Consider the following 57,671-nt stretch of genomic DNA (forward strand, 5'->3'; position numbering starts at 1 on the left):
AGCCACAGGTATAACCGGAGCCACGGGAGTCGGTATAACCGGAAGTACTGGAGTTACTGGTGTTACTGGGGGAACAGGAGCTACAGGTATAACCGGAGCCACGGGAGTCGGCGTAACGGGAAGTACCGGAGTAACTGGTGTTACAGGGGAAACAGGAGTTACAGGTATAACCGGAGCCACGGGAGTTGGCGTAACGGGAAGTACCGGGCCAACTGGTATCACTGGTGAAACTGGAGCCACGGGAGTTGGCATAACAGGAAGTACCGGAGCAACTGGTGCGACTGGGGGAACAGGAGTTACAGGTATAACTGGAGCCACGGGAGTGGGCGTAACGGGAAGTACCGGGGCAACTGGTGTCACAGGGGAAACCGGAGCAACTGGTGCGACTGGAGGAACCGGAGCCACGGGAGTCGGCATAACAGGAAGTACCGGAGCAACTGGTACGACTGGTGAAACAGGAGCGACTGGTGTTGCAGGGTTGACTGGGGCGACTGGAATTACAGGAGTTACTGGTGTTACTGGGGGAACAGGAGCCACAGGTATAACCGGAGCCACGGGAGTCGGTATAACCGGAAGTACTGGAGTTACTGGTGCGACTGGAGGAACAGGAACCACAGGTATAACGGGAAGCACCGGAGCGACTGGAATTACAGGAGTTACTGGTGTCACAGGTATAACAGGAGCCACTGGAGTAGGCACAACAGGAAGTACTGGAGTAACTGGTGTCACTGGGGGAACCGGAGCGACAGGTATAACAGGAGCCACGGGAGTCGGCGTAACGGGAAGTACCGGAGCAACTGGTGCTACAGGGGAAACAGGAGTTACAGGTATAACGGGAGCCACGGGAGTCGGCGTAACGGGAAGTACCGGAGTTACTGGTGCGACTGGGGGAACAGGAGCCACAGGCACAACCGGAGCCACGGGAGTTGGCATAACAGGAAGTACCGGAGCAACTGGTGCGACTGGGGGAACAGGAGCCACAGGTACAACCGGAGCCACGGGAGTCGGCGTAACGGGAAGTACCGGAGTTACTGGTGCGACTGGGGGAACAGGAGCCACAGGTACAACCGGAGCCACGGGAGTTGGCATAACAGGAAGTACCGGAGCAACTGGTGCGACTGGGGGAACAGGAGTTACAGGTATAACGGGAGCCACGGGAGTTGGCGTAACGGGAAGTACTGGAGCAACTGGTGCGACTGGGGGAACAGGAGCCACAGGTACAACCGGAGCCACGGGAGTCGGCGTAACCGGAAGTACAGGAGTTACCGGAGCAACAGGTGCAACAGGTGCAACAGGTGCAACAGGTGCAACCGGAACATCTGTAACATCTAATTCGGCTTTTGCTGAGAACACTAATGGTACGATTGTTGTAATATTGGGTGGTACACTCGTTCCATTACCGAATAACCAAAATATTGGCACGGGTATAACCGTCAATGGGACAAATGACACCTTCACGCTGACTAATGCAGGTCGTTACTATATCTCATACAAAATAAATCTGACAGCTGCACTTGCTATCCAATCTCGGGTTTTACTTAACGGTACAGCTATTCCAGCGAGTGTAGTATCTCCAGTACTTTCTCTCAGTCAGCTGCAGTCTGACTTTATGGTTACCGTTACCGCTGGTTCTACAATACAGTTACAATTATTCGGGCTCGTTGGCACAGCTATTCTTTCTCCTCCGGGATCTACACTAAACATTATTCAGTTAAGTTAATAGTTCGATTACGTATTAAGACTATTTCCATTGACCAAAAGAAGCGGAGTTCATATGGGGGGTGATGGGCACCCCTTTTCCAATTCCAAAAATATTTTGTTTGCAAACTTCATCACCGATATTTCAGCGAGTACACGAAAAAAAGACGGGACCACTAGGGCTCCGTCTCTCCTTATACATTTGAAAATATGTTTGATTATTCCAGAACAATTTCAACAGCAGTATTGATTTCAGGCAGCGCAGCGAGCTGCACAAGCACATCTTTTGGAACAGCTTTATCTACGGTCAGAATCATGATCGCTGCACCACCAATAATTTTACGTCCAACCTGCATGGATGCGATGTTGACATCGTTTTGTCCAAGCAGGGTTCCTACACGTCCGATAATACCTGGTTTATCGTTGTGGGAGATCAAAATTTGATGACTTTCCGGAGCGATATCTACCGGGAATTTGTCCAGACGAACAATACGTTCTCCATAACCTGCAAGCAATGTACCTGCTACACGACGTTCCTCAGCATCCTGAGTTGTAACCAATGTTACGGTAATCAGGTTAGTAAATCCTTTAGTTGTTGAGGTTTGGCTTACAACGACATTCAGATCACGGATTTTGGCCAGATGCATGGAGTTGACAATGTTGGCTTCCCCACCCAAATGTCTGGCTAGAATCCCTTTCACAATGTAGCGAGTGAGAGGAGATGTATCTACTTCAGAAAGTTCACCAGCATAGTCAATCCGGATCTCCTGCACTGCATTTTGTGTAATCTGTGCTGCAAAACTACCCAACGTTTCACCCAGTTTGAAATACGGCTGCAATTTGTTCATCACGGTTGGTGCAACAGCCGGCATGTTAACTGCGTTTTTAAACGGTTCGTTACGCAAAATGTGAAGCACCTGTTCCGACACATCGATAGCCACGTTCTCTTGTGCTTCTACTGTGGACGCACCAAGATGAGGCGTAACGATAATGCTTGGGTGATTCAGGAACGGGTGATCAGCGGCTGGCGGCTCGCTTTCGAATACGTCAAATGCTGCACCAGCAACAATACCTTGATCAATGGCTTCGACAAGTGCCATCTCGTCAACTACACCACCACGAGCACAGTTGATGATACGCATGCCTTTTTTCATCACTTCGAATTGTGGACGTGAAATCATATGCCGTGTTTCCGGTGTTAATGGCGTGTGAACGGTCATGAAGTCCGCATTGCGAATGATATCATCTACACTAGCCAGCTTCACTTGCAGCTTCTCGGCACGCTCCTCCGTGAGGAACGGGTCGTAAGCAAGAATGTCCATTCCGAATGCTTTGGCGCGCTTGGCAACTTCACTACCGATCCGTCCCATACCCAGTACACCGAGCGTTTTATTTCTTAATTCCACACCCAGGAAGGTTTTACGATCCCACGTACCCTGAATAGTCTTGGCATATGCCTGAGGAATGTGTCGTGCCAATGCCATCATCATGGCAAACGTGTGCTCACAGGTTGTGATGGTATTGCCATCAGGTGCATTAATAACGATGATACCGCGCTGTGTAGCAGCTTCCAGATCAATGTTATCTACACCAACACCTGCACGTCCGATCACTTTAAGGTTGGTACCAGCCGTCATAATACGATCTGTAACACGAGTCTGGCTGCGAACCAAGAGGGCATCATATTCACCAATAATGGCAACAAGTTCATCTTCACTAAGACCGGTTTTCTTCTCAACAACAACATCATTTGCATCCACCAGTTGCTGGATCCCCAGATCACTGATTGGGTCTGACACTAACACTTTGTACATGGTTTCTTCCTCCTTAGGTATGTGTATCTATATCGTCAAGGTCTGACCTCAGCGAAGAGGTGTTCCTTAAAACCAGGTTGATTCTTCCGCCCAACAACGCGGTGTCGCAACAGAGGGGGAAGGTGAAGCAAATAGAGTGATCCCACAGATATCCTTTAAAATAAATCAAAAAACTCTCAATCCACATACTGCTTGCGCAATAAGGGACGAGAGTTGTCGTGGTACCACCCTAATTCACCGCCGTTTCGCAACGACAGTCTTAGCGGTCAATGAAGACCGAAGAGGATAACGGGTCTAAACCGATTGCACCTACTCCAATTTCAATGCAATAACTCAGGAGCGCTCAAGACCATTTGCCTGCCACCGATTCACACCTACCATCGGCTCTCTGTAAGACGAAGCAACGTCTTTTTTCCATCATCGTGTTTAACGTGACTAATTTTTTCATAATGTATCATGGCTGACATGAGCATGTCAATAGGCTTAAATGTTTTAAATTGTTTTGCAGATGTCTTTAGATTCACACATAAACAGAGTCACCATAAGTAATACAATAGTTAATATACCTACCACAAGAAGATGGAAAGTGAGCTGTTTGGTGAACTGAATTTTACTGCTTTAATGAAGTAATGGCACGGACATAAAACCAGGACTTGGGGCAGGCCTTGAACCTAATTGGTTTTTTGGCTATCATTTAATATACTATCCGATTGGACAACGTAATTGTTATCCATCAAATTTAACTCAAGAGGACAGACGCATCCGATGAAAAAATTCAAGTTTCCCAAGTTCAAGATTCAGAAGGCTGAGCCACAGCAGCTTACCGAGCGTTTGCTTTTAATCAATCTATACTTTACACAAGGTTTGACGCTGATTATCGGAGTTGTGTGGATCTTATTGCAGAAACGAAACTTGTTAGATGTACTCGCATGGCCTGATAATTACCAATTTATATGGTGGGGTCTTGGTCTTGCAGGAATAATGCTTGTTATGGACTTGGTACTGTCGTATGTTATACCTCAGGAAAGCATGGACGACGGTGGAATTAACGAGATGCTGTTCCGTGGGCGTCCGATCTGGCACATTGTATGTATAGCAGCCATTGTTGCTGTGTGTGAGGAATTATTATTCCGTGGAGCCATCCAACATGCCATCGGTCCTTACTGGACAAGTATTTTATTTGCAGTTATCCATATTCGTTATTTGCGCCACTGGATTCCAACAGGCTGGGTGTTTATCTCAAGTTATGGATTGGGTTGGATTTACTTGCAGTCCGGCACATTATGGGCGCCTATATTATGTCACTTTATTATTGACTTGGTGTCCGGATTAGCGATACGTTTTCGGAGGGGATCATGAATCAGCCATTAAGTAGAATGAAGACATATGGCAGTCAGCGCCATCGTCAATCGGATAAAAAAGAGAAATCCGAGCGTCAGGTGGCTTCTCAAGTAAGCATCGTTGCTGAAACGGCAGCAGCTGCTGAGGTTGGCGGAATCACACCAATTACTTCCGTTTCTTTACCTAGATCACAGCGCAAGCCCTATACAGAAAAGCTGGAAAGTCCAGTACTTCCTCAAAGGGCACCATCTCGCTCCAAAAAAACGCCAAATTCAACGGAAGAATCGATCCCCGAAGCGGGTTCGCTTCCTACACGGACAGAATTACATCCTTCACGTCGGTTAAAATTGAGCAAGAGGTTTGTTAATTCACTCATTTTTATTTTTGTCATGTTAACGATTAGTCTGGTTTGGTGGGGGGTTGAAGGGGCACCTGCTCTGAATACGTTCCTTCCCTTGCCGTGGTAATGCTTTTACTCGCAGGTTTAATCATTTTGATGGGAGTTTTACTACTTTTTCATATGTGGCGTGAAGCCCACGTTCATCAAATGATTGAAGAAGAGGTTGAAGTGCCTCATCTGCCAACATCCTTTGACGGGGCTATGATTTTGTATGTATCCGACACGCACAAGCGCAAGCTGAAGCAGAAGGATCTGGAAAACGTTAAAAACAAGGTGGACTGGGTTCTCATCGGCGGGGATGTTGCGGAAAAAGGAATCTCATGGTCTCTAGTTAGACATAACATGAAAATTTTATCGAACATTGCTCCTTCATATACGGTGTATGGCAACCATGACAAGAGGGCTGGTACCGCTCAACTTGCGCGAATCCTTCGGGAATCGGACGTTAAGCTCCTGCAGGATAATGTAGAATATCTGCAAAGGGGCAACGACAGATTGAGCCTGATCGGCATAGACTATCGTTCCAAACAGGGCGATGTATTACTACAGCAGATCGGTAACCGTTTTTGCAAAATTGCTATCGTTCATGATCCTTTGCAGGCCCTTCGATTGGAAGAAAATGCAGATCTTATTTTGAGCGGTCATACACATGGCGGACAATTGGTTTTACCATTTTTCGGACCTGTGTTCCTGAGCAAAGCGTATCGTCCTGTATCGAACGGGTGGTACTCCCTGAAGCGAAGTCCGGAGGACGTTCTCCAAGAAGGCAAAATGCTTGTTAGCAGAGGATACGGAACGAATCATTTTCCTCTCCGACTAGGTTGTCCAGCGGAGATGCATATCATCACGTTAAGAGTGCCCGCGGAAAAAGCACTCACAGAGAAACAGCCTTGATCCAATCGATCAAGGCTGTTTTATTTTAATGCGCAAAATTACAATTTAACGAGCTTCCAATTCAATTGCACGCGGATCAACAAAGGAATAGCCTTTCTTTTCGAGCTTCGTCAGCAACTCATCCAATGCTTCAACCGTCCATGGCAACTCGTGCATCAAAATATTGCTTCCGGGATTTAACTGGTCCAGTACATTTTGAATGACTTTTTCCGGTTTGTCTTTGGTGCTTTTATCCCAATCGAGCGAACCATTAGACCAAGTCATATATAACATGCCATTTTTCTTCACAGCAGCCTTCAGTGCATCATTTCCCGAACCAAAAGGTGGACGGAAGAATTGCGGTTCCTCACCAATGGTATCCTTCACTATTTTCTGGACATCTGTAACCTGTTTTGCCGCCTCAGCGTTGGACATTTTTTTGAGATCCTCATGATCCCAGGCATGATTGCCTACAATCTGACCCCGTTCATGGATGAGTTTGAGTAATTCCGGATGGCTTTTCACCCGATATCCATTGACGAAAAATATCGCTTTAGCGTTATGTTTATCTAAAGTGTCGATCAGTGAAGTAATCATTTTTTCTTCTTTAGGTCCATCATCGAAAGTTAACAAGACCACTTTGTTTGGGCTCGCTTCATCGTTTGGTTTAATATAATAATTTTCATTCATATGATATGTCTTTTCCACTTTCTCTTCTGTAGAAACCTTCTCCGAAGATTCAGGTTCTTCTTCTGTCGCAGTTGAATCTTCCGTTGAAGGCTCGGGCACACCAGTTCCAGGTTCTCCTGTTTCAGTTGGGTTAGAGTTACCTTGCTCTTCTTGAACCGTGGTAGTTGATTCCCCCGCTGGTGTGGAATTATCAGATGTTTTTTCTTCCGCTGTCCCACAAGCTGACAGCAGCAAACTTGCAGCAATTATCAATGCGGCGGTATGTCTGAACATGATTTCAACTCGCTTTCCTGTATTTATACGGAATGAGATCGCTCACTACCGCAAACACTAAATATGATTTTAACACTTGAAGGAGGTTGGTGTAATGAAGACGTCATCCTTTTTTTGGGGCATTGTCATTGGTGTTGCAGCCAGTTCATGGCTGTCCAAAGGCAGATTGCCCATGATGTCATCGGGTTCATCAAGAAATATGATGGATCAGGCAAAACATAAGATGATGGAAATGACTTTCCCGGGTATGGACGGGTTCACAAGTAAGAAAAATCAACATGGTGAATCCCACAAAAATCCGACAGCAAAGACCGCAAGAGCAATCACACCGCAGGAAAAAGAAGCGAATATGAGCATGCTCAAAGATTTTATTCGCACCAATCCGGATGTGAAGCATGAAGTTGAGCAAATTTTAAGCCAAACAAACACAACAGTACCGGGTTTATAAACCAAAACTCCCAATTAGAATCATCCACAGTCTTGATTTGCTGTGGAATGATTCTTTTTTTGTCGATTTTACTTCGTGCATTTAGAGGTATAAAATGATAACATAACTACATAGATTTATTTTCAGCACATATTGTTTTGTGCTTCATAATCTGTTATAAGACTTGCTTATAAAGGGGAGATCCTGTATGAAAATAGAACGACTAAGTCACGATAAGATACGGATTTTCCTGACCTTTGACGATCTGAGCGAGCGCGGAATACAAAAAGAAGATATGTGGCAGGAAATACCTAAGGTTCATGAACTGTTCACTGAAATGATGGATCAGGCCTATTCCGAACTTGGATTTGATGCCACAGGTCCACTCGCTGTCGAAGTATTCGCACTTCCCGCTCAAGGGATGGTTGTCATTGTCACACGTGGAAAATATGATCCGCAACAATATGGTTTAGGTCATGAAGATGATCTTCCTGAAGAAGTATATGAAATGGAAGTTACACTCGAGCAAAGCGATTCCATTGTTTATGCATTCAAGGACTTTGAAGTGCTCATTGAAGCTGCACATATGTTGCGTCAGCATGTTACGGATGCTGGGAGACTTTATTCTTATAAAGACAAGTGGTTCTTGCATTTGGAGCCAGATGAGGTAGATTCCACCAAACATGCGGCATTGATTGCCTTGCTTGCTGAATTTGGCGAAGGCTCCTCAGTTACTCCAGCAGTTATGGAAGAGTATGGTAAGGTTGTTATTCCTGCACAAGCGATTGATGTTATCTGCACCCACTTCAAACGCCAGGATTAATCTCTAGTTGTAATCGCGTCTTTAGTCAGAGGAGGGAATTTCGGTGCTTTTGTTTTCGGTCTTAGCGGCAGCAGTTGCTCCGGGTCTCGCCTTGTTAACATACTTTTACCTGAAAGACCGTTATGATTATGAGCCACTTCATATGGTATTGCGGGTTTTCCTCATGGGGATTCTGATGGTACTGCCTGTGATGATTATTCAGCGTGGCATGATGATGTGGCTCGGGGATAATCCTTATCTTGAGGCCATTATGATCTCAGGTGGTGTGGAGGAATTCGTTAAATGGTTCGTACTTTATCATATCATCTATAATCACACCGAATTTGATGAGCCGTATGACGGGATCTTATATGCAGTCGCTGTTTCACTTGGATTTGCCACTGTTGAGAATGTGTTGTATGCCTTTGCGGGGAATGCATCCGTCTCAGCCATGTTCCTTCGGGCACTGCTCCCTGTTTCAGGGCACGCTATGTTTGCGGTAATCATGGGTTATTACATGGGGAAAGCCAAGTTTATCGGTGGTAAGAAAAAGCGGTGGTACCTGGTTCTTTCTCTGGTGTTACCTTTTTTCTGGCATGCATTGTACGATGTCATCATGAACACCATGGTGAATCATTGGTTGTGGTTTATAGCGCCGCTAATGGCGGGCCTGTGGTATGGGGCAATGGGTAAAATCACACGAGCTAATAACCGTTCTCCTTTTCGTTTTGTGAAGCGGGAGGAAGAGGTTAAATTATAAAAATACGGACACACTGGTGGACATAAAGCGCATATTGCGCCTATGGCTCCGGTGTGTTTTTATTTTTACAGATAAACTCCCGGGGAATGACCAACAGAAACGGAGATCGTTGTGATGAGAATTAAAATTAAAATCAGATGCAAACAATGCGGTGAACGATTTACATTACGAGGCAAGAAAGAACGGGGCCGGATTGAGACGGGATTCAAGCAGTGCCTCTGTGATAACAGAGACCAGTTCGAAATTCAAGAAGAGGGCATGGCAACTGGGGTCCAGCTGAATTAAAAGGAGGACCCAAACAGTACTTTAGCAGCCTGCTTGTGTAAGGACTGGAAATCGCATGCATAAGAGATCTTTCTTCGATCCACAATAGAGGTAGTGGTTTAGAAGAAAGGAGACTCTACCGATGTATAAACGATTAAGTTCAGTTATGTTTCCGATATTTGCGGTTCTGCTGGTCGGTGCGCTTGTGTGGGGCTATCAGGAGAATCAGGAGAAGAATGCAATTCTGATCAAGGCAGAGAATCAATATCAGCGTGCCTTTCACGATTTATCTTTTCATATGGACAAATTGCATTCGGAGATTGGCAACACCTTGGCGGTTCACTCTACATCACAGGGGATGCATCGCAAAGGTCTGATGAATGTATGGCGACTCACCAGTGAAGCGCAGAATGAGATCAACCAACTGCCACTCACTATGCTGCCATTTAACGAGACAGAGGAGTTTCTCTCGCGGATTTCCAACTTTGCCTATAGGGCTTCGATGCGTGACTTGACGAACGAACCGCTAAGTGAGAAGGAAATGGGCAACCTGAAAAAGTTGTATCAGAATTCATCCGAGATTACCAAGAATCTGCAGGATGTGCAGCAGAAAGTGCTGACGGACCGATTGCGCTGGATGGATGCAGAGACTGCCATGGCAACACAAGAGCAAACCATGGACAACACGATCGTTGATGGTTTTCGTACAGTGAACAAAAAGGTACAGGAATACCCGGAGCTTGATTGGGGTCCTTCCGTATCCAGTATCTATGCAAAACGATCAGTCAAGAAACTGGACGGCTTGCCGGTGACCAAAGAACAGATCCAGAGCAAGGCTGCAAAATTCTCTGATGCGGATCGTAGCAAAATCCAAGTGCAGGAGAACGGCAAAGGAACAGACTGGGAGTCCTACACTGCCACGATTGATCATGCCAACAATGGCAAACTGATGATGGATTTCACTCGTAATGGCGGAATGCTGATCTCTTACAGTAATACGCGTCCAATTGGAACCAAAAAAGTGTCTCGTCAGAATGCCATGACCAAAGCGGATCAATTTCTAATGAACAAAGGCTATAAGGATATGAAGGCTGTAAACTATGATGAATATGGTAATCTGGGTAACCTTACTTATGTGCGTAAGCAAGGGGACACCTTGATCTATCCTGAGAAAATGTCAGTTCGTGTAGGTTTGGATACAGGCGAAGTAACCGGCTTCCAGGCGAGTGACTTTGTCTACGAACATAATGACATGCGCAAAATTCCGAAAGCAACTCTTACGGAGCAACAGGCGCGGAAAAAGCTTAATTCGGAGTTCGAAGAAAATTATGTTCGCAAATCCCTGATTGAGAATGATTACAGCAAAGAAGTATTGTGTTATGAATTCGGAGGGAAAATTAACGGTTCTCGTTACCGGATATACATTAATGCGAATACAGGAATAGAAGAAGCGGTTGAAGAGATCAAACCGGTCAATGCAACCTCATAAAAAGATGGATAATTTGAATTTGAAGTTGAGCGAATAACTGCGGCAGACCACGATGTGGTCTGTTTTTTCTTGTTCAATGTGAGAAAGGTCATGGTATAATAGTCCTTGTACATACGAAGATAAATACATAAAGTGGCGGTGAACAGCTTGTTTCCGAAAATAAATGAAATTTTATACATCCAGATTGCTTCTGCAGATGAAAAAGAGGAACACAAAGAGTACAAATCACGCATTGCAGATATGGATGACAGCAGTTTTCTGATTGAGGTCCCGATGCAACAAGGAAGCAGCCGTCTGAAAAGGCTCTTTTTCGGAGAAGAATTGTCCATTTCATATATTACGGAGGATGGGGTCCGGCATTATTTTAATACCTATGTCACGGGATTTGAGGAAGATGTGGTCCGTCTTGTCCGTATCCGCAAACCGCTTCCGAGCGATATATCCAAAATACAACGGCGCAGCTTTCTTCGTGTTCATGCAAACCTCGAATTGGCCATCCAGAGTGAAGACCTGACCCGTGCCGTTGGATTGACTGAAGATATTGGTGGCGGTGGATTGTCCATCTACGGCGAAACAGGTTTTTCAATAGCTGAAGGTCAAAAATTGAAATGCTGGTTGCTGGTTCCCTACCGGAATTCAACCATTGAACATGTGAATTTTGAAGCTGAAGTTGTGCGGATCAAAACCCTGGAAACCGGCAGACAGCTATGCATGCTGAAATTTGTGCAGATTTCAGATTCGGAGCGCCAGAAAATTATCAAGTTTTGTTTTGAACGGCAACTTGACTATCGCACGAAATAGGAATGTCGTGGCATAAAAAGAAGAAACTGCGGGTATCGTAATGAAAAAAACGGAGGCATTGCCATGAATCATCGTCATGCAACCCGCAGATATGAGCGACTTTATTATGTTTTCTCCAGGCGAATGGAACGAAAGGTTACGATTCTGATTACAGCCCTTCTAATCCTGCTTGTGGTGTATCAATTGCTGCTGTTGGTACCGGGCTTCAAAAAGTATATGACCACCATTGACCGCCTGGAAGGAAAGCCAATTGAAGTGCAAACGATGAATGATTACAAACGTCGTTGATTTGTCTGTTTTTGCATCCATGTGTAGAGTGTGGTATAATTTTCACGATGCAGGCAATGCCTGTTTTTTTATTGAGGTTTATCGTTTGAGGAGGAATGCCCCGTTGGCAAGCCAGAACACATCAGAGAACGGGAAAATGAACGTTGCAATTGACGGACCTGCCGGTGCCGGGAAAAGCACGGTGGCCCGATTGGTTGCAGAGGCGCTCGCGTATGTATACGTCGATACAGGCGCAATGTACCGTGCGGTAACCTTGCACATGCTTCGGAAAGATATTTCACCGGAAGAAGTGACACAGGTACTTCAGGAAGCCCAAAAGCTGGTCATTGATTTACAACCGGATCCCGACGGACAGAAAGTGTTCTGTAATGGGGAAGAAGTAACCTCGGAAATCCGCTCCCGTGAAGTGACGGGAATCGTGTCCCGATATGCGCAAATCGAGGGGCTGCGTACGCAATTAGTGGATACTCAGCGGCAAATGGCTTTGCGCAAGGGCGTCGTCATGGATGGACGCGATATCGGAACGACAGTACTGCCCGATGCGGAAGTGAAAATCTTCATGACCGCCAGCGTGGAGGAGCGTGCGCTTCGCCGCTTCAAAGAACTGGACCCCTCTGAAGGACTAACGCTGCAACAACTGGAGCGAGACATTGCCACCCGCGATAAATTGGATGAGAGTCGGGAAATTTCCCCGCTTCGTTGTGCTGAGGATGCTATCGTTCTTGATACAACAGAGATGAACATCCATGAAGTGGTTGACAAAATCGTATCTTATTGCACAATGGTCAGAGGAGAGATCGGTCTATGATTTACACATTTTGCAGCACATTACTGCGGATCATTTATACCATTCTTTTCCGCTTGGAGGCCGTTGGACGGGAGAATATTCCGAAAGAAGGCGGCGTACTTTTATGTTCCAATCATATTAGTAACTTCGATCCTCCAACCGTTGGTATCAAACTTCGCCGTCAGGTGCGTTTCATGGCCAAAAGCGAGTTGTTTGAAATTCCGGTACTCGGCCGAATTATTAAAGCCGTGGGCGCTTTCCCTGTTAAACGTGGAGGTGTCAGCAAGGAATCCATCAAGACCTCACTCAATATTTTGCGTGGTGGTGAAGTGCTCGGAATCTTCCCCTCGGGAAGCCGTCACAATGATGGAGGTATCGGCAAAAAAGGGGCAGCGAGTTTTGCTCTCCGCAGTGGCGCTACAGTTATTCCTACTGCTATTATCGGTAACTACAAAGTTTTTCGTAAGATGAAAGTTGTATATGGAGCACCAGTAAGTTTGGACGAGTTCAAGGAAGACCCATCCGGAGAAGCTCTGGAGAAGGCGACTGAAAAGATTATGTCCAAGATTAACGAAATGGTGCAAACGGGCGTGCCAAGCAAGTAATGGCTTCGTCGGTAGCTGAGTGCATGTTTCCATATTTTTGAGGGAGACTAAAGTTTGAGCACTCAGTGATGAAAGTGTTTTGAACTCTGCTACAGGCAGGTTTGAATATAATGGGGTTTTTGAATTGAGGAGGGTATTTGACATGTCGGAAGAAATGAAAAATCAAGAAGCAACCCAAGATGAGTTGGATCAATTCGTTTCCTTGAAAAAAGGAGATACCGTAAAAGGAACCATCGTCAAATTGGAAGATAACCAAGCCTATGTGAGCATTGGATATAAATATGACGGTGTCATTCCAATTCGTGAACTGTCTTCATTACATGTTGACAGCGCGTCTGATGCAGTAGAAGTTGGACAAGAAGTTGAAGCTAAAGTTCTTAGCATCGACGACGAGAAAGAAAAACTCGTTCTGTCCAAACGTGCAATCGACAGCGAAAACGCATGGGATCAATTGCAAAAGCATTTTGAAGACCAAGACGTATTCGAAGTTGTTGTAGGTGACGTTGTTAAAGGCGGTCTGGTAGCAGACGTGGGCGTACGTGGATTTATCCCGGCTTCCATGGTTGAACGCCATTTCGTTGAAGACTTCAGCGACTACAAAGGACGCACACTGCGTGTTAAAGTGAAAGAGATCGACCGTGAGAACAACAAAGTGATCCTTTCCCAAAAAGACGTACTGGAGCAAGAATTCGAAGCAAACAAAGCAACTGTTATGGCTGGTTTGCAAGAAGGTCAAGTCATCGAAGGTACAGTACAACGTTTGACTCAATTCGGCGCATTTGTTGATGTGGGCGGAGTTGACGGTTTGGTTCACGTATCCGAGCTGGCTTGGACTCACGTTGAAAAACCATCCGACGTTCTGTCTGAAGGTGATAAAGTTAGTGTGAAAGTGCTGAAAGTTGACCCTGAAAAAGGCAAAATCAGCCTGAGCATGAAAGCTGTTCAACCAGGTCCATGGGAAACAGCTAGCGAAAAATTCAATTCCAGCGATATCGTAACAGGTGTTGTAAAACGTCTGGTAGACTTCGGTGCATTTGTTGAAATCGCTCCTGGTGTTGAGGGACTTGTGCATATCTCGCAAATCTCCCACAAACACATCGGCACTCCTCATGAAGTGCTGAAAGAAGGACAAGAAGTTCAAGTTAAAATCTTGGACATGAACCCTTCTGAGCAACGTGTAAGCTTGAGCATCAAAGAAACAGAAGAAGCTCCGGCTCAACCACAAAGATCAGAAAGACCTGCAAGAAACAACGCTCCACGTGAAGAAATCAACAATCCAAACGTTTCCTTGAACAATCAAGGTATGAGCACTACGCTTGGCGAACTGTTTGGTGACAAACTCAGCAAGTTTAAATAAGTTAACAATGCATGGTTCTTAGTTATATACTGCATATTTTGCTGAATAACAAAAGCAAGATCGGCGAGCCCAAGGCGGGTTCGCCGATTGTTTTTATTGCGAGTAATTTGGCATGAAACGTTAGCCAAGATATATCTTTTTTGCTATGATGAGTATCGTAAGTATGGACAGGAGGAGTGGAATGTATGGCAAGACCCGTTGTGGCAATTGTCGGACGACCGAACGTGGGTAAATCCACCATTTTCAATCGGATCATCGGCGACAGACTGGCCATTGTGGAAGACAAGCCGGGCATTACCCGTGACCGCATATATGGAATCGGTGAATGGAACGGTAAACCATTTAGTATCATTGATACAGGTGGTATCGAAATTGATGGTGAAGATGTAATCTTAAAATCGATTCGGATGCAAGCAGAGCTCGCTATTGAAGAAGCGGATGTTATTGTATTCATGTGTGATGCAAAAGCAGGTATTACGCAATCGGATGAAGAGGTAGCAGAGATGCTCTACCGCTCAGGAAAGCCTATTGTTGTAGCGGTTAACAAAGTGGATAATATCGGACGAAGTGAGCTCATTTATGAGTTTTATGGATTTGGTTTCGGTGATCCCATCGGCGTATCCGGAAGTCACGGTACAGGTGTAGGTGACTTGCTTGATGCAATTGTGGAGAAGTTGCCAGAACTTGAGGAAGAGACTTACGATGAAGATGTCATTCGTGTAGCTCTGATCGGACGTCCTAATGTAGGTAAATCTTCACTGGTGAACGCTATTCTGGGTGAAGAGCGTGTCATTGTAAGTGACGTGGCTGGAACGACCCGGGATGCGATTGATACACCTTTTGAAAAAGACGGCCAACGTTACGTGCTGATTGATACAGCAGGTATGCGTAAGCGTGGTAAAGTATATGAAACAACTGAGAAATACAGTGTAATGCGTGCGATGCGTGCGATTGAGCGTGCAGATGTTGTTCTGATTGTCATTAATGGTGAAGAAGGCATTATTGAACAGGACAAGCATATTGCAGGATATGCATTCGAAGCTGGTAAAGCGTCATTGTTTGTTGTGAACAAATGGGACGTGGTAGAGAAGCATGACAAGACGATGAAAGAGTTTGAGAGAAAAATTCGGGATCACTTCCTGTTTATGACTTATGCTCCAGTCGTATTCTTGTCAGCCCTCACAAAACAACGCTTACAAAAATTGTTGCCGGTTGTGAAAAGGGTAGCAGATCAACACTCGTTACGTGTACAAACACATCTACTTAACGATGTGGTATCGGATGCAGTAGCTATTAACCCTCCGCCAACGGATAAAGGACGGAGAATGAGAATTAACTATGTGACTCAGGTTGCCGTTAAGCCACCGACCATGGTTGTTTTTGTGAACGATCCGGAATTGATGCACTTCTCATATGAGCGCTACCTGGAGAATAAAATCCGTGCAGCGTTTGATTTCGAAGGAACACCAATTCGCATATTTACTCGGAAGAAGTCCGACGAAAGTTAGGGGAGAAGTGTGTGATTTTACAAATCGCAGCGATTGTACTGAGTTATCTGCTCGGTTCGATCAGCTTTAGTGTCCTCCTTGCCAAAGCGATACGGGGGATCGATATTCGTCAGCACGGAAGCGGAAACGCGGGAGCTACCAATACATTGCGTATTTTAGGTAAAGGACCGGCAATTGCTGTTCTGTTACTTGATGTACTTAAGGGTGTTGCAGCTGTATGGATTGGAATCTGGCTGAGTGACGGTTCTTCCTGGATTCCTGCACTCAGTGGTATAGCAGCCATTGCAGGACATAACTGGCCGCTTTACTTCCATTTTCGTGGAGGAAAAGGCGTTGCCACAGCCATTGGTGTTCTGGTGAGTCTTGCTTTCCTGCCTGCGTTATGTGCTGGGGTGATCGCCATTCTGTCTATTGTATTGACACGCTATGTTTCATTGGGGTCTCTGATTTTTGTAGCATTTACACCCATCTTTATCATGGTATTACCCGGATATTCAATGAATATCTTCTGGGGGAGTCTGATTATTTGTCTGTTTGCGTTCTGGAGACATCGTACCAATATTGCGAAGCTCGCCAAAGGACAGGAAAATAAATTGGGATCGAAAAACCCTGGAGGGGGTAAACGAGTTGTCTAAAAAAGTTGCTGTTCTGGTCGCTGGAAGCTGGGGAACGGCTCTGGCCAGTGTACTCGCCGCCAATCAGTTGGACGTGATGATGTGGACACGTGGTGAAGACCAGGCTAACGAAATCAATAACAAGCACACCAATACTCGCTATCTTCCGGATGCGGAGCTTTCACCACGGATTCAAGCAACAACTGATATGGAAGCTGCGGTGGAAGGCGCTATAGCTGTGTTAATTGTTGCGCCTTCATCAGCCATGCGTGCAGTTACGAACCAGCTTAAGGCTTATTACAAGCCTGAGATGTTAGTTATTCATGCAACCAAAGGTTTTGAGACAGAAAGCCTCAAACGGATGTCCACAGTCATTTCAGAAGAGCTTGAATGTGAAGAAGGACGTGTGGTTGTTCTTTCTGGCCCAAGCCATGCGGAAGAAGTGGTGAAGCGTTGTCCAACGACAGTGGTTGTAGCTTCACTGGATAAGGCATCTGCTGAGTCTACCCAAGCTTTGTTTATGAATGCCTATTTCCGGGTTTACACGAATCGGGACATGATCGGTGTTGAGCTTGCAGGTGCATTCAAAAATATCATTGCTCTTGGTGCAGGTATGTCGGATGGTCTTCAATTTGGTGATAATGCCAAAGCCGCTTTGCTAACACGCGGTCTGGCTGAGATCACACGTATTGGTGTTGAGATGGGAGCAAATCCGCTAACGTTTTCGGGACTTGCTGGAATCGGGGATCTGGTTGTAACGGCTACAAGTCAGCACAGTCGGAACTGGAGAGCAGGTTCCATGTTGGGCCAGGGACAGAAGCTGGATGATGTTCTGAAGTCCATGGGCATGGTGGTAGAAGGCATTCGAACTACGCAAGCTGCCTATTTCATCTCACAAAAATACGGTGTACAAATGCCAATTGCGGATCAGTTATATCACGTTTTATTCCAGGAGAGACAGCCGCGTGATGCGGTTGAAGCCTTGATGGGACGTGACCCGAAGACTGAAATGGAAGTCATGAAACTTGAAACCTGGGAGCAGTGGCATTCCTGATTGTAATCAGCCTAAACGTACCTTGTGAAATAAGAAGCTTATTCACCTTTTCTGTAGCAGACTCATACTATACACATGAGTATTGCCGGAGGAGGGGAGACGAATGGGTAACAACATTTCCAAAGATGCACTGAATGCAATCAATAAGAAAACGGGTAAAACGATAACAGAAGGTGCCGTTAAGAAATTGGCAAGCACGGTGAAACCAACGACGATTCAGAATGAAGCTCAGTTGCGCCAATTGATCAAACAAGTATCCGCCATGGCGAAAGTTCCGGTATCTGAGGATACGGTTAAGGATATTGTGAGTGCGGTCAAGAAAAGTGGATTGAATCCGAGCAGTATGGAATCGTTAATGAAAATGATGATGAAAAAATAATAGATCACACCTGCATGTGCAGGTGATCCAGTAAGACAAAAAGACGAGTCGGCTTCTGCCGGCTTGCTTTTTTGTCTTTTTTTTGGAAAGTTGAGCTGAATTTCGTGTTATAATGGTTGCAATTGTCACAGTGTCAGTGATGAATATCGGACTGAAGGGGAGACTGCTGGATTATGAGCGCAATGGACAAGATGTGGCTGTCATTGGTGGCCATCCTCATTATGGGACTATCTGTATTCCTGATTACGTTTGCTCGTGCCAAAACAAAAGGTATTGTACGGGGGATTCTTTCTCTGATTGCATTTTTGATTATGCTGATTGGGTTTTTCGGTGGAATCGCTTCTCTGACCTGATTTCCCATGCCTGAAAGATAACATCCGCATAAGCACATCATAAGAACTGACACAATGAATACGGATGAGGGGAGTGTGAGCCTATGGGGCCGCATGATACGGAGGGTCGGACAGAGCGTTATCCGGAATTACACGCGGCTTTGCTGGAAACGGCCAAAGCCTGGAACACACAGCCACAGACATGGTTACTTGGAGGAAGTTGTGGGTTGCTGCTTCAAGGGGTGGAGTTGCAACAGGCTCCGAGAGATATTGATATCTATGCGGATGTTGCTGCTGCTAAGGAACTTCACCGTTGCGCTCCGGGGGAAATGCTTGACGAGCCTACAGTGGACAAGACAGGACCGTATGCTTCTCTGCTGAGCCACTATCAGGTGGGTGATTGTGCGCTGGAACTGGTGGGTGGTTTCGAAATATGGGCTCGCAAAAGTTGGTACCGTATCGAGATTGAACATGTACTTGCTCCGTATGCACCAGTAGCACAAGTGGGTTCATATAGCCTGCGACTGATGCCGCTTGCGCATGAGCTGTTGTTTAATCTGCTACGAGGTCGTGAAGATCGTTATGTCCCCATTGCGACACAGATGCGTCAGCAACCACATGCACATCAACCTATATTGATGCTGTTAAGTCAACAGAATGTATGGACAACCCGCTTCAGAGCCGAAGTGGAAGAGCTTGTTGGCTTTACATGGCCCCAGTAGGTTGAGGGAGGAAAATGATGGACTATAAAGTTACTTTTTTACCTATGAACAAATCGATAGCACTCAAACCAGGGGTGACACTTCTGCATGCAGCACGACGTGCTGGAGTCAAGATTACGACCCGATGTGATGGTAAAGCGGCTTGCCTGATGTGCAAAGTGAATGTGGATGAAGAACATCGGGCGGAACTGTATCCACCAACAGATGCAGAAAAGCGCAAGCTGGGTTCACTGTTGGAAGCAGGTACACGACTGTCCTGTCAGGCCAAGGTGTGTGGATCTCTATCGGTTCATGTTCCAGAGGACCCGCTGAAGGCAGCCATTCGGAAACAACTTGAACGTCAACAACAGGAAGACGACTGGTTCTGAGCGTTATGACATTGATTCTCTAATGAGTTATTCAAGGAGGACACGAATGATTAGGAACAAGCCAAAATGTGTGGAAGGAAGCGGACGGCAGCGTCTGAAACATCAAACGGGCGGTCTGCTGTTATTCCTGTTGTTTGCTTTTACAGCAAGTGGTTGTATGTATCCATCCCAGAGCAATTCGGACCCTAAGATAGCCTATCGGGAAAGCGTGAGCCGTATCCAGAGTGCGGTCGAGGCATTCCAGCAAGATGAGGGAATTTTGCCAATCATCAATGCAGATATGGAAACACCAAAATATGAAAAGTTCAGAGTGGATCTGCCCAAGTTGAAACAACTGGGGTATCTGGATGAAATACCGGGGACTGCTTTTGAAAGTGGTGGGAGCGCTTACTTCCTTATTCAGGACGAAGAAGTGAATCCGACCATTAAAGTGATGGATCTTCTGACTGTACAGAAAGTAAACGATGTGCAACGAATGGTTAATCAATATAAGTCCGTACATAACAATAAGCTGCCAAGCGGGGAAGAACTGTATCCGGGGTTATATGCTGTGGATATGGAGCAGGCTGCTCAGGCAGGTACTCCTTCCATTACGCTGAATAGTGTATATTCAGGTCAGGCCTTACCTTTTATGATGGATGACGAAGGCAAGGTCTATGTAGATTATGCTTTTGATATTATGCAGGCAGTGGAAAAGTCTGACGTGTCTCCAGCAGAGACTGAAGATGTTCGGGATTTTCTGTTGGAACACTCCTACTTCGTACCTGTAAAATCCGTTTTCTACGCTTGGAAAAATAATGCGCCAGTTGCCCAGCCAATAAAATAAGCATGGTTGTCGTTGTCATCCATATGATTCTAGCTGTATGACCACCTTGGCACTAATGGTTCAAAAAGAGATATTCCAAATAAGGGATATCTCTTTTTTCTTTTGTCAGTATGAGCAATAACCGTCATAAAAGCTTCACGGAGCACATAAAGTAGATTGAAATAAAGACGCGCAGTCCGAGATCGGGGGATTCTCCTAATGTCATCACCATAAGATAAAAAAACAAAAATACGCGTCATATTGCCGCATACGGATACATAAGATGATACTAGTCCAATTGCATGTACGAGTTAACGCCGCTCTCGCCGGTTTCATCAGAATGCAACGTTCGGCGGCGGACGACTTCCGGGCACTCACAAAGGCGGCTCTACCGTTGCAGGGATTTCAGTCTTCTGATTGAAAAAACGAAGCGGATGCTCTTTAGCATTTTTCCTTCGGAGTAATTTAGGGAGGGGATTTCATTGGAGAAAGTGGACATTTTTAAGGACATAGCTGAGCGGACCGGAGGGGATATTTATCTCGGGGTTGTCGGCGCAGTCCGGACGGGAAAATCAACATTTATTAAACGATTCATGGAAACGATCGTATTGCCTAACATCGCAAGCGAGGCTGATCGTGCCCGTGCAGTGGATGAACTTCCACAGAGTGCAGCAGGTAAAACCATCATGACCACCGAACCAAAATTCGTACCAAATAACGCAGTCCAGATTAAGGTGGCAGAAGGACTCGATGTCAATGTGCGCCTTGTGGATTGTGTAGGTTACGCGGTGGAAGGAGCCAAGGGATACGAGGATGAGAATGGTCCACGCATGATCTCCACGCCTTGGTTCGAGGAACCAATTCCGTTCCAGGAAGCTGCCGAGATTGGTACTCGCAAAGTCATTCAGGAGCATTCCACACTGGGTGTTGTGGTAACAACAGACGGCACAATCGCCGAAATTGCCCGCAGTTCCTATGTGGAATCCGAAGAACGGGTCATTGCGGAATTAAAAGAAGTGGGTAAACCGTTTGTCCTGGTCATCAACTCCACTCGTCCTCGCAGTGAAGAAGCCCTGCAATTGCGCAGTGAGCTTGCTGCCAAATACGACATTCCGGTGATGACACTCAGTGCAGCAACCATGACGGAAGATGATGTGACGGGTGTACTTCGTGAAGTGCTCTATGAGTTCCCAGTACATGAAGTGAATGTAAACTTGCCGAGTTGGGTTATGGTGCTCAATGAGACTCACTGGCTGCGTAGCAACTACGAAAATTCCGTACGGGATACCGTTAAGGATATTCGCAGACTTCGTGACGTGGATCGGGTTGTCGCTCAGTTCATGGAATATGAATTCATTGATCGCGCAGGCCTGAGTGGCATGAATATGGGGCAGGGTGTAGCCGAGATTGACCTGTACGCGCCGGATGAACTGTATGATCAGATTCTCGTGGAAGTGGTTGGCATCGAGATTCGCGGTAAGGATCATCTGCTGCAATTGATGCAGGAATTCTCACATGCGAAGAGAGAATACGACCGCTTCGCAGAAGCGCTGGAGATGGTCAAAACGACCGGATACGGCATTGCTGCGCCATCTCTTGCCGAGATGGCTCTGGATGAACCTGAGCTCATTCGTCAGGGCACCAAATTTGGCGTACGCCTGAAAGCAACGGCACCGTCCATTCACATGATCCGGGTTGATGTGGAATCGGAGTTCGCTCCAATCATCGGCACAGAGAAGCAGAGTGAGGAACTGGTGAGATATCTGATGCAGGACTTCGAGAACGATCCTATCAAGGTATGGGATTCAGACATGTTTGGTCGCTCACTGCACTCCATTGTGCGAGAGGGGATTCAGGGCAAGATTGCCATGATGCCGGATAATGCAAGGTACAAATTGCAAGAGACACTGGGAAGAATCATTAACGAAGGTTCAGGTGGCTTGATCGCTATCATTCTGTAAGACATCAAAAGACCGTAAGGGGGCATCCCCTCGCGGTCTTTTTTACGTGATTTCTTTATTTTGGATGAAATGGATAGGAAGAATAGTACTTTCGAAAAAACTTAGCGAGTTTTAGCTTTAAATTGCTAAAACCCATTTACATACTAGGGATTAGCCGTTATATTAATATTCAACTATTGTGATCGAGATCACAGAGAGTGGACAGGGGGATACAGAGATGAAACGAAAAGAGACTAAATGGGTATGGTTGAGTGTGTTATTAGTATTTACATTGGCGCTGTCCGCTTGCGGAATCAAAAAAGAACCGGCAGCCAATCCGGCTTCGGGTGCATCGGATGATACACCAAAAACGGAAGCAGTTACAGGCCCTCTAAGCGGCAAGCGGATCGCACTTATTATGGAGTTTAATACAGGTACTTTCTCGCAGCAATATGTACAAGGTGTAAAAGAAGAAATCGAAAAATTCGGTGGAGAACTGACAACGTTTGTTGCCGATAATGACAAAGCAAAGATGGTATCCTTGCTTGATAGCGCTATTAACCAGAAGTTCGATGCCATTCTCACGGATCACGGTGATTCCCTATTAGAGCCAGGCGTGAAGAAGGCAGTAGAACAGGATATTCCAGTGGTCGTGTTTGACGCAGCTATCAGTGTTCCAGGAGCTACAGTCCTGTCGCAGGATGACCAGAAGATGGCTGAACTGACACTGGAGCAAATGAAAAAAGATATCAATGGACAAGGCAATATTGTCAAAGTATGGGTAGCTGGTTTCGCACCGATGGAACGCCGTCAGATTGCATACGGTGAATTCATGAAAGCAAATCCGGACATCAAGGAAATAGCTACATTCGGTTCTGCTCAGAACCCGGCGCTGGATACACAAGCCAAAATGGAAGCTATTCTCAAGCAGTATCCAAAAGGTGAGATTACAGCTGTATGGACTGCATGGGATGAGTTCGCCAAAGGTGCAGCGCGCGCGATTCAACAAGCTGGACGTGATGAGATCAAAGTGTATGGTATTGATATGAGTGACGAGGACCTGCAAATGATTCAGGACCCGAAAAATCCTTGGGTTGCTTCTGCGGCTGTGGACCCAACGGATATTGGTCGCGTCCAAGTGCGTTATGCTTATCAAAAACTGAACGGGGACGAGACGGAAGATGCAGTTGTCCTTAACCCGGTCTATGTTCAACGTGAAGCTTTGCCAGATAAACAAATCTCCACTTCGGAGCTGTCAGAGTTCGTTGAAGGTTGGGGTGGTAGCACACAAGGAATCAAGGACTGGATGAGTGAATACGGAATTACTGCTAAATAAGCAGCGTATGGGAAGCGCGCCGCAAGGCGCGCTTTTTCTACCATAATGAAGATGAGCGAGTCTGGATGAGAAATGGTATACTCCCGTATGGGAACGATTGGAGGTTAACATCATGAGCACTGCACCGATACTGCTTCAAATGGAACATATCCACAAGCAGTTTTCAGGTATTCCTGCACTGAAGGATGTGGATTTCTCTGTAAAAGGTGGGGAGATTCATGCGCTGCTGGGTGCCAATGGTGCCGGTAAAAGCACGTTAATGAAAATTTTGTCTGGTGCCTATCCATTGGATCAGGGGACGATTCAATTGAGTGGACAAGCGCTTCATTTAAGTTCTCCTGGAGACGCAAAGGCAAGTGGGATTCATTGTGTCTATCAGGAAGTGGATGCGGCACTGGTGCCACAGCTGACGGCTGCGGAGAACATCATGTTGGATCAGCTGGCTTCATCTGCCGGGGGTTGGTGGAAAAGTCCACGGAAGCTGCAACAACGCGCGGTTGAGGCATTGAAGCAATTAGGGGCGGACATATCCGTTCACCAAAAAGTGGCCGATCTGACACTTGCAGAAAAACAGATGATTTTGCTGGCACGGATTTTGATTCAGGATGCCAAAGTCATCATTTTTGATGAACCGACTGCACCGCTGAGCCAGGAAGAGACGGATGCATTTTTCCGGATTGTTCATCTCCTGAAGGAGCGGGGTGTTGCCTGCATTTTCATTACCCATCGCCTTGCTGAAGTGACAGGTCACTGTGATCGCGTTACGGTCATGAGAGATGGGCAACATGTATTTACTGGTGAAGCAAAAGGACTGACAATTAACGACTTGGTCACACAGATGCTGGGCAAGCCGTTTGAAGAAGAGTTTCCGAAGACGGAAGCGCCCGTGGGGGAACTGCTTTTGGAGGCACGTGGGCTTCGTCGTGGAGTGAAGGTTAAAGGTGTTAACCTCTCTGTACGACGAGGTGAAGTCCTCGCTGTGGTGGGGCTGGTAGGCGCGGGTAAAACGGAAAGCTCTCGTTTGCTGATTGGTGCAGATCGGCTGGAGGGAGGCGAGATCCGGCTTAACAACCGTAATCTCCGCCTGTCTCAGCCTGCGGATGCGGCGGCTCTGGGGATTGTTTCTGTACCGGAGGAGCGACGTAAACAAGGAATCCTGATTCAGGAGAACGTGGAACGGAATTTAAGTCTACATTTGCTAAGTCGTCTTAGTACATTAGGTTTCGTAAGCCGTAAGCGGGAACGTCTAAACGCAGAGTCATTGGTGAAACAGCTTGGAATTAAAACATCGTCCGTGAAACAGGAAGTGAAATATCTAAGCGGTGGTAATCAGCAGAAGGTAGCCATTGGTAAATGGCTTAATGCGGATGCAGATGTATTTATATTTGATGAGCCAACCAAAGGCGTAGATATTGGGGCAAAAAGTGACATTTTCCGCATCATTAATGAACTGGCTTTGGCGGGCAAGGGTGTAATCTATTTCACCTGTGAACTGGATGAAGGCATGGGAATTGGTGACCGAATCGCTGTCATGTGCGAAGGTGTTATCGTAAAAGAGTTCAAACGAGGCGAGACTAACCAAGAACAGCTGCTATACTATGCAAGCGGTGGACAAGAGGTGCAATCATGAAGGATAAATCACTGGATTTTGCGTTCCGTTACGGGGCGATTATTGTCATCATAGGTGTTATCGCATTTTTCGGCATTAAATTGCCTTATTTCTTTACGTACAGTAACTTGACCGATATTTTGGGCTCGATCTCTATCGTTACTTTTGTAGCGATCGGTGTTACGTTATCTCTCATTGTTGATGGATTTGATCTCTCGGTTGGGGCGACTGTCTCATTAACTACCGTCGTTACTGCTTCGTTAATGATTTGGTATCAACAACCACTGGCGATCGTCATTATCGTGCCACTGATTATCGGGGCTGTTATTGGTTTATTGAACGCTTTGCTGATCGTAAAATTGCGTATTCCGGATTTGCTCGCAACCCTTGCCACGATGTACATCATCGGAGGTATTCACAAAACGTATGCACAGGGATATACCATTTACAATCACATGCAGTTCCCTGATGGGAGCAAAGCTGCGGGAGAGATGGACCCGACATTCCTGCTTATAGGGCAGGGGAAATGGCTTGGTATGCCGATATCGGTTATCATGCTACTTATTGCGGTAATAGGTGTGCATATCTTTTTGACGTATACGAAATATGGGCGCCAGATGTACATTACAGGTGGTAATGAGGAAGCTGCACGGTTGTCTGGAATCAAGGTGAAAAAGGTGCGTACACTCGCCTATGTAGCCGCTGGAGTGTTTGCAGCAATCGGGGGTATCATCTATGCCTCCAAAGTAGGATCTGGGCAAATTGATGCGGGATCACCGTTGTTAATGGAATCCGTAGCTGCAGTATTTGTCGGTTTCTCTGTGTTTGGTGCGGGTAAACCCAATGTCATCGGAACCTTCATTGGTTCGGTTCTGATTGGTGTACTTGTGAACGGTTTAACGATGATGAACGTACAGTATTTCACACATGATATTGTAAAAGGTGGGGTTCTCGTGCTTGCCCTGGCGGTTACATTTTACGTCTTAAACCGCAACCGGACTTGAAATTGTGGGCTGTCTGTATTAGTATGAAATTTGTTCGGCGTCTGAAATGCCCGTGGTTTCAGACGACATTCTGCCGAAAATGACTGTTGACCGCAGGCGGAGATTTGTGTTCAGCGCTCAAGATGTACGTAGATTTTTTGCGTATGAACGTATATTTCGCTATAAAACGGAAACACAGTATAACATTCAGGACATTGATACAGGAGGTGAAAAACAAATGAACAAATCAGACTTGATTACACACGTATCTGAAGCGACTGAATTGTCCAAGAAAGATGTAACGAAAGCGGTTGATGCCGTATTCGAAGCCATCGCTGAGGCTCTTCAAAGCGGAGATAAAGTACAATTGGTTGGTTTTGGGAACTTCGAAGTTCGCGAGCGCTCTGCACGTAAAGGACGCAACCCGCAAACAGGTGAAGAAATCGAAATTCCTGCGAGCAAAATTCCTGCATTCAAACCAGGTAAAGCGCTCAAAGACGGAATTAAATAAGATTTCTACATATTCCATATGTCGACAAAAAGACCGTGACTTGTTCACGGCCTTTTCTTTTGCCCTTTAACGATGATTCTTGCTGTTCATTCGTATAAGGCGCAGGTTGACAAATGAAACAATCTTAATCATCATTAACGCTATCGAACTAAAGAAGGGGACATGCGTGATGGATCATCCAACCGGCAATGATTATATTGTAATTAAGGCAGAGGAAAATGGTGTCCAGGTGATCGGATTAACCCGAGGTCAGGATACACGTTTTCACCACACCGAAAAATTGGACAAAGGTGAAGTGATGTTTGCCCAATTTACCACCCATACTTCAGCTATTAAAATCCGGGGCAAAGCCACGCTGATTACTAAGCATGGACAGATTGAATCGGAGTAATGGACAGATTGAATACATTCAAATGAAGATTGCAGGCATAGCCTGCTTTTTTTCATTGTACAATGAGGTATGAGCCTTTACCGGACAGACTACACTAACAGGTAAAGGCAGGGAGGCGTATATGAAACCGCGGATGATTGTTACTGCTTCAATGCTGGCAACGGTTGCGGCGGTCTTTCTGCTTGTTGCGATACAAACCTTACATATGCGTACATGGGGCGGGGACAACGTACAGCCTGCCTCTGCATCACATCATCCAGTTCAGCTAACGAATGACAATCTGGTTGATGTGCTAAGCTCCATGCAACTATCAACGCCCATTGCAAGAGTGGAATGGAAACAGTCCATTTTGAGACTGGACCTCAAAGTTAAAGGAACGGGTACAAGTTACACTGAAATCTATGAGAACATGGCAGCTGTGGCGGATCTGGGCTTTCGGAGTCTGGATAACGTGGATCAGGTGCTGCTGCGCGTGATGGCAGAAGATGAATGGATGCATAAACGACATCTGTTACTTGCTGCTGATATTCGGCGTGGAGAGTGGCCTCTGTATGCGATTGAAACATTGCGGAACTGGAAAAGTGCGGCCTTTTCAGATGAATTGAAGGACTGGTTTCATTTGATGGAGACCGAACTCTGGAAGAAGCAATTCGAAATGACAAGTCAGGGGTAATAGAATAGCAGGATTCAGTGCGTGCCCGTTCAACATATGCTATAATATATAAGATTGTAGTGCAGAAATGGTTTAACAATGTTAAGGCTCGGAGGCTGAGAATGAATTCATATCGCGTACCCCAACTAGCAAAGAAATATACGGATTACGACATGATTCGACAACATACGGAAATCCCATCATTTCCGGATAGCCGGGCACGTCTGTTGCAGGTATTTGTGGGCCGCACAGACGAAAAGGTGCATCAAGAGTTATATGCTCTTGCAACTTCGCTCGTTCAGTTGGCCATGGATACGCATGATCGAATCGATACCATTTCCGGTGAGCGGAAAGAGCAGGAGATGCGTTCGCGTCAGTTGAATGTACTCGCCGGGGATTATTTAAGTAGCCGTTTTTATCAATTGCTTGCCCAAGCGGGCAGAATTGAAATGATTGGCAAACTCAGTGGTGCTGTATCCGGAGTGAACGCACGCAAGATGACGCTGTATGAACGGATGAAGAAGCTTCTCGTTTCGGCTGACGAATACTTGCGTGAAACGGTACAGCTGAGGATGCAGCTGTTTCTTTCATTTACAGGCATGATTCAACATAACGAAGAGTCATTATGGAACAGCCTGTTGACCGAATTCAGCTCCTGCGAAACGATCGTGGAAGAACTGAAGCGGATGAATGACGCAAAACAATATCTTCACAGCTATGCATATTGGCACATATACGAGCATGGTAATGACGATGAGCGCAGTGTGTTGCGTCAGTCTGAACCGGATGCGCGTGCATGGAACACTATGGTGCTGAAGCATAGGGTTGGCGAGGTTTTGCTGGACAAGCTTCGCGAGTGTACACACCGCATTCAACTGTTGTTGCAAGACGAGGAAGGGCGAATGGGCTTGCATGAGATACATGCAATTCTAGAGCCTTACTTGGCATATTTGCAGCCTTCACATGCGGCAGTAAGGGAAGATTGAGGGGGAGACAGACGAATGGGGAGCGGAGAGACCAAACCGAAAGAAGAATATGTCCATTCGGTTTTTCAGAGTATAGCCGGAAAATATGATGTCATGAATGATATCCTAAGTTTCCGCAGGCATAAGGCTTGGCGTAAATTCACCATGAAAAAGATGAATATGTCCAAAGGTGATACCGGTCTTGATTTGTGCTGCGGCACATGTGACTGGACGCTTGCTATGGCAGAGGCAAGTGAAACGGGGCACATGCACGGACTTGATTTCAGTAGCAACATGCTGGAGGTCGGCCAGACAAAGATCAATGCGGTGCAACGTCAAAAGCAGATTACCCTGACACAGGGAAATGCCATGTCACTTCCTTATGAAGACAATTCGTTTGATTATGTGACGATCGGGTTCGGGCTGCGTAATGTACCTGATCTCAGACAAGTGTTGTCTGAGATGAAACGTGTAGTCAAACCCGGTGGTATGGTTGTGTGTCTGGAATTGTCCAAGCCAACATGGCAGCCGTTCAAAGGCATTTATTATTTTTATTTTGAGAAGGTTTTACCGAATCTTGCCAAAGTGTTTGCTAAAAGTTTTGAGCAGTACAAATGGCTGCCGGACTCACTGGCCATTTTCCCGGGAAGGCAGGAACTGGCAGACATTTTTGCAGAAACTGGATTACAGCAAGTGCAGGCCTACCCTCTGACCGGAGGTATCGCGGCACTGCATATTGGAACCAAGGAGAATCAGCATGTTTAGGAAAATTCGCATCTTTTTAGAAATGATCAAGATTGAACACACGCTTTTTGCTTTACCTTTTGCATTTATGGGGGCGATCCTCGGCTCCATGGTAGTGAATGATACCTTCCCAAGCTGGATGCAGATCATGTGGGTATTGCTTGCGATGGTCGGCGCACGTAGTGCGGCTTTTGGTTTGAACCGAATTATTGACCAAGCGATTGATAGCAAAAACCCGCGTACCGCGATGAGAGCCATCCCGGCAGGACTGTTGAAAAATGGGGAAGTTGTTATATTTGTCATTATCTCATTTATATTGTTATTCTGGGCCTCATCCAATCTTAATGTATTATCGATGCAGCTGTTACCTATTGCTGTGTTTATGTTGGTACTGTATTCGTACACCAAACGATTCACATGGTTATGTCACATTGTTCTCGGAATGACGATTGGTTTGGCACCACTTGGTGGCTGGGTAGCTGTAACAGGAACGATGGATTGGACAGCGATTGTGCTGTACGTTACGATTGTGTTCTGGACCGCAGGCTTTGATATTATCTATGCATGTCAGGATCTGGAATTCGATGAGGGAGAGGGTCTTCACTCCATACCTTCCCGTTTTGGCCTCGTTAAATCATTGCAGATCGCCAAGTTTTTCCATGTGATTACTGCAGTTGGTTTTCTTGCGTTATTGTTGATGACAGATCTGAGCTGGTGGTATGGCGCAGGCATGTTGGTGACGTATGGAATTCTGTTCTATCAACACTATATTGTGTCGCCTAATGATATGAGCCGTGTCCAAACGGCATTCTTTACCATGAACAGTTTGCTTAGTTTAATTGTATTTACGTTCACTCTGATTGATCTGGCGGTGAAATAAATGGTACAGCAGCCGGACAATAAACGACTGGTTGTCGGAATTACCGGAGCGAGTGGCAGTATATATGGCATCCGATTAATTGAAACGCTGCTTGATTTGGAATATAACGTTCATCTGGTCATATCCAATGCAGGGTGGCGTGTACTGAAAGAAGAATTGGACTGGGATGTGACGAATCGGGACGCGGTGCTGGAAGAAAAATTCGGCAACCGTGCCGGTTCTCTGATCTATCATCCTGTGAGTGATATAGGGGCCTCCATTGCAAGTGGTTCTTATCTGGCCGACGGCATGATTATCATGCCATGTTCGATGGGAACTCTTTCGTCCATCGCGCAGGGATCGTCGGATAATCTGATGTCTCGCGCAGCCGATGTTATGATGAAAGAGGGAAGAACATTGATCCTCGTACCACGTGAGACGCCTCTTCATGCAATCCATCTGGAGAACATGCTGAAGCTTTCTCGTCTTGGTGTACGAATGATACCGGCTATGCCTGCTTTTTATTACAAACCTCAGACTATGGATGAGTTGATTCTGTTTTTGGTGGGGAAAGTGCTGGATAGCTTGCGCATCCCACATCAACTGTTTACAAGATGGGGAGAACCGGATGAACGGGGATAACGACTGAGTTCGATACAAGGCTGTTTTTTGCCAAAGTGTTGCTCGGTTTATTTGTCCCCCGAATCCCGGGGTATTGGTGAGCACTGATGGTGAGTCTTCATGAACCACAGTCTTGACCCATGCTCCGGCAACTTCTGTATTTTGTTTCAGAACAAGTCGCAGAGTTTAATTTTCGGGTGTCGGCTATGACATTCGGAGAAGAAAAACACGTTAGATTACCTTATAGCAAAACACAAGCAAGAACGGTAAGCCGGGTTTTTCGTAATGCCTGCAGGCCCGACTTGCTGGAGGGGAAGGTAAGCATGAATTTATGGACTGACAATACGCTGATACGGGTGAACGAATGAAACTATTGGATATTTTCGGGTTGTTAAAAAAGGACATGGATTACATTGAGAAAGAGTTGTATCGCAGTGTTCGAGGAGAACAGAAGCTGCTGAGTGAAACGTCACTTCATTTGCTCAAAGCAGGAGGAAAACGGTTGCGGCCCGTTTTTGTGTTACTTGGTGGGAAATTTGGTACATACGACATTGAACGTCTGAAGTTGGTTGCGGTTCCGCTGGAACTCATTCATTCGGCATCCCTCGTTCACGATGATGTCATTGATAATGCGGAGACACGCCGAGGCAAACCCACGGTGAAGTCAAAATGGGATAATCGGATTGCCATGTACACAGGAGACTATATCTACGGTAAGGCACTTGAAATGACTGCCGGATTATCCGATCCAGCTATTCATCGTATCCTTGCCAAAGCTATGGTACAGATGTCCATTGGTGAGATGGAGCAAATTCGCGACTTTTTCAATACGGGACAAAGTGTTCGTAACTATCTGCTGCGGATTCGCCGCAAAACAGCACTTCTGATTGCGGTTAGCTGTCAGTTAGGGGCATTGGCTACACGTGCGCCTGAGCATGTATCTTCCCTGCTGTATACGTACGGATACAATGTGGGGATGGCTTTCCAGATTCAAGATGATGTACTTGATCTGGTAGGTACTGAGAAACAACTTGGCAAGCCACCTGGCAGTGACATGAAGCAAGGGAATATCACTCTTCCTGTACTTTATGCCTTGGAAGAATCTGATCTGCGGGAACCTTTGCTTAAGGAGATTTCCCGTGTCCAGCATGAAGAAGGACGGGCAAGTGCATCGGATGCAATTGGAATGATTCGACAAAGTCAAGGAATTGCTAAAGCAGAAGCCCTTGCTGACCGATATATGAAGAAAGCGCTCGATGCTCTCGATCAGCTACCTAACATCAAGACGACCAAAAACCTGCGTGATATCGCTCATTTTGTGGTTAAACGTACGCATTAAACTTTGTATGACCTTCAAATCTCGATTGCTCATACCCAAAGATGAACAGAACTGTGAGATTCCTCATTGGGAGGATTTGGACATGTATGTTACAATCAGAGGGATTGCGTTTACATAGTGATTAACTTTGAACCGTGAGTGAGGAGTGAGCTGATGGATCGTACATTTTTGATGGTGAAGCCGGATGGTGTGCAGCGTGGATTGATCGGTCGAATTATTAGCCGTCTGGAAGACAAAGGATTTAAGTTGGTGGCAGGCAAATTGGTGCAGATGTCTGAGGATCAGGCAAAACGCCATTATGCTGAACATGAGGGCAAACCGTTTTTCGATGATTTGGTTCGTTTTATCACATCTGGGCCCGTATTTGCCATGGTGTGGGAAGGCGACGATATTGTGGCACTTGCGCGCATCGTCATCGGAAAAACCAATGTGAAGGAAGCAGCTCCGGGTACCATTCGCGGAGACTTCGCCAGCCATACACCACATAATCTGATTCATGGGGCAGATTCACCGGAAAGTGCTTCCCGTGAAGCAGCAAATTTCTTTGCTTCAGATGAACTGGTGGTATACGACAAGAGCATCGCAGCCTGGTTGTAATTATTAGCCAAAAGGGTGATACACGATGCTGGAGCAAGAACAACTACTAGACCCGGATTACACCGGATTCATTCGTAAAATCAAAGAGAGCACAGGCATTGATCTTGCTCAATACAAGGAAGGCCAGATGAAAAGAAGGCTGACCACACTTCGCAACAAAAACGGGTTTCATACATTTTCTAACTTTTTTGAAGCTATGCAGAAAGATAAATCATTGTTCTACGAATTCCTTGATCGTATGACGATTAACGTGTCGGAATTCTGGCGTAATCCCAATCGTTGGGAAGTGCTGCGGGACGAGATTCTGCCTGAGCTGCTAGGATCCAAGCGTCGTGCTAAGGTTTGGAGTGCAGCCTGTTCAACAGGTGAAGAACCTTATACACTCGCCATGATTCTGGACACGATGGGCATTTTGAAGGAGAGCTCCATTACGGCAAGTGATCTGGATGAAGGTGCATTGGCCAAAGCCAAGGAAGGGCGTTATATGGAACGCTCACTTAAGGATGTGCCAAGGGAAACGGCGAACCGTTACTTCAAGCAGGATGGCTTGGTATACCGTATTGATGAGCAACTCAAAAATTCGATCAAGTTCATGAAACAAAATTTGCTGTTGGACCGTTTTGACGATGGGTACGATCTGATTGTGTGCCGAAATGTCATGATCTATTTTACTGAGGAAGCCAAAAACCTGTTGTATCACAAATTTGCAGCAAGTTTGCGTCCAGGCGGTATTTTGTTTGTGGGCAGTACGGAGCAGATCTTCTCCCCGGGACAATATGGTTTGGAGACAGCAGAGACATTCTTCTATCGGAAAAAATAATGATAATGGTTGTTGAGCCGTCTGAAGCACATGTACATGTGTTCAGGCGGTTATTTGTATACCAAGTACAAGAAAGAGCCGACTTTCTTGTCAAAGCTGGTCAGCTATACTATAATAAGCAAAGAAATTATGGGATTTTAGCAATGTGAAGTTTAACAGTTTAAAGGGGGAACGTATTATGAGTTTACGCTATTTAACCGCAGGGGAGACGCACGGACCCCAATTGACCGCTATTATTGAAGGATTGCCAAGTAATTTGACGATTGACTTTGAAGAACTGAATTTCCAGCTTCACCGCCGCCAAAAGGGATATGGCCGTGGACGCCGGATGCAGATCGAGAAGGATCAGGCGAATTTTGTTGGTGGTATCCGTCACGGATATACAACAGGTGCTCCGGTAGCGCTGGTTGTTCAAAATAACGACTGGAAACATTGGCAGAATATTATGAATATTGAGCCGATCGAAGGCAGTGACGAAGAGAAACGTCGCGTTCATCGTCCACGTCCCGGACACGCTGATCTGAACGGTGGACTCAAGTATAATCTCAAAGACTTGCGTAACGTACTGGAGCGCTCCAGTGCACGTGAGACAACGGTACGTGTGGCATGTGGTGCCATTGCACGTCAATTCCTGGCTGAATTCGGAATCAAGGTAGCTGGACGTGTACTTCGTATTGGAGAGATCGAAGCTCCTTATCAGGACCTTCCGATTGATGAACTGATCGCAGTGACAGAAGCTTCCTCTGTGCGTGTTACGGATGCTGAGACAGAGAAGAAGATGGAAGCCTACATCGACCAGATTAAACAAGAAGGCGATTCCATCGGAGGAATAGTGGAATGTATCGTTGAAGGTGTACCTATTGGTCTTGGTAGTTATGTTCAATACGATCGCAAGCTGGATGCACGAATCGCTCAAGGCGTAATGTCCATTAATGCATTCAAAGGTGTAGAGATTGGTATCGGATTCGAAGCCGGAGTCATTCGGGGATCACAGGTGCATGATGAAATCATGCATACGGACGAGCGCGGCTACCACCGGGCAACCAACCGTCTGGGTGGATTCGAAGGTGGTATGACGAACGGTATGCCAGTAGTTGTACGTGGTGTGATGAAGCCGATCCCAACGTTGTATAAGCCACTGCAAAGTGTTGATATTGATACAAAAGAAGCATTTACGGCTCAGGTTGAGCGCTCGGATGCTTGTGCTGTACCAGCAGCGAGTGTCGTTATGGAGCATGTTGTAGCGTGGGAAATTGCCAAAGCATTCCTGGAGAAATTCGGCGGGGATTCCATGGAAGAAATCCGTGCTAATGTTGCTAGTTATAACGCCCAACTGGAGAATTACTAATATGCGTCAGCTGACGGTACAGTTGGAGGAACGCTCATATCCGATTCTGATTGGCAGCGGTCTATTGGCACAAGCCCCTCAATATTTTGAGCAATATGGGTTGACCAAAAAAAGTCCGCTACTCATCATTACAGATGAAAATGTGGCTCCCAAATACTTGTCAGGTTTGGAGCAAACGCTACGTACGGCTGGTTATACAGTCGTATCGGCGGTTGTGCCCTCTGGTGAAACATCGAAATCCCTTTCGGTGTACCAGGATATGATGACCGTTGCGATCGAAGGCAGACTGGATCGGAGTTCTGCGATTCTGGCCTTAGGTGGTGGTGTCGTAGGTGATCTGGCTGGCTTTGTTGCCGCTACATATATGCGTGGAATCAAGTTTGTTCAAGTACCTACAACGATTTTGGCGCATGACAGCAGTGTAGGCGGCAAGGTGGCTGTCAATCATCCGCTGGCCAAAAATATGATCGGTGCATTCCACCAGCCCGAGCTAGTGCTCTATGATGTGGACACACTTCAATCCTTGCCGCCGCGAGATGTTTCGGCAGGGTTGTCAGAGATGTTGAAGCATGGACTAATCCGTGATGAGACTTTTGCACATTGGTGTGAGGAACATGCGGAAGAACTGCTTGCGCTTAATCCGGAAGCATTGGGATACGGCTTGGAGCGAGGGTGTGGCATTAAGGCAGAGATTGTATCCAGAGACGAACGGGAAAATGGAGAACGTGCGTTGTTGAACCTGGGACATACGATTGGTCATGCCATTGAAGCGATTGCCGGTTATGGAGAATTCCTGCACGGAGAAGCGATCTCGATCGGTATGGCTGGATCAGCATTGCTTGGAGAGAAGCTTGGTGCGCCAGCGGGGCTCTATGAAGATACGGTCCGCATGTTGCGTTCACTTCGCCTTCCAACAACGATGCCTGCACATCTCGACACGGATGCATTAATGGAAGCGATGATGCATGACAAAAAGTTCCGTGAAGGTCATATGGTGTTTATCATTCCTGATCGGATTGGGGCTGCCAGAATTGTGAAGGACGTACCTGTGTCGGCAGTTCGGGACGTCATTGAAATGCTCAGGAAGGGAGAATGACAGCAATGGTCACACGGGGAATTCGCGGGGCTACAACAGTCGCGCAGAACAACGAAGAACAGATTTTGAAGGAAACGGCTGTATTGTTGCAGGAGATCGTGGATCGCAATGAGATCCAACCGGAAGATATCTGCAGTGTGTGGATTACGTTAACTGGGGATCTGGATGCTGCTTTCCCGGCAAAAGCTATTCGTCAACTGGATGGTTGGGAACTCGTACCACTAATGTGTGCACTGGAGGTTCCTGTTAAAGGTGCCTTGGCGCAGTGCATTCGTTTCATGGTGCATGTCAATACAAACAAAGCTCAGAATGAAATCAACCATGTGTATCTGAACGGTGCACAGGCATTACGTCCGGATTTGGCAGCACCTTCCGGCTCTTAAGTAGTGGGTTGTCAAACCGATCATAATGATGTATAGTGAGAACCAGTTGAGTAGAGTTGAGATTGAGCTGAGAGCAGCTGAGCTAGTGGAGTATATAGCAGAGTCCAGTGGGTGGTAACCGGGGCAACAGAAACCGGTCAACTGATTCACGGTACGTCGTGCTACGGAATAGGTAACAGGAACAGGGAAAACAAACGTGTCATAGGACATCTTTTGTTTTGATATATTTTGGTACAAACACAATCAATGCACTCTCCTATATTTTACGAAATATTGGAATGAGTAGTTGAAGTGTTATAACTGATATATTTTCCCGATTTGGATGATGTGAGATGCATCAATTCAGCGACCTGTGAATAATCCGACAGCGAAGTATAGGGACTTGTTATTTATGAAGCATCACCCTGTTAAATACAGCTTATAACCAAACCTCTACCTGATGGTAGAGGTTTTTTCTTCGTATAATGTAACCTTTTCTTCTACCTAAATCTGAAAGGACGTGATCTGATGATAACGCCAAACGTTAATCAAGTACTGAAAATGTCGAATGAGTATAATCTGATTCCGGTAGTCAAACGGATTCTGGCAGATATGGAGACTCCGATTCGTATATTCCGCCGTTATGCTGACAACGACCGGGCATTCCTGTTGGAAAGTGTAGAGGGGGGTATCCAATGGGCGAGATACTCGTTCATCGGTACAGATCCGTTCCTGATGATTTCGGCCAAGAAGGGTCGGATCGTTGTAGAAGAAGCAGGGAAGACCCGTGAATTGCCAGGCAAACCGATTGAAGAACTGAAAGCACTGCTGCGTAAGTACCGCAGCCCAAAAGATGATGAACTGCCACCATTCACAGGTGGGGCAATTGGTTTCTTCGGATATGATCTGCTGTCCTATTATGAGAAGCTTCCAGCACACGCGCTGGATGACCTGAATATGGATGACATTCGCTTTATGTTCTGTGACCAGATTATCGTGTTTGACCATGTGAAGCAGCAGATGCTGCTCGTCGGTAATGTACACGTCAAGGACGGTGCAACGGATGACGAGATACGTCAAGCGTATGCAGTGACTTCGGAGAAGCTGGAGCAGGCCGCAGAACGTTTGCAGCAGCAAGGACCAGGGGAGAACCTGAATCCGCGTTCTATTCCGGGAGACGTGGAACTGGGGAATATTCGCTCCAACCTCACGAAGGAGCAATTTATCGGTAATGTGGAGCAAGCCAAAGATTACATTCGCGCAGGTGATATTTTTCAAGTGGTATTGTCCCAGCGTTTCCACATTGATACGGAAGTTTCTCCGCTGCACGTGTATCGTGTGCTCCGGACCCTGAATCCATCACCTTATATGTACTACCTCAAAATGGATGATGAGATTATCGTGGGTACTTCGCCTGAAGCGCTGGTCAAGGTGGACGGGAATCGTGTGGAGACACGACCGATTGCAGGTACACGTCCAAGGGGGGCAACAGAAGCGGAAGATCGTGCACTCGCTGCTGATCTGCTCCAGGATGAGAAGGAACGCGCGGAGCATCTGATGCTGGTTGATCTGGGTCGTAACGATCTGGGCCGGGTATCCAGTTTCGGCAGTGTGAAGTGTGACATGTTCATGGAGATTGAACGGTATTCTCACGTTATGCACATGGTATCCAACGTTACGGGCGAGCTTAGAGAAGACAAGGATTTCTTCGATGCGTTTCTCTCATGCTTGCCAGCGGGTACCGTATCCGGAGCACCGAAACTGCGTGCAATGGAGATTATCGCGGAACTGGAGAAAGAGGCACGTGGTGCTTATGCCGGAGCAATCGGATACCTGGGTTTCTCAGGTAACATGGACTCCTGTATTACGATTCGTACGATTATTTTCAAAAAAGGAAAAGCATATGTACAGGCCGGAGCGGGTATCGTATGGGATTCTGTGCCTGAGAATGAATATGAGGAAACAGTTAACAAAGCTAAAGCATTGCTCAAGGCGATTCGAACAGCAGAAGCAATGTTTCCTGCCAAAGAAAAGGACAGCACGTTGAGACTGGCGAATGCAGACTACTTTGTCACACCAGCGTCCGCTAAGAACTGAGAGAGGAGAGACCGGAGATGAACATAAACCCAATAATGAATGAGAACCCTGTAACCCCCATTGCTGAGATTACTCGTGAGGAAGGCATGAAGAATGGCCTGGCGAAGATTTTGGAGGGCAGCCATCTGGAGCAAGCCGAAGCAAGAGATTTGATGTACTCGATCATGAGAGGTGAGGCAACGCCGGCTCAAATCGGAGGTTTGCTGATGGCGCTGCGGATGAAGGGTGAAACGGTAGATGAGATCACCGGTTTTGCTGAAGCCATGCGTGGTCAGGGCGGACGAATTCTAACGGATGGCAGCGGCTTGCTGGACACTTGTGGAACAGGTGGATCGGGTATTCACAAATTCAACATTTCCACAGCATCCGCCATTATTGCTTCAGCCGTCTCGGTTCGGGTCGCCAAACATGGCAATCGTTCAGCTACCGGTAAAGCTGGTAGTGCAGATGTATTAGAGGCACTCGGTGTAAATATCCATCTGAACGGGGAGCAGGCCAGACAATGTCTGGATGATATCGGAATTTGTTTCTGTTTTGCCCAGGTATATCACCCTTCCATGCGACATGCGGCAGGACCAAGAAAAGAGCTGGGTGTTCGTACCATTTTCAATATGCTGGGACCATTAACCAATCCTGCGGGAGCAGATCGCCAATTGCTTGGCCTATATGATCGTTCCCGGACGCCGATGATTGCTGAAGTACTGAATCGTCTTGGTCTCAAAAGAGCGTTGGTCGTGGCCAGCCATGATGGTCTGGATGAAATCAGTATCTCGGCGCCGACTCAGGTATCTGAACTTCGTAATGGTGAAGTGCACACCTATGATATTGATCCACGTGATATGGGTTTGTCTCTTCATCCGCTCGAAGCGGTACTTGGAGGAGATGCGGCACAGAATGCCGAAATTATTAAGAGGATCTTCCAGGGTGAGCAAAGTGCCTACCGTGATGTCGTTCTGTTGAACGCCGGAGCGTGCATCTATGTGTCCGGTCTTGCAGATAGCATTGCTGAAGGGGTGACACTTGCCGCAGAAGCGGTAGATTCGGGCAAAGCTGCCGGGAAGCTTGAACAGTTAATTCATACAACGGAGGCGTACAGTCATGTATCTTGATCGAATCGTTGCAACCAAACATAAAGAAGTTGAAGTTCTGGCACAGACATTTCGCATGGATGAAGCTATCCAAAAAATTGAACAACTACCCGCAACCCGGGGGTTTGAACAAGCACTATCGAGCGGACGCAATCGCAAACTTGGCCTTATTGCTGAAGTGAAGAAAGCTTCGCCATCCAAAGGGTTAATTCGTCCGGATTTTCATCCGGTAGAGATTGCTGCTGCTTATGAGCGAGCGGGTGCAGACTGCATCTCCGTATTAACAGATGTGTCGTATTTTCAAGGCAGCAACGAGTACTTGCAGGCTATCCATCAAGCAGTGAACATTCCGCTATTGCGCAAGGATTTTATTATAGATGAACGACAGATTGCCGAGGCAAGATTACTGGGTGCGGATGCGATACTGTTGATTGCCAGCATTCTGACACCTGAACAGATTCGTCAATATCTGGAATTTGCCAAAAGTTTGGGGCTGGATGCCTTGATTGAAGTCCACGATCGAACAGAACTGGAGCAGGTATTGGAGATTCCGCAGGCAACCCTTGTGGGCATCAATAATCGTAATTTGAAAACATTCGAAACTAGTCTGAACACAACACTGGATTTGATGGAATTGATTCCAAGTGGCGTTACCTTGATTAGCGAAAGTGGTATTGACGGACCAGAATCAACAGTACCTCTGGTCCAGGCCGGTGTTCATGGTATTCTCGTAGGTGAGCATCTCATGCGCAAGGATGATGTCGAGGCGGCTGTATATGATCTGATGGGGCCCAAATGATGAATACTTCCATACACGATGGCACAGGCGACAGTATGTCAGAACTGAGAAACCCGCTGCCAGCGGCCGTAAAAATATGTGGACTTCAGGACGTTGAAGTGCTAAAATCGATGATAAACTTGCCTGTGGATTACATTGGTGTTGTTTTTGCCAAATCACGCCGCCGAATCGAACCCGAGCAGGCTGCTGCATTAAGAACGGTGTTGTTCGAATGGTCTACCTATGATCGGCCGAAGCTTGCGGGTGTATTTGTGAATCCTAAGCTCGAAGAGCTGGAACACATTATGGACGTAGCTCAACTGGATGTTATTCAGCTGCATGGACAGGAGACTGCGGAATTTTGCAAGCAGGTGAAGCAGCGGTGGAATGCCAAAGTGTTCAAAGTTTTTTCTTTTCCCAAAGATGAAACGGGACCGGAAGCTGATGATGCAGCCATAAGGGCTCTTGATACTTACGATAAATTCGTGGATGCGATATTGCTTGATACCCATGATCCTCTATATGGAGGGGGCTCCGGGAAAACGTTTGCCTGGGAGCGAATCCCTGCCTATGCTGAATGGGCGAAAAGTCGCGAAATTGCTCTGTTCGTTGCAGGAGGTTTGCAGCCGGACAATGTACAACAACTAATACAGACATATGCACCTTTCGGCGTCGATGTATCCAGCGGCGTGGAGACTGAAGGTGTGAAGGATATTTCCAAAATTACAGCATTCGTAGAAAGGGTGAAGCAGGCATGACACATCAATTGCCGGATCAACACGGGCGTTTCGGTCACTTCGGAGGCCGCTTTGTACCTGAGACACTAATGAACGCACTCATAGAGTTGGAGGAGGCATATAGCCACTTCTCTGAAGATGAGGAATTCAACAAGGAACTGAACTATCTGCTAAGCGAGTATTCTGGACGTGAAACGCCATTGTATCATGCAGAGCAATTGTCACGCCGATTGGGCGGACCGAAAATTTATCTGAAACGTGAAGATCTCAATCATACAGGCGCGCACAAAATTAACAACGCCATTGGACAAGGTTTGTTAGCCAAACGGATGGGCAAAAAGAAAGTTATTGCCGAAACAGGTGCAGGTCAACATGGCGTTGCAACGGCAACCGTAGCCGCATTACTTGGATTGGAATGCAAAGTATTTATGGGCGAAGAAGATACAGAGCGTCAGCAGTTAAACGTATTTCGGATGAAGCTGCTCGGAGCAGAAGTGATTCCGGTGACGTCCGGAACACGGACACTGAAGGATGCTGGTAATGAAGCACTTCGTTACTGGGTCAGCAATGTGGAGGATACGTTCTATGTGCTCGGATCAGTGGTTGGTCCTCATCCATATCCGATGATGGTGCGGAATTTCCAACGTGTGATCGGTGATGAGACCCGTCGTCAGATTCAGGAGATCGAAGGACGTTTGCCGGATGTAATTGTAGCAGCTGTTGGTGGAGGAAGTAATGCGATCGGGATGTTCTATCCATTTATCGGTGATCAGGATGTGAAGCTGGTTGGCGTTGAAGCCGCAGGCAAAGGGGTCGAAACTGAGTATCACGCTGCGACGATGACCAAAGGTACACATGGTGTATTCCAGGGATCTATGAGTTACCTGTTGCAGGATGAGTACGGACAGGTGCAGCCGGCGCATTCCATCTCGGCCGGACTTGATTATCCGGGTGTTGGTCCGGAGCATTCCTATCTCAAGGATATTGAACGGGCAAAATATGTACCGATCACGGATCAGGAAGCACTGGATGCCCTGCAGCTCCTATGTCGGACGGAAGGAATCATTCCTGCTCTGGAGTCTGCACATGCGGTAGCTCAAGTTGTCAAACTGGCGCCTGAACTTACAGCAGATGATATTGTAGTCATTTGTCTGTCGGGACGTGGAGACAAGGATGTTGAATCGATTATGAAATACACGGGAGGTGACTTGGGATGAATCTGATGGACCAGACCTTCCAGCAATTGAAGCAACAGAATCGTACGGCACTTATTCCATTCTTAACCGTGGGAGACCCGGATGTGGATACAACGATTGATATCATCAAGGAGCTCGAACAGGCCGGAGCGGATATTTTGGAACTGGGTGTCCCCTATTCCGATCCACTTGCAGATGGCCCAGTCATTCAGCGTGCTTCCGAACGTGCGCTGAAAAGCCAAATTACCATTCGTACTGTGATGGAAACCGCTGCAAAAGCTCGTAAGGCAGGTGTGAAACTGCCGTTTGTACTGTTCACCTATTATAATCCGGTATTACAGACAGGACTGGATGTATTCTTTGATGAATTGGTCAAACACGATATTAGTGGCATGATCATTCCGGACCTGCCAATTGAGGAAGCGGAAGAGATGCGAGAACGCGCAAATCGTGCTGGTGTGCATCTGGTACCGCTTGTTGCACCTACATCTAATGCCCGGATTGAGCGGATTGTAACGGGAGCGAGTGGCTTTATCTATTGTGTATCATCCCTTGGGGTAACCGGAGAGAGAGCTTCTTTCTTTGATGGCGTAGAGAGCTTCATTGAGACGGTGAAAAGTCTGACAGACCTCCCTGTAGCGGTAGGTTTTGGTATCTCCAGTCATGAGCAGGTGGCACATTTCTCCCGCATCTGCGATGGCGTTGTTGTAGGTAGTGCCATTGTTCGTCAGGTGGAAGATGCGATTCCTCTGCTTGAAAATCCGGATACGCGTGCAGCGGGACTGTTGCAAATTCGCAACTTTGTGGCACAATTAAAGGGATAGGGATGTCCTGAAAGGACATCTTTTGGACACGTGAGGTGCACGCTGATTCGTGTCTAACATTATTTCAATAACAGGAGGCGGTCGGGTTGAAACCGAAATCCCAGATTGTCAATCTGCCTGTGTACCAGCCGGGCAAACCGATTGAAGAAGTGAAACGTGAACTGGGGCTTGAACAAGTCATCAAGCTGGCCTCCAACGAAAACCCGTACGGCAGTTCTCCTGCCGCCCTGGAAGCCATTACGAGAGAAATGACTAATATAAGCATATACCCAGACGGTAGCTCGGTTGAGCTGACGGGAGTTCTTGCCAAGCATCTTGGCCTTGAACGGAACAACATAATATTTGGTTGTGGTTCCGATGAGATTATTGCTTTGATCACGAGAGCTTTCTTCTTGCCGGGCGACGAGACCATCATGGCAGATCAGACATTCTCCGTATATAAAAGCAATGCAGATATTGAGGGTGCCGTGTCCATCGAAGTGCCTCTGAAAGATGGCACGCATGATCTGAGCGCGATGATCGCTCAAATTAACGACAAAACCAAAGCAGTATGGGTGTGTAATCCAAATAATCCGACAGGTACGATTATCTCCGAGCAGGAACTTACAGCCTTTATGGACCGTGTGCCTGCTCATGTGATGGTCATACTGGACGAAGCTTATTATGAATTCGTAACCGATGAAGCATACCCGCAAAGTATACCATTGATCGAACGGTATCCGAACTTGGTCATCCTGCGGACATTCTCCAAAATTTACGGTTTGGCTTCGCTCCGGATCGGGTACGGCATTGCACGTCCCGAAATTATTGAATTGATTAACCGTGTACGTGAACCGTTTAACACCTCCCGTTTTGGACAGGTTGCGGCAACCGCTGCACTACTGGATCAGGATTTTGTTCAAGAGTGCTCGAAGCGGAATGCAACGGATCGGGATTACCTTCAAAATGAATTTACACGGCTCGGATTGTCTTATTTCCCTTCACAGGGTAATTTCATTATGGTTGATCTGAATATGCCTTCGGCAATTGCGTTCCAATCCTTGCTCAAACAAGGCATTATCGTTCGCTCAGGATTCCACGTATACCCAACTTACATTCGTGTGTCCGTCGGAACATCAGAACAGAACCGTGCATTTGTCACGGCACTGGAGAACACGCTGGCTGAGAAGGCGGTAGCACGCCCTTAATACTGGCGATGAAAGAGTGAGGACCCATGAAACTAAAAATTGCAATGATTGGTGTAGGACTCATCGGCGGTTCACTGGCGCTCTGCTTCAAAGGCAAGCCAGATGTAACCGTGATGGGCTACGCCCACTTGGATGAACTGAAGGACAAGTACATAGCGAGCGGTGTAGTGGATGATGCTACGCTCTCTCTGGAAGAAGCGGTAGAGGATGCCGACTTTATTTTTTTGTGCGTTCCCGTAGGTTTGCTTGAATCCTATTTCGAAAAGCTCTCCAAGCTGCCATTGAAAAAAGGATGTATCATCACGGACGTAGGAAGCACTAAAGCTTCCATTGCCGCTTGTGCCGAGCATGTGCGGTTGACTGACGCTTACTTCATTGGTGGTCACCCTATGGCGGGGTCGGAGCGTGCAGGCGTAGATGCGGCCTCAGCCGTGTTATTTGAGAATGCATACTATGTCTTAACCCCTTCAGAACATGTACCTGAGGAAGCCTACAGCAGGCTGTCTGAGCTGCTTGCGTATACGCGGGCACAGATCGTGCGTGTGGAGCCTCTGCTGCACGATGACATCGTGGGGGCGATTAGTCATCTGCCACATGTTATTGCTGTTGCGCTGGTGAATCAGGTGCGTGAATATAATGAGTCGAATCCACTGTATAAAATGCTGGCTGCAGGTGGTTTCCGGGATATTACCCGGATTGCGTCCAGTGATGCAATTGTGTGGAGAGATATCTTGCTTAGCAACCGTGATGTACTGCTGGGCTTGCTTAAGGACTGGAATAGCCAGATGACGGCCTTTACGGATATGTTGGAGCATAAGAACGGTGAAGGTATAGAGGAGGCATTCCGTCAGGCCCGCGAGTTCCGCAGTATATTACCAGAACGACGCAAAGGCATGATTTCGCCGTTATTTGATCTGTATACTGATGTCCAGGATGCACCGGGTATGATTGGTAAGATCGCAACTGAGCTTGGGGCGAATGACATCAACTTGAGCAACTTGGAGATTATCGAAAACCGGGTGGATGTGCCGGGCATTATGCGTCTGTCTTTCCGTCAGGAAGAAGATATGGAACGAGCCAAGACGTTATTGGATTCCTTAGGCTATCAAGTGTGGATATAAGACGAGAAAGAGGGCGAAAGCCCTCTTTTTTGTGAGGTTATATTGGAGTTGTCCATTTGATATTCGTCACAGATCAAAGAAGTTGATATATATTAAATATGTATATATTAACACATGAATACCTTGCTAAAGACAAAAAAAAGACCGCTTACATAAGCGGCCATTGCTCACGTGGAGCAATACAGTTATTGGATAGGAGTGGAGAGAAACCATACTGTACCCTTATTATATGTATACGTTTTCATTTTGTCAACACTTTAAGTAAATTTGTTTGAATTAATTATATCTTTCGGTAATTCAAGATAATAACTCCTTTTTTTAGGTAGCTTAGGTCAAAAAAATATAACATTTTTGTAACCTTTTCGATATGTCTTCCGTCTATATAAGCAAGGCTTACCAAAAAGCCTCAAAATGAAGTCATGAACGTGTAAATGACCGCATATGAATGACAGGTCGGGTTCTGTGGCTACCAATGGATTTGCCAGGATGATGCAGACCGTTGTACAATAAGTACTGTTAATGTAGAAACGTTGGGAAAATTGCCATTACATAGGGGAATTTGGCGGGAAGGCCAGTTATGGCGCTGAACGCTGTTTATATGCGGTGAGAACCGCAACTTTTTTGTGCCTGTTCGGTAATACATGGATAGAGTCGAACGGGGAGAAGCACATGGATGGGCGAGGAGGGGTCGCACTCAAATGACGGATTCCCAGTTGATTCGAGAGATCAAGGAAGGTAACCTGGAGTTATATTCCGAGCTGATGAGTCGTTATCAGCGTAAAATACTGGCTTTCGTATATCATATGTTGAAAAGTTCCAATATGGAGCTGCTTGCGGAAGATCTCTGTTCTGAGACTTTCTATAAGGCGTTCCGCAGTCTGCACTCTTTCCGTGAGGTGGATGCCTCATTCTCAACCTGGTTATATACCATTGCGAGAAATACGGTACTGAGTGAGCTTCGCAAACAGCGTAGCGGAAATGTCCCACTTGAAGAGAGCGGGATTGTTCCCGTTGCTCCTTCGGAGGATGCACCGGAGTATGCTGTATTGCGCAGCGAGCGGGTGATGCTGGTTAGAGATGCGATTAACAATTTGCCGGAGAAGCAGCGTTCTGCGATTATACTCCGCGAGTATGATCAACTAGACTACCAAGAGATTGCGAATATTCTTGGGCAGAGCGTCAGTTCTGTGAAATCGCTATTATTCAGAGCAAGATCAAGCGTAAAAACTCAATTGGAACCTTATTTCTTCGAACCGGTGTACGAGCCATATGAAGGGATGAAGAACCGATGAATTGCAACGAAGCCCAGGAACTGTTTGCACTGGTCTGGGACATGCCGGAAACTCATCCTCAGCGGATTGCATTTCATGCTCATCTTGCTGGTTGTGAAGAGTGCTGCGAGCAGTTTGAGGTCTGGGAAGAAGCTCAGATCTTGCTGCACAGCATTCCGGTTCCAGTGACAGAACAACAGGCAGAGAGAGTGAACCGTAACGTTATGGACCGGATCTACGCGGAGTCTCCATGGCTACTGCCGGAAGAGGCAAAGGTTAATCGTTTCTCTGCTGCGATCCGCAAGCATATGTCTTTGTGGATTGCCGCGTTCCTGGCTATTTTTTTATGCAGCTTTCTGTATATGGCAATGTTTAAGCCAGACGTATCAGAAGCTGAGCAAACCAAGGTTGTTGCTACAGGTATTTTGGAGACAGGGGTTGCCGGAAGCGGACCATCGTCCTCTGGAATGTATCAGTACAACATGACTGGAGCGGACAGAGGAAGTATCATAGAGCCTTTTGTTGTGAGCATGGGACCTGCTTATCCGCAGTATTGGATGGCCCTCTCTTTACTTGCAATAGGAATGGCGTTATTTTCTCTTGGACGTATGCATCGAACAACGAGTAAACGCAAACAAGGTGCGAGTGCATAGGTAATAACCTTTCGTTCGCCGTGTGGAGAAATGAGGGATGTAAGTGCGAATCGGGCTTATTCGTCACGGTCTTACAGACTGGAATGCGGCGGGCCGTATACAGGGTCAGACGGATATTCCTCTGAATGGAGAAGGTCGTGAACAGGCAGAGCGCCTGGGAAGACGTCTGCTGACGGAAGAATACCAATGGGACTATATCATCACAAGTGGATTATCGCGGGCACAGGAAACAGGGGAGATTATCTCTAAACTGTTGAATGTACCTTTGCTTGAGCCGGATGCACGGTTGAAAGAAAGGGCTTTTGGTCAGATTGAAGGTCTGACTTCAGAAGAACGGGTTGCCCGTTGGGGCAAATCCTGGGAGACATTGGACTTGGGACAGGAGCAGATAGCGGATATCCAGATTCGTGCACTGGATTTTCTGGAAGATCTATGGTCTGCCTATCCGGACCAAAACGTACTCATTGTCACTCACGGAGCTTTCTTAGCCAACCTGTTAACAGCCTTGTTTAAAGATCGGTATACAGAACGGATTGGAAACCTGTCACTGACGATCCTGGAAAAGGAACGTGATGACTGGAGTCCACTGTTATATAATTGCACACGACATCTGTCTTTGGACACAGCGAAACAACCTGAGTAAGCTAACTTGGGTTGTTTTTTTGCGTTTTATGGGGAAATAGAGACTGTATATGATTTCAAACCTCTCATTTTTCTTCTGATTGACCAACTTGAGGCATAGTATGATTAACGAATTAATTTCATCATTCACTAAAGATATTATGAAATTAATTCAAACATAAATTTCCAAAAAGAGGTTTAGATTATGGGAATTCCGTCAACGATGTTTACAAAACCAAACTATTTCAGGCTCCAAATCAGTAGTCGAAGTAGTTAACGGGCGAGGCGATGGACCCATGAATCTAGCGGATATGCTTACTTTTGCCGATATTGGCCAGCTTAATCGAATAGCAGACTATTACCAATGTGAATGCAAGCCCAATTCCAAACATGAACTCATCCAGAGTATTCTCACTACATTGGGCAGCAGACCCTTTTTTGAGCAGCAGGTACGTCAACTGAATCAAGCAGATCAGCGCTTTTTGAACAACTTGTTGTTTGATCCTCGCCAGTATTATGGTATGGAAGAACTCATTGCCATAGCCCGTCAATCGATGGACAAAAAGGAGAGTGAGGCTGGCGCCAGTCCACGTGATCTCATCGTTCGCTTCAATAAGAGTGGATGGTTGTTCAATGGGACAACGCAGCAGACCAGGTATTTGTATCAGGTACCCCAGGATCTGAAATTAAGATTCAGGGATGTGTTATCCACACATCTGCGAGCAGGGATTACCAAAACAACGGAACCACCCATGTATCGGGATGAGTATCATCTCTTAGCGGATGATCTCAAGTTGTTTCTGCAGTTTGTCCAGCAGCACGAAATTGCCCTTAACGCTGAAGGTATGATGTACCGTCGCTCTCAACAGCAAATTATGGAGCATCTGCACATTAGTGAGGAATTGGTGGGCAAAGGTGGATGGAGATTCGGATATGGCCGTTCCTTCAAGGATTACCCGGATCGTTTCGCACTTCTCTACGACTATGCATTTCACCATCGGCTGGTTCGTGAGGAGCAAGGTACGCTGAAGTTATCACCAGCTGGAGAAGACAAGCTGGGGGCTGAGAAAACAGCCGAAATGATACAGCTATTTAGGTTTTGGTTAAGATTGTATAAAGGTGCTATTCCCAATCTGTCCTCTATTGTGTATTGGACAGGCGAATGTGCCCTGGAATGGTCAACCGCCGAGTCGCTGTTTCGTCAGATCGGTCCATTCATTCAGCCGTTCTATTATGATATGGCCGAGGCCATCTATGATAACAGAATTGTTAAAATGATGTTGCATCTTGGCATGGTCCGTATTGGGGAACATGAGGAAGGCCGGACGATACAAATGACAGCCTGGGGCACACGTCTTGCTGCATCCTGTCGCTCCATCTCAGGAGACATTAAGCCTATTATGTTTGACAAGTGAAGGACAAGTTGCTAAAATCACTCCCAAATTAAGGAGTGATAATAATGATAATTCCATACAAAGGTCTACAACCTCAGTTACACCCTTCGGTATATATGGCTGAAGGTGCAAAACTGATCGGTGATTTGAGAATGGGAGAAGAGTCTTCCGTCTGGTTCAATGCAGTCCTGCGGGCTGATTTGGCTCCTATTATCATTGGAAAGCGCTGTAATATTCAAGATAACGTTGTCGGGCATGTCAATACTGATCAACCTTTGATTGTGGGAGATGATGTCTCAGTAGGACATACAGCGATCATTCATGGTTGTCGTATTGGAACAGGATCATTAATCGGTATGGGAGCCATTCTGCTGAATGGAGCCGATATTGGCGAATATACGCTGATTGGAGCCGGTTCTGTTGTTACTGAGAATAGTAAAATTCCGCCCTATACTCTTGCTTTGGGGACACCTGCCAAAGTGATACGTGAGCTGACAGATGCCGATCTGGAGCGGATGTCCAGAACTTCACTGGGTTATGTTACCAAAGGAAAAGAATATAGGAGCTCTTAAATCCGTTTTGGAGGTGCATCCTATTGGATAAAATGAAAGTTACGTATGAAGTCATGTTGGGGCTGGCAGCTGAGATGGTGTGGGACGAAGCGCTTCGCAAACAGCGCAGCGAGAAGCTCTATTTGGAAATCGATAAAGCGTTAGCTACCGGAGACGAAGTAGCTTTCCGGAGTCTGACGGATGAACTGAGGACCATAAACTGATGGGCAAAATATATTCTTTCTGAGATAAAAGGGAATGCGCAGATGCGTGTTTCCTTTTTTGATATGTGTAATTCCGAAATGAATGTCTGGATTTATAAGATATGGTCATATATAATATGGGAATAAAATGGATAGAGAGGGGATATAGGGAATTGAAATTCAGTGAGATGACTCAAGACAGCTGGGCTGAACTGCAACTCTATCTGGATACATGCCTTATTCCATACACAGCTCTTAGCGGTGAGCAGTCGCCAGTTGAAGCTACCGAGGCATTGGAGCGGCTGAGAGATTTTCTAGATCTGGTCGAAATTCCTTTCAAAGGGAGAATCATGACTTATCCAGCCTTTCATTATGCTAATTCGGAATTGTCAATGACATTAAATTCCTTGTCCGCACAGCTTAAATCCTCGGGATTCAAATATGTGGTTATTATGTCATCAGATGGTCATTTGGATGAGGTGGAAATTCCATCTGCTGATCTGGTTTTGAGTCGGTCCGTGTTAACTCATGAGGTCGGAGAAGAGGGGATTGCGAGATTTGTAGGGGAGAAGATACGAGACTTGTGGAAAAAATAGTTTTTGGCGACAAATGTGACAAATTTACAACATTTTTTTAATAACGCTTACAATTGAACCTTAAAAATGTGTGACAAATTCTTGACGGTGTTCTAGGGCTACTATATGATTATGTATGTTCTAGTAAGTCGTGGAATTTATGAAAATGAAAACGTTTGAGAGAGTTGGCTGAAAAAGGGGGTTGGAGACAGTATGAGCAGTGAGCATGACCACCACGAAGCTTCATTGAAATTGCCAAGCCGCATGGAGATGTCACGCAGGCAGTTTTTAACGTACACGCTTGGTGGAGCTACAGCCTACATGGCCGCCGGTGCAATCCTTCCTATGGTCCGTTTTGCGGTGGACCCGATTTTGCAACATAAGGGAGAAGGCACCTCTGTCAAAGTAGCTGAAATTAGCAAAATTACGAATGAGCCTCAAGAATTCACCTTTGAACTTAAACAACAGGATGGTTGGTATCTGAGTAATGCATCGTTAGTGGCGTGGATTCGCAAAGACGAGCAGGGTAAAATTTATGCACTCTCACCTATCTGTAAACATCTGGGATGTACAGTAGGCTGGAATAGTGACAAGCAGTACCCTGACGAGTATCATTGCCCTTGCCATGGCGCGCACTATGACAAGGAAGGGAAGAATCTTGCCGTAGCCCCCAAACCGCTGGATGAGTACGTAGTCAAGGAAGAGCAGGGTTGGGTATATCTGGGCGACATTGTTCCGAACACCCGAGTGAATTAGGAGGCGTGAACGCAGATGTTTAAAAATGTCTATGACTGGATTGACGAGCGTCTCGATATCACGCCAATCTGGCGGGACGTTGCGGATCATGAAGTTCCAGAGCATGTAAATCCGGCTCATCACTTTTCCGCATTCGTGTACTGCTTTGGTGGATTGACGTTCTTTATTACTGTTATTCAGATTCTGTCAGGCATGTTCCTGACCATGTATTACGTACCTGATATTATCAATGCCTACGCAAGTGTGGAGTACCTGCAGACCAAAGTAGCCTTCGGCCAAATTGTTCGCGGCATGCACCACTGGGGAGCCAGTCTGGTTATCGTAATGATGTTCTTACATACGATGCGTGTGTTCTTTACAGGCTCTTACAAGGCACCGCGTGAAATGAACTGGGTTGTCGGCATGTTGATCTTTTTCGTCATGTTGGGACTGGGGCTGACAGGGTACTTGTTGCCATGGGATAACAAAGCCTATTTTGCAACAAAAGTAACATTGGAGATTGCCAATACGGTTCCTTGGCTGGGACCGATTATTAAAGAATTCCTGCAAGGCGGTACGATTGTCGGTGCACAGACACTAACCCGATTCTTTGCCCTGCACGTATTCTTCCTCCCCGCTGTGCTTCTGGTGCTTCTGGTCGGACACTTTATCATGATCCGCAGACAGGGCATTTCGGGACCACTATAAACTGAGAAGGGAGGAATCGCAATGGCTCACGGACATAAGAAGGATGATGAGGAAAAGGTTATCTTTGTCGGTGATTCACGGGTCCGTAAAGGGGCGGGATTTATTACCCCTCCTGATTACACGGCTTACCCCGGCAAATCAGAAGCCTTTATTCCTAACTTCCTGCTGAAAGAATGGATGGTTGGTGTCGTTGTATTGGTGGGCATTCTGGTACTAACGATCTCAGAACCTGCACCTTTGGGCTATCCGGCCAATCCGAGCGCATCCGTAATTCCTATGCCGGACTGGTACTTCCTTTTTCTGTATCAGTACTTGAAGTATCCATACGCATCGGGTGATTACGTTCTGCTCGGGGTACTGGGGGTCAGCGGAGTCGCTTTCGGAGCTTTGCTGCTGGCACCATTCCTGGACACTGGCAAGGAGCGGCGTTTCTATAAACGCCCAATTGCTTCATCATTGATGATTTTGTCGGTCATTTCTGTATTCTACCTGACGAATGTAGCGTGGACGCACTACGAGCATGAGTTGGAAGCAAGTGGACAGAAGCCTGAACATATTCAACGTGAAGAAGAAGCACTGGAGAGGCGTGAACAGGGGCTCCCGCCAGTTTCCAATGCACCTGGTCAGCAAGAAGAAGTTGCGATCGTGGAAGAGGATGATCCTGCAATGGAAACGTACAAGAAGGCCGGTTGTATTGGTTGTCATGCGGCTGATATGAAGGGCGCAACTGGACCTTCACTTCGGGGTGTGGGTGACAAGCATAGCCAGGAAGAGATTCTGACCATTATCAAAGAAGGTTACAACGAGATGCAGCCTCAGTACAATAATGCTATTGCTCAAGGTGTAACGGATGAAGAGATCACTCATCTGACCGAATGGCTTGCGAAACAGAAAGCAGAACAGTAAAATCAAAATAACCAATGAAACCTGATCGTTTATGCGGTCAGGTTTTTTGAAGTGTTTTTTGGACAGCACGGTATCGTGCACAACTTATGATGAAGGAAGGGGCAGGGAATGTGGCTTTATCGTATTTCTGGAGTAGGGAATTTCTGACTAATCGTTATTTCCTGTGGCTATTATTTTGGTGTAATGCGGTAGGAACGGTATACGGATACATCTGGTACGGAGAGCAAATGAAAATGACGCTGGCTGAGCAGCCGGTGTGGCAGATCGTATTTGTGCCGGATAGTCCAACAGCGAGTTTGTTTTTTACTTTAGCGTTGCTATGGGTCTTGTACCCACCACGGTCCATCATTATCAAACGGATCGGACATGTGATTCAGGCGCTTGCCGTGGTCACATCTGTGAAATATGGCGTGTGGGCCGTATCCATTATTTTCGCTGGCTGGATGCAAGGTGGTACACAGCACTGGCAAGATTGGATGTTGATTGCTTCGCATAGTGCGATGGCCATTGAAGCTCTTATTTATGTACGCTTTTTCGGCTTCCGCTGGGCTTCCCTTGTCGTTGCAGGTCTCTGGACGCTGTTGAACGATACGATGGATTATACATATGATATTTACCCCTGGTTACCCGCTTCCCTCTATGATCATGTAGATGGTGTGCGTAATTTCACATTCGGACTGACACTGGTAAGCATTCTGTGCGCGTGGCTGGCCTTAAGACAGGCTAGACGTACCTGATCTTGACCTCATACTTTGGAGAAAGAATAACACGTCTCATGAAGAGTCGCTATTTTAGCGGCTTTTTTTTGTGTCCAAAATGTGTCCATATTGTGCTATTTCATGGCTTAAAAATCAAGGATATCTCCATTCTGCACCTTATAATAAAATTGAAACTATATTTTGAAATTATTTTCCATAATTACTCATTATTTAAAGGGGTGACGAGTGATCAGCTTTGTAAGATAATCCGGAAAGGGAAGGTGACATGTATGATGAAGAGAACAAGAATAATAAAACTATTAACTGTATTTTTGATAGCGCTATCCATTTCATATCAAGTTGATGAGGGGAATTCTCAAGCCACTGCCGCTCCACAAACTCCATCTCAGGCATATGCACAGAAAATGGGTAAAGGCTGGAATGTATTCAATACCTATGACAGTTTTAGAACCGACGATCTCTCCCTGTCTGACGAAACCTCCTGGGGGCAGCCAAAAGTAACGCAAGAATTAATATTATCAGCCAAAGCAAAAGGCTTTGATAGTATTCGGATTCCAATGACTGCCTATACAAGGTATACACTAGGTGCAGATGGACACTATGTAATCCATTCCGAATGGTTGGCCAAATATAAGCAAGTGGTTGATTGGGCCGTTGATGCAGACCTTTATGTGATGATCAACCTTCATCACGATTCCTGGACATGGCTTTCCAATTGGGATGGAAATAAGGCGTCAGAGGAATATAAAAGATATGTAGATCTCTGGACGCAGCTTGCTAATCATTTTAAGAATGAACCTGAGCGGGTCATGTTTGAGACAATGAATGAACCTTATTTTGAAAATGATACCGGAACCATCACCAAACAGGATAAATTGGATATGATCAATCAGGCTGCATATGATGTTATCCGCAGCTCTGGTGGAAATAATGCAACAAGAATGATTGTTCTTCCAACGTATTCTACAAGCGCAGATATGGATAAAGCCAACGCAGCCTATCATTTTATCGCGGGGCTGAACGATCCAAACTTGATCGCCACTGTGCATTTTTATAGTGACTGGGTCTTCAGCGGCAACTTGGGTAGAACGGGCTTTGATGAAAAGCTTTACGATGGAGTTCAAGACACGCCAAGAAGCAATATAGACCAGATGTTTAACACATTAAATCATGCCTTAATTTCCAAGGGGATTGGAGTTGTCATTGGTGAATATGGCTGGTTATCCCCTGATGATGGCGCAGCGAAAATGCAGTCAGGTGAAAAACGGAAATATCTTGAATATCTGAACTACAAGGCATCCCAATATGGAGTTAGCTCACTGATATGGCCAGGTGCGTTTTGGAGGGTTCCACCCTTTGACTGGCATGATGAATATGGATCTACCATTCAAGCGGCTAATATGAAACAGCGTTCTTCCTATTCCACAGGTCTAAATGAAATCTATGTTAATCAACAAGCTGCAAACGATATCCAAATTCCGCTTACTCTCAATGGAAACAGCTTTAAGCACATTATAGGAGTTAATACAAATGATTATTCGTTTAATGAAGCAACTGCAACACTTTCGATCTCCAAGGCTTTTATAAACGAGAAGTTTAATCAGGGCTCAAATGGGACCATTGCTGATTTGGTTTTTGTATTCTCGCAAGGTGCTGACTGGCATCAGTTTATCATCAAATATTCGACACCTGTTTTTGGAACGTCTACAGGCACAGTGACAGAAGGTATTCAAATTCCGGTTCAATTTAACGGCACAAACGTAAGACGTGCCTCACTCTTCGATTCATCTGGCAACCGATTAGGCAGCAATTCTTGGTTTCCATATATGATGTTTGGCGGTGAGTTTACAGCCGACTACAATGAAGGAACATTCAGCCTTCTGAAAGATGCTTTTAACGGCTCAGTTCCGGACGGGCAAATTAAGCTCAGGATCGAATTTTACGATGGCCAGAGTATGAACTATTCCATTCAAAAAAGCGGAAATAATGTAACAGGTTTAGGTATCGTTTTCTAAATGAACTGTCACAAGTCGAGTAGGGTACGGAATCGTCTTCTGCTTGTTCTAACGAACTGTCCCCCGCCATACATTGGTGGTGGGAGGGATGTCCATGAGGAGAACGTTTGGGATCAAAACTGGCTTATTGGTGGTATCGTTCATGGCTCTGCTGCTTTGGACGAACTTAGCATATCGTGTATCCGCGCAAAGTGAAGCATTGAATTCGAATTCAGATCATCAAGTGTCCACAAGTAATTCAATTGCACAACTGAATGAGGAAGCAGCCATATTGTATCGTCAAGCGCTTGCGAACAATATTGAAGAAGTACGAGGAAGCATTCTGCGTATCAGTAAAAGTCTGGAGCATATCTCCTTTGAGGGACAAACAACAGTCGAGGGCATTCACGCCTTGTCCGAAACCATAGTTGAAGTGAAACAAGCCGTTGTGAAGGTGAAAAATGACGATGCTTCTCTTCAGCAGTCCTCTGCCAAACTCAGACTTGCAGCAGATAGTCTCGCGAATCCAACCAAGCCTTTATGGCTTCAGTATTATAAAATCGTGAAAAACGATCTGGACGCTTTATCCGCTGCTACAAATCAAGGGCAAACTGCGGCCGTACTGGCAAACCGCTACACCGTTCTGGAGGAGCATTATGAGACAATTCGTGCTGCCGCATTGATTCGCCGAGAACCGTATGAGATTGCTCAGATGGACGCTTGGTTATCTCATACCAAAGGGCTTACCGCTGCCAAGCAACCTGATCTGGCTCAATTAAAGAGCATGGTGGGCCATGGGGAGGAACTGGTGAACCAGTTATTTGGTCGCGAGAAGGACGAGAGTGCCTTTGTACCATTTGTACAGGGTCCGGATCGCAGGGCAGCCGGGTTGCTCATCAGTTCGGTCATTGTGGCAACGCTTAGTTATGCCGGATACCGTAAATATCGTGCGCAGCAGCAAGATGTTTTTCCTTTTCGGCGCTAATCGCTTATGGACCTGATCTTCGTATATTTAAAAAAGACCTCTTTTCGCATAAACAGCCACGCTAACGGCTCTTCATGTGGAAAGAGGTCTTCTTGCAGTTTCTGTATAGTTACATCAACTTTCTTTGAATCCTTCGCCATGTACATCGTGAACATCGCTGATGATGACAAAAGCTCTCGGGTCAATGGAACGTACAATGGTCTGCAGTCGCCGGAACTCTTGCCTGGAGATCACGCAGTAGGCCATGTGTTTGGCCTGTTTAGAGTACGCGCCAATAGCTGGAATGAGGGTGACGCCACGATCCATATCCCGTGTGATCTGGTCCGCAATCTCGGGTGCATGGTCACTAATGATCATAAATGCCCGGGCAGAATATGCACCTTCCTGAATAAAGTCGATGACTTTGGAGGCGATGAATACAGCTACAAGCGTATACAGAATTTTTTCTTTGGGGATGTAGATGAGAGAAAGCCCGATAATGACGAAGTCGATGCCCAGTAATACTCGGCCCATACTCCATCCATACTTGCGGTTGAGAATACGGGCGATGATGTCTGAACCTCCCGTCGTTCCACCCCAACGAAATACGATGCCAAGACCGGCTCCAAGAGTGACACCTGCATATAGTGCTGCTAACAGTAAGTCATTCTCGGTATGTAATGGTTCAATCCAGCCCAGATGAATCAACTTCTCAAACAACCATA

63 protein-coding genes and 1 other annotated feature (1 of these 64 running past the window's edge) are annotated in these 57,671 nt (G+C 46.3%); of the genes, 60 read left to right on the top strand and 3 right to left on the bottom strand.

The window, feature by feature from the left end:
• On the top strand, positions 1-1,720 hold a 1,720-nt coding region (locus tag D829_RS33325; protein WP_017687668.1), incomplete at its 5' end, for a hypothetical protein.
• Between the two features lie 196 nt (positions 1,721-1,916).
• Here the strand turns inward: D829_RS33325 and serA are convergent.
• Positions 1,917-3,512 carry a phosphoglycerate dehydrogenase gene (gene serA / locus D829_RS0104595; RefSeq protein WP_017687669.1) on the bottom strand — a complete coding sequence of 532 codons (1,596 nt, stop codon included), beginning with the start codon at positions 3,510-3,512 and terminating at the stop codon, positions 1,917-1,919.
• Between the two features lie 199 nt (positions 3,513-3,711).
• Positions 3,712-3,942, bottom strand: a binding site (T-box leader).
• Positions 3,943-4,277: 335 nt separating this feature from the next.
• On the opposite strand from serA, the gene D829_RS0104600 reads away from it, so the two are divergent.
• Genes D829_RS0104600 through D829_RS30410 form a run of 3 tightly spaced genes read left to right on the top strand, consistent with a single transcriptional unit; the run spans position 4,278 to position 6,147 of the window.
• Entirely contained in the window at positions 4,278-4,871 is a 594-nt protein-coding gene (locus tag D829_RS0104600; RefSeq protein WP_017687670.1) for a type II CAAX endopeptidase family protein, read from the top strand.
• Positions 4,868-5,320, top strand: coding sequence for a hypothetical protein (locus D829_RS30405; protein WP_017687671.1), 453 nt, complete (start codon positions 4,868-4,870; stop codon positions 5,318-5,320). Before D829_RS0104600 ends, D829_RS30405 begins: the two co-directional genes overlap by 4 nt.
• A 29-nt stretch (positions 5,321-5,349) precedes the next feature.
• Positions 5,350-6,147, top strand: coding sequence for a metallophosphoesterase (locus tag D829_RS30410; RefSeq protein ID WP_193748450.1), 798 nt, complete (start codon positions 5,350-5,352; stop codon positions 6,145-6,147).
• 45 nt (positions 6,148-6,192) lie between these two features.
• Here D829_RS30410 and D829_RS0104615 read toward each other — a convergent pair whose 3' ends face one another.
• The gene (locus tag D829_RS0104615; RefSeq protein ID WP_017687673.1) at positions 6,193-7,089 is read right to left on the bottom strand and encodes a polysaccharide deacetylase family protein; all 897 of its coding nucleotides are present in this window, start codon (positions 7,087-7,089) and stop codon (positions 6,193-6,195) included.
• A 94-nt stretch (positions 7,090-7,183) separates the two neighbouring features.
• Here D829_RS0104615 and D829_RS0104620 point away from each other — a divergent pair, with 94 nt between their 5' ends.
• The 56 genes from D829_RS0104620 to D829_RS30415 all read left to right on the top strand — a co-directional run bounded on the left by D829_RS0104620 (position 7,184) and on the right by D829_RS30415 (position 56,967).
• Positions 7,184-7,537 (top strand): hypothetical protein, encoded by a 354-nt coding sequence (locus D829_RS0104620; RefSeq protein WP_017687674.1) that lies wholly within the window; start codon positions 7,184-7,186, stop codon positions 7,535-7,537.
• 187 nt (positions 7,538-7,724) lie between these two features.
• Positions 7,725-8,339 (top strand): genetic competence negative regulator, encoded by a 615-nt coding sequence (locus D829_RS0104625; protein ID WP_017687675.1) that lies wholly within the window; start codon positions 7,725-7,727, stop codon positions 8,337-8,339.
• 43 nt (positions 8,340-8,382) lie between these two features.
• Complete coding sequence (gene prsW / locus D829_RS0104630) at positions 8,383-9,078, top strand: glutamic-type intramembrane protease PrsW (protein ID WP_017687676.1); 696 nt, start codon at positions 8,383-8,385, stop codon at positions 9,076-9,078.
• A 114-nt stretch (positions 9,079-9,192) separates the two neighbouring features.
• A complete protein-coding gene (locus D829_RS33630; protein WP_017687677.1) occupies positions 9,193-9,363 on the top strand; it encodes a hypothetical protein in 171 nt (56 codons plus the stop codon).
• Positions 9,364-9,484: 121 nt separating this feature from the next.
• The gene (gene ypeB / locus D829_RS0104640; protein ID WP_017687678.1) at positions 9,485-10,831 is read left to right on the top strand and encodes a germination protein YpeB; all 1,347 of its coding nucleotides are present in this window, start codon (positions 9,485-9,487) and stop codon (positions 10,829-10,831) included.
• Between the two features lie 147 nt (positions 10,832-10,978).
• Positions 10,979-11,632 carry a flagellar brake domain-containing protein gene (locus tag D829_RS0104645; RefSeq protein ID WP_017687679.1) on the top strand — a complete coding sequence of 218 codons (654 nt, stop codon included), beginning with the start codon at positions 10,979-10,981 and terminating at the stop codon, positions 11,630-11,632.
• A gap of 63 nt (positions 11,633-11,695) precedes the next feature.
• Positions 11,696-11,920 carry a hypothetical protein gene (locus tag D829_RS0104650; RefSeq protein WP_017687680.1) on the top strand — a complete coding sequence of 75 codons (225 nt, stop codon included), beginning with the start codon at positions 11,696-11,698 and terminating at the stop codon, positions 11,918-11,920.
• A gap of 103 nt (positions 11,921-12,023) precedes the next feature.
• The gene (gene cmk, locus D829_RS0104655; protein ID WP_017687681.1) at positions 12,024-12,728 is read left to right on the top strand and encodes a (d)CMP kinase; all 705 of its coding nucleotides are present in this window, start codon (positions 12,024-12,026) and stop codon (positions 12,726-12,728) included.
• Positions 12,725-13,312, top strand: coding sequence for a lysophospholipid acyltransferase family protein (locus tag D829_RS0104660; RefSeq protein WP_017687682.1), 588 nt, complete (start codon positions 12,725-12,727; stop codon positions 13,310-13,312). Before cmk ends, D829_RS0104660 begins: the two co-directional genes overlap by 4 nt.
• A gap of 142 nt (positions 13,313-13,454) precedes the next feature.
• Entirely contained in the window at positions 13,455-14,669 is a 1,215-nt protein-coding gene (rpsA, locus tag D829_RS0104665; protein ID WP_017687683.1) for a 30S ribosomal protein S1, read from the top strand.
• A 185-nt stretch (positions 14,670-14,854) separates the two neighbouring features.
• The gene (gene der / locus D829_RS0104670; protein ID WP_017687684.1) at positions 14,855-16,177 is read left to right on the top strand and encodes a ribosome biogenesis GTPase Der; all 1,323 of its coding nucleotides are present in this window, start codon (positions 14,855-14,857) and stop codon (positions 16,175-16,177) included.
• An 11-nt stretch (positions 16,178-16,188) separates the two neighbouring features.
• Entirely contained in the window at positions 16,189-16,812 is a 624-nt protein-coding gene (plsY, locus tag D829_RS0104675) for a glycerol-3-phosphate 1-O-acyltransferase PlsY (protein WP_017687685.1), read from the top strand.
• Positions 16,805-17,845 (top strand): NAD(P)H-dependent glycerol-3-phosphate dehydrogenase, encoded by a 1,041-nt coding sequence (locus tag D829_RS0104680; protein ID WP_017687686.1) that lies wholly within the window; start codon positions 16,805-16,807, stop codon positions 17,843-17,845. Before plsY ends, D829_RS0104680 begins: the two co-directional genes overlap by 8 nt.
• A 103-nt stretch (positions 17,846-17,948) precedes the next feature.
• Positions 17,949-18,224: a stage VI sporulation protein F gene (locus tag D829_RS0104685; protein WP_017687687.1), complete on the top strand. Its 276-nt coding sequence runs from the start codon at positions 17,949-17,951 to the stop codon at positions 18,222-18,224.
• 173 nt (positions 18,225-18,397) lie between these two features.
• Positions 18,398-18,577: a DUF2768 family protein gene (locus tag D829_RS0104690; RefSeq protein WP_017687688.1), complete on the top strand. Its 180-nt coding sequence runs from the start codon at positions 18,398-18,400 to the stop codon at positions 18,575-18,577.
• Positions 18,578-18,660: 83 nt separating this feature from the next.
• Positions 18,661-19,278, top strand: coding sequence for a hypothetical protein (locus D829_RS0104695; RefSeq protein ID WP_017687689.1), 618 nt, complete (start codon positions 18,661-18,663; stop codon positions 19,276-19,278).
• A 17-nt stretch (positions 19,279-19,295) separates the two neighbouring features.
• Entirely contained in the window at positions 19,296-19,646 is a 351-nt protein-coding gene (locus D829_RS0104700; RefSeq protein WP_017687690.1) for a 2Fe-2S iron-sulfur cluster-binding protein, read from the top strand.
• 46 nt (positions 19,647-19,692) lie between these two features.
• A complete protein-coding gene (locus D829_RS0104705; protein ID WP_017687691.1) occupies positions 19,693-20,472 on the top strand; it encodes a hypothetical protein in 780 nt (259 codons plus the stop codon).
• Between the two features lie 461 nt (positions 20,473-20,933).
• Positions 20,934-22,412 carry a stage IV sporulation protein A gene (gene spoIVA / locus D829_RS0104710; RefSeq protein WP_017687692.1) on the top strand — a complete coding sequence of 493 codons (1,479 nt, stop codon included), beginning with the start codon at positions 20,934-20,936 and terminating at the stop codon, positions 22,410-22,412.
• A 217-nt stretch (positions 22,413-22,629) separates the two neighbouring features.
• A complete protein-coding gene (locus D829_RS0104715) occupies positions 22,630-23,727 on the top strand; it encodes a sugar ABC transporter substrate-binding protein (RefSeq protein WP_017687693.1) in 1,098 nt (365 codons plus the stop codon).
• 112 nt (positions 23,728-23,839) lie between these two features.
• A complete protein-coding gene (locus D829_RS0104720) occupies positions 23,840-25,357 on the top strand; it encodes a sugar ABC transporter ATP-binding protein (RefSeq protein ID WP_017687694.1) in 1,518 nt (505 codons plus the stop codon).
• Positions 25,354-26,340, top strand: coding sequence for an ABC transporter permease (locus D829_RS0104725; RefSeq protein WP_017687695.1), 987 nt, complete (start codon positions 25,354-25,356; stop codon positions 26,338-26,340). The genes D829_RS0104720 and D829_RS0104725 overlap by 4 nt, the downstream gene beginning before the upstream one ends.
• Before the next feature lie 217 nt (positions 26,341-26,557).
• A complete protein-coding gene (locus D829_RS0104730; protein ID WP_026080999.1) occupies positions 26,558-26,830 on the top strand; it encodes an HU family DNA-binding protein in 273 nt (90 codons plus the stop codon).
• Between the two features lie 169 nt (positions 26,831-26,999).
• Positions 27,000-27,221 carry a trp RNA-binding attenuation protein MtrB gene (gene mtrB, locus D829_RS0104735; RefSeq protein WP_017687697.1) on the top strand — a complete coding sequence of 74 codons (222 nt, stop codon included), beginning with the start codon at positions 27,000-27,002 and terminating at the stop codon, positions 27,219-27,221.
• 121 nt (positions 27,222-27,342) lie between these two features.
• The gene (locus tag D829_RS0104740; RefSeq protein WP_017687698.1) at positions 27,343-27,894 is read left to right on the top strand and encodes a hypothetical protein; all 552 of its coding nucleotides are present in this window, start codon (positions 27,343-27,345) and stop codon (positions 27,892-27,894) included.
• A gap of 101 nt (positions 27,895-27,995) precedes the next feature.
• Positions 27,996-28,859, top strand: coding sequence for a heptaprenyl diphosphate synthase component 1 (locus D829_RS0104745; RefSeq protein ID WP_017687699.1), 864 nt, complete (start codon positions 27,996-27,998; stop codon positions 28,857-28,859).
• Positions 28,860-28,874: 15 nt separating this feature from the next.
• Entirely contained in the window at positions 28,875-29,603 is a 729-nt protein-coding gene (locus D829_RS0104750; protein ID WP_017687700.1) for a demethylmenaquinone methyltransferase, read from the top strand.
• Complete coding sequence (locus D829_RS0104755) at positions 29,596-30,462, top strand: UbiA-like polyprenyltransferase (RefSeq protein ID WP_017687701.1); 867 nt, start codon at positions 29,596-29,598, stop codon at positions 30,460-30,462. The genes D829_RS0104750 and D829_RS0104755 overlap by 8 nt, the downstream gene beginning before the upstream one ends.
• Entirely contained in the window at positions 30,463-31,083 is a 621-nt protein-coding gene (locus D829_RS0104760; RefSeq protein WP_017687702.1) for a flavin prenyltransferase UbiX, read from the top strand. It abuts the gene before it with no gap.
• A 343-nt stretch (positions 31,084-31,426) separates the two neighbouring features.
• On the top strand, positions 31,427-32,401 hold the full coding sequence (locus D829_RS0104765; protein WP_017687703.1) for a polyprenyl synthetase family protein: 975 nt from the start codon (positions 31,427-31,429) through the stop codon (positions 32,399-32,401).
• A gap of 153 nt (positions 32,402-32,554) precedes the next feature.
• Complete coding sequence (gene ndk, locus D829_RS0104770) at positions 32,555-32,998, top strand: nucleoside-diphosphate kinase (protein ID WP_017687704.1); 444 nt, start codon at positions 32,555-32,557, stop codon at positions 32,996-32,998.
• Between the two features lie 25 nt (positions 32,999-33,023).
• Positions 33,024-33,818, top strand: coding sequence for a protein-glutamate O-methyltransferase CheR (locus D829_RS0104775; RefSeq protein ID WP_017687705.1), 795 nt, complete (start codon positions 33,024-33,026; stop codon positions 33,816-33,818).
• Positions 33,819-33,996: 178 nt separating this feature from the next.
• Positions 33,997-35,166 (top strand): chorismate synthase, encoded by a 1,170-nt coding sequence (aroC, locus tag D829_RS0104785; RefSeq protein WP_017687707.1) that lies wholly within the window; start codon positions 33,997-33,999, stop codon positions 35,164-35,166.
• 1 nt (position 35,167) lies between these two features.
• A complete protein-coding gene (gene aroB / locus D829_RS0104790) occupies positions 35,168-36,262 on the top strand; it encodes a 3-dehydroquinate synthase (RefSeq protein WP_017687708.1) in 1,095 nt (364 codons plus the stop codon).
• A 5-nt stretch (positions 36,263-36,267) separates the two neighbouring features.
• A complete protein-coding gene (gene aroH / locus D829_RS0104795; protein ID WP_026081000.1) occupies positions 36,268-36,645 on the top strand; it encodes a chorismate mutase in 378 nt (125 codons plus the stop codon).
• A gap of 507 nt (positions 36,646-37,152) precedes the next feature.
• Entirely contained in the window at positions 37,153-38,721 is a 1,569-nt protein-coding gene (gene trpE / locus D829_RS0104800; protein WP_017687710.1) for an anthranilate synthase component I, read from the top strand.
• 68 nt (positions 38,722-38,789) lie between these two features.
• On the top strand, positions 38,790-39,830 hold the full coding sequence (gene trpD / locus D829_RS0104805) for an anthranilate phosphoribosyltransferase (RefSeq protein WP_026081001.1): 1,041 nt from the start codon (positions 38,790-38,792) through the stop codon (positions 39,828-39,830).
• Entirely contained in the window at positions 39,820-40,608 is a 789-nt protein-coding gene (gene trpC, locus D829_RS0104810; protein WP_017687712.1) for an indole-3-glycerol phosphate synthase TrpC, read from the top strand. The genes trpD and trpC overlap by 11 nt, the downstream gene beginning before the upstream one ends.
• 35 nt (positions 40,609-40,643) lie before the next feature.
• Entirely contained in the window at positions 40,644-41,345 is a 702-nt protein-coding gene (locus D829_RS0104815) for a phosphoribosylanthranilate isomerase (RefSeq protein WP_026081002.1), read from the top strand.
• Positions 41,342-42,541 carry a tryptophan synthase subunit beta gene (gene trpB, locus D829_RS0104820; protein WP_017687714.1) on the top strand — a complete coding sequence of 400 codons (1,200 nt, stop codon included), beginning with the start codon at positions 41,342-41,344 and terminating at the stop codon, positions 42,539-42,541. Before D829_RS0104815 ends, trpB begins: the two co-directional genes overlap by 4 nt.
• Positions 42,538-43,344 (top strand): tryptophan synthase subunit alpha, encoded by an 807-nt coding sequence (trpA, locus tag D829_RS0104825; protein ID WP_017687715.1) that lies wholly within the window; start codon positions 42,538-42,540, stop codon positions 43,342-43,344. Before trpB ends, trpA begins: the two co-directional genes overlap by 4 nt.
• A gap of 86 nt (positions 43,345-43,430) precedes the next feature.
• Entirely contained in the window at positions 43,431-44,531 is a 1,101-nt protein-coding gene (hisC, locus tag D829_RS0104830) for a histidinol-phosphate transaminase (protein WP_017687716.1), read from the top strand.
• Between the two features lie 26 nt (positions 44,532-44,557).
• Positions 44,558-45,652, top strand: a complete 1,095-nt coding sequence (locus D829_RS0104835; RefSeq protein ID WP_017687717.1) for a prephenate dehydrogenase — start codon at positions 44,558-44,560, stop codon at positions 45,650-45,652.
• Between the two features lie 698 nt (positions 45,653-46,350).
• Positions 46,351-46,944, top strand: a complete 594-nt coding sequence (locus D829_RS0104840) for a sigma-70 family RNA polymerase sigma factor (protein ID WP_017687718.1) — start codon at positions 46,351-46,353, stop codon at positions 46,942-46,944.
• The gene (locus D829_RS0104845; RefSeq protein ID WP_017687719.1) at positions 46,941-47,576 is read left to right on the top strand and encodes a hypothetical protein; all 636 of its coding nucleotides are present in this window, start codon (positions 46,941-46,943) and stop codon (positions 47,574-47,576) included. Before D829_RS0104840 ends, D829_RS0104845 begins: the two co-directional genes overlap by 4 nt.
• Positions 47,577-47,619: 43 nt before the next feature.
• Positions 47,620-48,219 carry a histidine phosphatase family protein gene (locus tag D829_RS0104850; RefSeq protein WP_017687720.1) on the top strand — a complete coding sequence of 200 codons (600 nt, stop codon included), beginning with the start codon at positions 47,620-47,622 and terminating at the stop codon, positions 48,217-48,219.
• A gap of 274 nt (positions 48,220-48,493) precedes the next feature.
• Positions 48,494-49,612: a hypothetical protein gene (locus tag D829_RS0104855; RefSeq protein ID WP_017687721.1), complete on the top strand. Its 1,119-nt coding sequence runs from the start codon at positions 48,494-48,496 to the stop codon at positions 49,610-49,612.
• 44 nt (positions 49,613-49,656) lie between these two features.
• Positions 49,657-50,163 (top strand): gamma carbonic anhydrase family protein, encoded by a 507-nt coding sequence (locus D829_RS0104860; RefSeq protein ID WP_017687722.1) that lies wholly within the window; start codon positions 49,657-49,659, stop codon positions 50,161-50,163.
• Positions 50,164-50,186: 23 nt separating this feature from the next.
• On the top strand, positions 50,187-50,366 hold the full coding sequence (locus tag D829_RS0104865) for an IDEAL domain-containing protein (protein WP_017687723.1): 180 nt from the start codon (positions 50,187-50,189) through the stop codon (positions 50,364-50,366).
• A 152-nt stretch (positions 50,367-50,518) separates the two neighbouring features.
• Positions 50,519-50,941 carry a DUF2487 family protein gene (locus tag D829_RS0104870; RefSeq protein WP_017687724.1) on the top strand — a complete coding sequence of 141 codons (423 nt, stop codon included), beginning with the start codon at positions 50,519-50,521 and terminating at the stop codon, positions 50,939-50,941.
• 192 nt (positions 50,942-51,133) lie between these two features.
• On the top strand, positions 51,134-51,676 hold the full coding sequence (locus D829_RS0104875; protein ID WP_017687725.1) for a ubiquinol-cytochrome c reductase iron-sulfur subunit: 543 nt from the start codon (positions 51,134-51,136) through the stop codon (positions 51,674-51,676).
• A 15-nt stretch (positions 51,677-51,691) separates the two neighbouring features.
• Positions 51,692-52,363: a menaquinol-cytochrome c reductase cytochrome b subunit gene (gene qcrB / locus D829_RS0104880; protein ID WP_017687726.1), complete on the top strand. Its 672-nt coding sequence runs from the start codon at positions 51,692-51,694 to the stop codon at positions 52,361-52,363.
• Positions 52,364-52,384: 21 nt separating this feature from the next.
• A complete protein-coding gene (locus tag D829_RS0104885; RefSeq protein WP_017687727.1) occupies positions 52,385-53,269 on the top strand; it encodes a menaquinol-cytochrome c reductase cytochrome b/c subunit in 885 nt (294 codons plus the stop codon).
• Between the two features lie 110 nt (positions 53,270-53,379).
• Positions 53,380-54,006 carry a DUF1405 domain-containing protein gene (locus tag D829_RS0104890; RefSeq protein WP_026081003.1) on the top strand — a complete coding sequence of 209 codons (627 nt, stop codon included), beginning with the start codon at positions 53,380-53,382 and terminating at the stop codon, positions 54,004-54,006.
• A 251-nt stretch (positions 54,007-54,257) separates the two neighbouring features.
• On the top strand, positions 54,258-56,003 hold the full coding sequence (locus D829_RS0104895) for a cellulase family glycosylhydrolase (RefSeq protein WP_017687729.1): 1,746 nt from the start codon (positions 54,258-54,260) through the stop codon (positions 56,001-56,003).
• Between the two features lie 94 nt (positions 56,004-56,097).
• On the top strand, positions 56,098-56,967 hold the full coding sequence (locus D829_RS30415; RefSeq protein ID WP_017687730.1) for a sporulation protein YpjB: 870 nt from the start codon (positions 56,098-56,100) through the stop codon (positions 56,965-56,967).
• 114 nt (positions 56,968-57,081) lie between these two features.
• On the opposite strand, the gene D829_RS0104905 is transcribed toward D829_RS30415, so the two are convergent.
• Positions 57,082-57,671: the 3' portion of a YitT family protein gene (locus tag D829_RS0104905; RefSeq protein WP_017687731.1), read on the bottom strand. The gene runs 280 nt beyond the window's last position; only the last 590 of its 870 coding nucleotides appear in the window; the start codon falls outside the window, past its right edge; the stop codon is at positions 57,082-57,084.

The sequence above is a fragment of the Paenibacillus sp. PAMC 26794 genome (genome assembly GCF_000316035.1).
Classification (GTDB): domain Bacteria; phylum Bacillota; class Bacilli; order Paenibacillales; family Paenibacillaceae; genus Paenibacillus.

Excerpts from the sequence above, each read along its gene's own strand:
- serA (WP_017687669.1), bottom strand. The coding sequence starts at position 3,512 with ATGTACAAAGTGTTAGTGTCAGACCCAATCAGTGATCTGGGGATCCAG.
- D829_RS0104600 (WP_017687670.1), top strand. The coding sequence starts at position 4,278 with ATGAAAAAATTCAAGTTTCCCAAGTTCAAGATTCAGAAGGCTGAGCCA.
- D829_RS30405 (WP_017687671.1), top strand. The coding sequence starts at position 4,868 with ATGAATCAGCCATTAAGTAGAATGAAGACATATGGCAGTCAGCGCCAT.
- D829_RS30410 (WP_193748450.1), top strand. The coding sequence starts at position 5,350 with ATGGGAGTTTTACTACTTTTTCATATGTGGCGTGAAGCCCACGTTCAT.
- D829_RS0104615 (WP_017687673.1), bottom strand. The coding sequence starts at position 7,089 with ATGTTCAGACATACCGCCGCATTGATAATTGCTGCAAGTTTGCTGCTG.
- D829_RS0104620 (WP_017687674.1), top strand. The coding sequence starts at position 7,184 with ATGAAGACGTCATCCTTTTTTTGGGGCATTGTCATTGGTGTTGCAGCC.
- D829_RS0104625 (WP_017687675.1), top strand. The coding sequence starts at position 7,725 with ATGAAAATAGAACGACTAAGTCACGATAAGATACGGATTTTCCTGACC.
- D829_RS33630 (WP_017687677.1), top strand. The coding sequence starts at position 9,193 with ATGAGAATTAAAATTAAAATCAGATGCAAACAATGCGGTGAACGATTT.
- ypeB (WP_017687678.1), top strand. The coding sequence starts at position 9,485 with ATGTATAAACGATTAAGTTCAGTTATGTTTCCGATATTTGCGGTTCTG.
- D829_RS0104650 (WP_017687680.1), top strand. The coding sequence starts at position 11,696 with ATGAATCATCGTCATGCAACCCGCAGATATGAGCGACTTTATTATGTT.
- D829_RS0104660 (WP_017687682.1), top strand. The coding sequence starts at position 12,725 with ATGATTTACACATTTTGCAGCACATTACTGCGGATCATTTATACCATT.
- rpsA (WP_017687683.1), top strand. The coding sequence starts at position 13,455 with ATGTCGGAAGAAATGAAAAATCAAGAAGCAACCCAAGATGAGTTGGAT.
- der (WP_017687684.1), top strand. The coding sequence starts at position 14,855 with ATGGCAAGACCCGTTGTGGCAATTGTCGGACGACCGAACGTGGGTAAA.
- D829_RS0104685 (WP_017687687.1), top strand. The coding sequence starts at position 17,949 with ATGGGTAACAACATTTCCAAAGATGCACTGAATGCAATCAATAAGAAA.
- D829_RS0104690 (WP_017687688.1), top strand. The coding sequence starts at position 18,398 with ATGAGCGCAATGGACAAGATGTGGCTGTCATTGGTGGCCATCCTCATT.
- D829_RS0104695 (WP_017687689.1), top strand. The coding sequence starts at position 18,661 with ATGGGGCCGCATGATACGGAGGGTCGGACAGAGCGTTATCCGGAATTA.
- D829_RS0104700 (WP_017687690.1), top strand. The coding sequence starts at position 19,296 with ATGGACTATAAAGTTACTTTTTTACCTATGAACAAATCGATAGCACTC.
- D829_RS0104705 (WP_017687691.1), top strand. The coding sequence starts at position 19,693 with ATGATTAGGAACAAGCCAAAATGTGTGGAAGGAAGCGGACGGCAGCGT.
- D829_RS0104715 (WP_017687693.1), top strand. The coding sequence starts at position 22,630 with ATGAAACGAAAAGAGACTAAATGGGTATGGTTGAGTGTGTTATTAGTA.
- D829_RS0104720 (WP_017687694.1), top strand. The coding sequence starts at position 23,840 with ATGAGCACTGCACCGATACTGCTTCAAATGGAACATATCCACAAGCAG.
- D829_RS0104725 (WP_017687695.1), top strand. The coding sequence starts at position 25,354 with ATGAAGGATAAATCACTGGATTTTGCGTTCCGTTACGGGGCGATTATT.
- D829_RS0104730 (WP_026080999.1), top strand. The coding sequence starts at position 26,558 with ATGAACAAATCAGACTTGATTACACACGTATCTGAAGCGACTGAATTG.
- mtrB (WP_017687697.1), top strand. The coding sequence starts at position 27,000 with ATGGATCATCCAACCGGCAATGATTATATTGTAATTAAGGCAGAGGAA.
- D829_RS0104740 (WP_017687698.1), top strand. The coding sequence starts at position 27,343 with ATGAAACCGCGGATGATTGTTACTGCTTCAATGCTGGCAACGGTTGCG.
- D829_RS0104745 (WP_017687699.1), top strand. The coding sequence starts at position 27,996 with ATGAATTCATATCGCGTACCCCAACTAGCAAAGAAATATACGGATTAC.
- D829_RS0104750 (WP_017687700.1), top strand. The coding sequence starts at position 28,875 with ATGGGGAGCGGAGAGACCAAACCGAAAGAAGAATATGTCCATTCGGTT.
- D829_RS0104755 (WP_017687701.1), top strand. The coding sequence starts at position 29,596 with ATGTTTAGGAAAATTCGCATCTTTTTAGAAATGATCAAGATTGAACAC.
- D829_RS0104760 (WP_017687702.1), top strand. The coding sequence starts at position 30,463 with ATGGTACAGCAGCCGGACAATAAACGACTGGTTGTCGGAATTACCGGA.
- D829_RS0104765 (WP_017687703.1), top strand. The coding sequence starts at position 31,427 with ATGAAACTATTGGATATTTTCGGGTTGTTAAAAAAGGACATGGATTAC.
- ndk (WP_017687704.1), top strand. The coding sequence starts at position 32,555 with ATGGATCGTACATTTTTGATGGTGAAGCCGGATGGTGTGCAGCGTGGA.
- D829_RS0104775 (WP_017687705.1), top strand. The coding sequence starts at position 33,024 with ATGCTGGAGCAAGAACAACTACTAGACCCGGATTACACCGGATTCATT.
- aroC (WP_017687707.1), top strand. The coding sequence starts at position 33,997 with ATGAGTTTACGCTATTTAACCGCAGGGGAGACGCACGGACCCCAATTG.
- aroB (WP_017687708.1), top strand. The coding sequence starts at position 35,168 with ATGCGTCAGCTGACGGTACAGTTGGAGGAACGCTCATATCCGATTCTG.
- aroH (WP_026081000.1), top strand. The coding sequence starts at position 36,268 with ATGGTCACACGGGGAATTCGCGGGGCTACAACAGTCGCGCAGAACAAC.
- trpE (WP_017687710.1), top strand. The coding sequence starts at position 37,153 with ATGATAACGCCAAACGTTAATCAAGTACTGAAAATGTCGAATGAGTAT.
- trpC (WP_017687712.1), top strand. The coding sequence starts at position 39,820 with ATGTATCTTGATCGAATCGTTGCAACCAAACATAAAGAAGTTGAAGTT.
- D829_RS0104815 (WP_026081002.1), top strand. The coding sequence starts at position 40,644 with ATGTCAGAACTGAGAAACCCGCTGCCAGCGGCCGTAAAAATATGTGGA.
- trpB (WP_017687714.1), top strand. The coding sequence starts at position 41,342 with ATGACACATCAATTGCCGGATCAACACGGGCGTTTCGGTCACTTCGGA.
- trpA (WP_017687715.1), top strand. The coding sequence starts at position 42,538 with ATGAATCTGATGGACCAGACCTTCCAGCAATTGAAGCAACAGAATCGT.
- D829_RS0104835 (WP_017687717.1), top strand. The coding sequence starts at position 44,558 with ATGAAACTAAAAATTGCAATGATTGGTGTAGGACTCATCGGCGGTTCA.
- D829_RS0104840 (WP_017687718.1), top strand. The coding sequence starts at position 46,351 with ATGACGGATTCCCAGTTGATTCGAGAGATCAAGGAAGGTAACCTGGAG.
- D829_RS0104845 (WP_017687719.1), top strand. The coding sequence starts at position 46,941 with ATGAATTGCAACGAAGCCCAGGAACTGTTTGCACTGGTCTGGGACATG.
- D829_RS0104855 (WP_017687721.1), top strand. The coding sequence starts at position 48,494 with ATGAATCTAGCGGATATGCTTACTTTTGCCGATATTGGCCAGCTTAAT.
- D829_RS0104860 (WP_017687722.1), top strand. The coding sequence starts at position 49,657 with ATGATAATTCCATACAAAGGTCTACAACCTCAGTTACACCCTTCGGTA.
- D829_RS0104875 (WP_017687725.1), top strand. The coding sequence starts at position 51,134 with ATGAGCAGTGAGCATGACCACCACGAAGCTTCATTGAAATTGCCAAGC.
- qcrB (WP_017687726.1), top strand. The coding sequence starts at position 51,692 with ATGTTTAAAAATGTCTATGACTGGATTGACGAGCGTCTCGATATCACG.
- D829_RS0104885 (WP_017687727.1), top strand. The coding sequence starts at position 52,385 with ATGGCTCACGGACATAAGAAGGATGATGAGGAAAAGGTTATCTTTGTC.
- D829_RS0104895 (WP_017687729.1), top strand. The coding sequence starts at position 54,258 with ATGATGAAGAGAACAAGAATAATAAAACTATTAACTGTATTTTTGATA.
- D829_RS30415 (WP_017687730.1), top strand. The coding sequence starts at position 56,098 with ATGAGGAGAACGTTTGGGATCAAAACTGGCTTATTGGTGGTATCGTTC.